Genomic DNA, 54,021 nt, shown 5'->3' with positions numbered 1-54,021 from the left:
ATCAGAGGCAATTTTTGGGGTGTGCGCCAACCTCCGTTCGACAGCGGAGGACGTCGGCGTGAAGCATCCTGCCTGGTCACCGGGCATCTCCTCCCAGATCTTCGAGTTGTTCGCACAGGTCTGTGTAGTGAGTGATGAGGGCCAGGTCAGGCTCGCTCTGGCGATTACCTGGCAGGCGAAGTTGCTGGAGAGAGGCGACAGATTGACGCAACGCTTCGATGACTGCCTCCGGCGCAGGAGGCCTTTTAGAGGGTTTCCGAGTTCCTGGTTCGCCCTCCTGAGCGGTTTGCGCCTCACGAAGCCGGTCGAGCAGGTGAGCGTAAGGGGTTTCGTTCCGGTAGGCGTTCAGTTTCCTCAGTGGCTTGAACCGTTTTCTGAGGGCGTCCCATGCGTTCCAGTCGAAGATGCCCGGGCGGAGGGCCTCTACGGCTGTGTAGCAAGCCGGCCACGGTTCGTCCGCCAGGACGTGCATGACCAGTTCGAGGCGTTGGCAGGCGAGTTCACAGCGTCTGTCCACGCTTGTGGCCGGCGCTGCACGGTCGTACAGGTCATGGTGGAGCCGGGCGGCGGCGTCGCGGGCGCCGGTGAGGGCGTGTGAGCCGTTGGCGAGGAGTTGCCAGGCGGTGCGGGTGTCGAGGCGGCGGACGGCCGATGACGCGAGCCGGGCGAGGCGGGCGTCCATGCCGAGGCGGCAGAGGGTAAGGCCGGCTTCGTTGATCACGGTGCGCAGCGCCCGGTCGCGTCCGAGTTCGGCGACGCGGAGCGGGCATGCGGCGTTGAGGGACCACTGGACGCCTGCGGCGACCATGCCGTTCACCGTGACGGGCTTCCCTGAGTTGATGACGAGCAGGACCTCGTCCACGTCCCGGAGGCTGGTCGAGCCGTACCGGCCGGTCGGCTCGGCCTTGCCGAGTTCGGCGAGTAGCGCGGTATTGATGGCGGCGGCGTCGCCCGGTTCGGTGGAGAAGGGGCCGAGGACGGCCGCGTCGAGGCTGCCGGCCGGGGCGGTGGAACGGGCCAGGGTCGCCCAGGAGAGCGCTCGCCCCATCGTCTCGTCGCTGGCGAGCAGGCGCAGTCTCATCCGTCCGGGGCGGGCGAGGGCAGCGCGGCGCCGGGAAGCCCAGTCGATCACCTCGCGGACCGCAGCGTGGCCGCCCTTGTCGGTCGGGTCGTTCTCAGGAGTCTTCCCAACGCACATCAGGATGAGGACGTCACCGCTGCCCAGGACGGGCCACGTCGTCAGACCGCACTGTTCCACGAGCCCGGGGACCGGGTCGCTCTTCTCCCACTGGTCGGCGTTCGCGAGCAGCGAGCCGGGCAGTCGGCGGGCTCCAGGCGGGGTGAGATGCGCCTCGTGTGAGGCGCTGTTCTCGAAGAGGTCGATGAACTCGGCGTCGCCCACCAGCGCCGCGTGGTGGGCTCGGGGGACGGGAGAGAGCCGTCGGCGCGCTTCCTTGATCAGGGCGGCGCCGCCTCGTCGCTCCGGATCGCTCAGTTGTGCCGCGAGGCGTTCCAGCAGCCATCGCGCCGATGCGGAGACCGCCGCGTCCTCCCTTCTCGACGGCTTGCTGATCCGATGGGTGAACCAGGTGCGCAGCAGGGAGTGGTCGATGGCCTCGCCGCGGGCGAGACGCTCGTAGAAGGCGGCCTGGACGGTCGACCACAGTTCGGCGAGCTTGTCGAGCTTCTTCTGGTCGACTCCCGGGAAGGGGGCGGCGGCCTCGGCGAGGCTGATGTCGGCGCGCTGGCGGGCGGCGAGAAGCCGCCACAGGCCGGCGTTCGGCGGATCTGCGGCGGCGAGTTCGTCCCAGAAGCGGTGCCGCAGCAGCCAGTTGCGGAGGGTGTCGTGCGGGTCGATCAGGTCGCGGAGGCGGTAGGCGGCGGACGGTTCGTTGACCGGCAGCAGGGTCATCGGCACGCCGGTCTCGATGCCGGCGAGCAGGACGCCGGCGCCGAGAGCGTACGAGCCGGCCCCGGACGTCAGCAGGCCTTCACCGGGGGCGAGCGCGGTGAGCACCGCCTTCACGGGTCCGATGCTGTGCCGGACCGTGGGCTGGGCGATCTGGACGATGTGGATCTGGTCCTCGCGGAACGTCCGGCCGCAGAGGCCCTCGGTGGAGCACAGCAGTTCCTTCATCCGCTGCGCGTGCTCCGCGAACGGCTGCCGGGAGGGGCCATGGATGTTCGTCGTCGCGATGATGAGCAGGCCACTGATCTTGGTTCCGGCCTCGGTGAGACCATCGAAGATCTTGCGCAGGGGCCTCTCATCGCCCGAGCCGCCGTGGAAGTCGATCGGCGCCGGGGACGTCGCCATCGGGGGCCAGCCGAGGTCGCCGCCGCCGATCGGGTGGATCAGCAGCGGCGGCGCGTCAGTTCTCACGGGGGTAGACGTCAAGGTCGCGTCCTTGGGGGTCTCCGGCTGCGGGCAGTGAGCGGCCTCTCCCATTTACTGGCTGGCCGTTTCGGGCTCTCTCATTGGCGGTGAACCAGCTGAACGACTCGCCTGCGGGATTTGGCGGTGTGCGAGGCGCCTGCAATCCCTGCGGCGTCGTGCGGGGGTAATGGACGGGGATGTCGTCCCTGCCGCGAGCGGCGGCGAGGAACGCCAGCCTGGTCGCCGCGAAGCCGGGTTGCTTCTGCGCCGCTGCCTCGAACGCCTTGACACAGGTGTCCTTCACGTCCGCCGGCGACGAGTCGGGGAGTTCCCCGGTCAGGTTGCGGTAGTACTGCGACCACTGCGCACCGGTGTGGAGCTTCGTCCGGTCACAGTCCAGGGAGAGTTGGACGCTGCCGAACCCTAGGGGCTTGCCGAGGCCCAGGCGGTGATGGCAGTCGTCCTCGAGGTCGAGCAGCCAGAGCAGAGCGCCGAGTTCGACGTCCGGGACGTCGCGGACGTCGATGGTGAAGGTGAACTCGGTGTCCTTGGCGATCCAGCCGAGGATCGAACGGTTCTGCTTGTCGCGCTGCTGCTGGTCGGTGGTTTCGAAGGTGGCGCCGCCGCGGGCGATGGCGTTCTCCTTCGGCGGCGTGTTCGGCCGCATGTACTCGCGGTACAGGACGTCGCCGATGAGTTGCTGTGTGGGATCGCCCTCCGTTGAGGAGGCGAAATCCCAGTAGTTCTCGTTCTCGGCTGCCTGCTTGTGATGCCAGTAGGCCTTGCGTCCTCGGAGCGTGCGGTCAGGGCTGCGGTGAACATCGTGCTTGGGTGTGCGCGGGTCGATCGGGCGGTGGGGTTCGGCGGCGCTGCGGGACAGGTAGAACCGGCCCTGGTTCGGCTTCGGCTGCGCGAGGATGGCCAGCGGCAATCCGCGTCCAGCGAAGCGGACGACGGCCTCGCCGGTCGGGGTGACGCAGGTGACGTCGGCGACGCGCAGCCGGCCCCGGTAGGCGGCCGGGCGCGTGCCCGTTCCTTCGTCCTGGGCGACCCAGCCGAACACGCGGTCGGCCGGAGACAGTTCCTGGTAGCTGGGCGCGGGCTCCACCTTCGGCGGAACCATTTCGGCGGGGCTCCTGAGAGCGAGCTCACGTGGAACCATGACCGGATACAGCGCCTCGATGTGTGCGCCCGGCTTGTAGGCCCAGCAGAACGTACCTGGGGTGAGCCTGCGCCGCTCCTCCTTTTCCCGGTGGGGGCTGATCGCGTAATCGCTTTGGAGCTCGGTCCGCTTCTGGAGCTCTCGGTGGTGCTCCATCAGAGCTTCCCAGCGCCTGCAAAGCCTTCCGGTCAGTTCTTCCGTGTCGGGTCGGCGCCGGACGAAGACCCGCTCATCCCTCTTCCTCTCCGCGTTCTCGCCGGTGACGAAGGCGTACCCCTCTTCCCAGTCCGCGCCAGGCGCACCGTTCTGATGCGGCACGATGTCATCGACCTCGTCGGCGTTCTGACCTTTCACGACCTTCACCCAGACGTGGTCACCGTGCTCCGCGGACCGGCCGTCCGGATACTTGGGACCGGGCTTGGGCCGGTAGCAGGAGAGTTTGACCGGGTGCCAGAACTCCAGGCTCCGGCCGTCCTCGCTGACACGGACGGGTTTCATGTGCCGTGCGTCGTCGACGACGCGCCGCCAGCCCAGCACCTCCTCATGGCCGGTGAAGACGCCGAACCGACTGTTCGTGATGGCCTCGTAGGCGGAGCGCAGCATTCCCTTGATCGCGGTGGCGGGCAAGTGGGGCCGGTCGTTTCGCAGCAAGACCGGATAGGTGAGGTGCCCTTCCTCTGCGCCGGGTGCGTTGAAGGCGCGAGCGGTGTCGAGCAGGAGCAGAGGCGTCTGGACGGTCAGCCGGACACCGATCGTCCCCGTCCAGTTGGGCTCGTGCAGCCGGTCGGCGCCGTCCGGCCGGCGATCTGCGAACGCGCCGGTCGCCTTCCTACGCGAGAAGGCCGGGACGAAGGTGTACGGGTTGAGGAACGACTCTTTGTGCTCGGTCTCGGTCCGCTCGTTGTTTCTCGCACGCGGCTGTTCCCGTGCCGGGGGCCTCTTGGCCGGCGCTGCGGTCGTCCTCGCCGGCCGTTGCGTTCTGCCGCGATCGAACCTGTTACCGACGTTGATCATTTTCGGAGTCGGCGGCTTGTTCTCGGTCATGCCTTCTCCTTCGTCAGCAGTTCGGAGAGTTCGAAGGACCGCAGGCGCTCTTCCGCGATGTAGGCGTTGCCGTGCTCGGGGTCGCGCGCGATGTACTCACAGGTCGTCAGCGCCACATGGGCGCCTCGCGCGAATTCGCCGGGGACGCGGAGGCTGCCGATGCGTTCGGTGGTGAGCGTGGTCCAGCCGTCAGAGGTTTCGACGGCCTTCCCCCACAGCAGGTATCCGCCCGTCTCCGTGCCGATGGCCTCCACCGGGTCGGGCTTGGCGAAGTCGTCCGGCAGGGCGGAAGGATCCTCGCTGAGCACGACGGCGCGTCCCCGGTCGGCGTCGTCGTGAAGCCAGCGCAGTTCGGTGTGCGCGGTGAACGCGCGGGCCTCGAAGACGCCTTCCGGTGCGGATCGGCGCGCCTCCGCGGTGGTGACGATCTCGTAGCGCCACGGCGTGGTGAGGAGCGCGAAGCCGTCCGGTGCGCGGTCCATGGCTTCAGCGAAGGTGAGGCCGTCGCGGGTAGCGACGTGCAGCGTCGGGCCGGTCATCGCGTTCCCCCTGTGTATCGGGACCATGTGGCCGCCAGATCCCCGTGGTCGAGGGCGTCGTGGAGTGTCGTCCCGGCCGTCCAGCCGTTGCCGGAGAACTCGATGGACTCGATCGTGACGTCGCCGAATCCCCGGTTGACCATGCCGCCGAGCGGGATGCGGCGCTGCTCCAGGTCGCGCAGGACGAGCAGTAGCAGCGCCAGCGCCAGGTCCCGCTGGTCGCCGAGGCGGGTGAGGTCGACGGTCAGCCGGATAGGTTCCCAGTCGACGCCGTGCGGTTCAAGGACGCTGAACAGCAACTGGTCGGCGGCACCTCCCGTCCAGCGGTCGATCGCGACGTGGTCGGCCTGGTCGAGCCCGCGGGCGGTGAGCGCGTCGCGTACCGACGGCGGCAGCGCCGGATGTTTGGCGTCGCCGTTGTCATCCGGTGCACCGTTCACCACGATGTCCCACACGTCGGAAGGGATGGCCGTCTCACTGACGCACTCGTGCACGGTCAGCGCCCCAGCGCCCCACCGGTAGGTGGACGGGTCGTCGTCGGGCTTGCGGCGGGCGGCGCCGAACAGCATGCGGACGGCGTCGAGCCCGTCGAGTTGGTCCAGGAAGGCTTCGGCGTACCGGCGGGCGGCTACTGGGTCCTCCGTGCCGGCTTCGGTGTTCTGGGTCGGGGGCTCCGGGGCGTCCACGCCGCGGGCGGTGCGTTCGATGAGTTCGGCGTGGCTGCGGAGGGCGCCCTTGATGGAACTCCCGCTCAGCGTGAGCTTGAGCGCGTCCGGCCCTATCTGCGTGGTCAGCGGCAGCGTCTTGACCGCCGCACCCTCGCCAGCGGCGCGGACCATCACGGGCACGTCGGGCTTCCAGCGCAGTTGCACGGTGAGCAGTTCGCGGCGGGCGGGCAGGTCGGCGACGCCCGCGTCCACCCGCGACTCGTCGAGCCTGCCGGGTTCGCCGCCGAGGAAGGCGAGGAGGCCCTCGCGGCTGGTGAAGTCGTGCTCGTGGACGTCGAGCGGCGATGGCATGAGCGTCACGACACCCAGGCCCTTGCCGTTGGCCGCGCCAATCCCGATCTCTTCGGACTTCAGAGCCGTCAGCAGGGTTTGCAGGCGGGCACGGTCACGGTCAAGGTGCTCCTCGGTCGTCTCAACGTCGAGGTCGAAGGACAGGTAGTGGCCGGGCGGGACGATGGTGCGCGCGTAGAGGAAGGCCGATGCGGCGGCGCCGGTGACACGGTCGATGCCGACGCCGTGGACGACCGGGAGCACGCGCGAGTCGAGCGAATCATTCGGGATCCCGTCGCCGTCGGTGCTGGTCGTGGTGGTGATGACGGCGTCGCGGATCACGACGCGGCTGGCCCGGCCGGAGTCGGGCTTCTTGTCCTCGACGAAACCCCACAGATCGTCCAGCCGGTCGGTTTCGGGTTCGGCTCCGCGCATCCACGCGCGGAGCACGCCGGCGAGGCTCGTGCCCGGCACGTAGACGCGGTCCTGCCCGTCCACGGCGACCGGAAGCGCCTCGGCCGGATCGAGCGCGACACCTCCCACGTGCAGCGGCGTCTGGGTGCGCAGCCAGCCGCGGACCCGGAGCCGCCGGTCCATCGGGCGTCCCCTCCTGCGAGTCATACGCGCGCCTCCTCCGGGTGGGCTTCCCTGCGGGTGTGGGCGGCGAGGCACGCGGTGAGCAGCGACCGCAGGGCGGCGGCGCGCAGTTCGCGGCGCAGGACGTCGGGGCCGTCGGCCGTCAGGCACAGCCGGTCCTGATCGTCGAAGCCGAGCGTCGCCCAGGCGTTCCCGCCGGTCAGCAGGACGCGGATCGCTGCCGCCGCCTCCGGTGCCTTCCAGCGTTTCGTGAGCCTGGTGATGCGGGCTTCGAGCCGCTCGGGTTCCTCGTCCAGGTGGTCGAAGAGGCGGCGAAGCGCGTTCAACCGGGTCGACGAGAGTTCGATGAGGGAGCCGAGCACCTCATCCGGGCGCGCCGCGCGCTGCTCGGCGAGCCGCCAGATCTCCGTACGCCACGCGGCCGTCTCGACCAGCCGCGCGCCGGCGTGGCCGGGGTCCACCGTGGACAGCGGACGCGGCGGGTCGTCCGGTGGTGCGCCGGGCCGATCGTCCGGTGGGTCGCTGCGGGCGGGCACCTCACCGGTGAGGACAGGGTCGTTGACGCGGATCTGGCCGAAGCCCTCGCCACGCCGTTCGCCGATCCCCGACCGCTCGACCTCTGCCAGCACGTCCGCGCCGACCTCGCCCGCCGTCACCTCGAAAGTCAGGCAGCCGCCGGCCGCGAACCCGAGGAGGACGGGCCGCGGCAGCCGCCAGCCGCGGTGCCAGGAGTCGGTCCGGGTGATCTCGTAACTGGTCGGGACCCGGCCGCGTTCCCGCAGGACCAGCGCCAGCTCCACACCGCCCGCCCCCGCGCCGGCGAACGCCTTCTGGAGGAGGCGGGCGAAGTCGCTCGGGTCGTCGCTCGGTGCGAGCCGGTCGTCTCGGACGAGGACGTCCGACAGCAGCCAGACGCGCAGCCGGTCGCCGCGCGCGATCGGCGCCGCATCGGGCGCCGGGTCGGGCGCCGGGTCGGGCGCCGGGTCGGGCGCCGGGTCGGCGGGCTCGGCTGTGACGGACACCAGGCCGTAGTCGTCCTTGCGGGACCGTCCCAGCCGCCACTTCCCGTCCAGGCCCGTCCACCAGCCGCTGTCGAGGATGCCGCGCCGGACCCTGACCTCGGCCGCCAGCACCGTTCCGGGCGCGAGGGCCTGGTACACGTAGACGCCGCCGAGCGCCTGTGTGGGTCGCTGGGACTCGTCCTCGATCGTGTTGTGCATTCTCAGTACGAAGCCGGGCGACTCGACCGTGAGGTTCGCCGGGCCCGCGACGTATCCTTCGCGGATCCGCTTGAACGCCTTGCCTTCCGGGGCCCCTTCGGCCATGCGGTTGAGGTAGACGGTCTTATCGTCCTTGTCCCTCTCGAAGACGCGCGGGACGGGACGTCCCCGCTCCCCGTCGACCTGGGGGGTCGCCGGCGTCACCACCAGGTCCCCGCAGCGGGCCGCCGCCGCGGCGGACGACCCCAGCCGCTGCAGCACCGGTCCCAGCAGCATCCAGCCCGGCACGTGGTCACGGCCCTCGACAAGGTTTCCGACCGTACGCTCATGGGCGAGCAGGGGCGTTACGAGCGTCATCCGCAGGACAACGCGCTCCCAACCATCGCCCGGCGCCCGCTTTCCGGTGGAATCGGGGCCCGGAGCCGGTACCGGCTTCGGCGGCGGCACCGGGTCCGCGGTCCAGCGCGCCAGATCGTCGCCGCTCGGTGGCAGCCCCTCACCGCCGAGATCGAGCCGGCACCGCCCCGACCCACGGCGCCGCTTCGCGCCGATGCCCTCCACCAGCCGCGCCCCTGCCCACAGCAGGGCACGCGCACAACCGAGTTCCTCCTCCAACAGCCCGCCGGGCAGCTCCGCCGTGCCTTCCAACGTCATGCCGCCGCGCGCCATCTCGTCGAAGCGCAGCATGTCCTCCCTGGCCGCGCCGGTCACGGGATCGTGCGCGACACCCGGTTTCACGAACGTCACCGCGTCCAAAAGCCGCCGGTCACCCGCGATCGTCCGGCCGAGATCACCCGAGAATCGGAGCGGGCCGAGGTAGCTCAACGCGGCCGGACGCGGATGCCGCGCCGGAGCCGTTGGCGTAGCATCCGCCTCCGCGCCCGGGAAAGCCGGCTGATAGCCGAACAGGTAATCCACCCAGGCATGCCAGATCCGGGAGCCGTCCTCACCGGTGTCGAGGGCGCGTGCGGCGATCTCGCAGCCGTCCCGCCAGACGCCATTCAGCGACTTCGCCGGCACGAATGGGAGCTTGTGCTCCTCGTCTCTCAGTACCTGCCTGCTGAGCCGGCCGTACTGCCCGGTGCCGGCGCCGATGTGCCAATCGCTAAGCATGCGCAGGGTCAGCGAAATGGTGTGGCTCATGACCGGTCCTTCGAGGGGAAGAAGGGGGCGGCGTTCAAGGCGTCCAGGAGACCCGTGCGGTGGAAGCGCCCGTCTTGCCAGAACAGCGAGCCGTCATCGGCGAGCCTTTCGACGGCGTCCTGCCCCTGCCAGGTGGAGACCATCGCGAACCGGGATTCCGCGGCCTCGCGTCCGCGGAACAGCGCGGACCGCAGCTCGTGCGCCTGGCCCGCCGAGATGAGGAGAGTTCCGTTCCTTCTGTCGGTCAGGGCGGTAACGCGCCTGTCCAGGTCGTCCCAGTGCCGGTGACGCGCCCACTGCGCGTCGCCGGTGTCCCCGACAACGTAGGGCTGCCCGGTGAGGCACGTGCCCTCATCGGTGAGGGTCTGCTGCTTTCGGAGGCGGTCCAGGTCGGCGAACGCGCTCTCGAAGAGAACGTGGAACGACAGAGCGCTCTTGTCCTGTCCCAACTCCTTCTTCACCACCTTCGCCTCGTCGGTCAGCTGTTCGGCAAGGTGGACGGCGCTATGGAACGGATAGTGGCGCTTCACGATGGCGACACCGGCGCAGGCGCCGAGCCCACGCAGATCCTCTACCTGTTTGAGCACCCCGCCGACCGCGGTGTGCTCGTTCGCCAGCCGCGTGAACTCCTCCAAGTAATCGCGCGCGAACGGCAAAGCCAGTTCCCCGTCGCACACCACGGTGAGATCGTCCCCACCGAGAATCAGCGGAAGGACCGGGGGCTCTTCCGTATTCGCCGACCATCCCCTGCGGTGCAGCTTCGCGAACGCCGACTGGAAAGCCAGCCGGGCGCAATCGTCCACGCCCCCTGACAGATTTCGCAGACCATCGGCGTACTCGTCCGCGCGGGTCACCTCGCAACTGGCCATGATGGACGCGAAGCCCTGGAAGATCTTCCCCATGCCGTTACCGTCGGCATGTACGACCGCGACCCAATCCGCCTTGTCGTTCAAGTGATCGACGATCCGCGCGAGCTTGCCGCGGGCCGCTGCCTTCTGCCTCTCGTCGCCCTCGTCGCATAGTCCCATTTCGATGGCCAGCCGAAGCAGCGCCGGATCGAATGCGTCCAGCTTCGCCAGACTCGGCGCCGAACGCGCCTCGGGCAGCCGCTCCTCGTCGAACTTCACGACACCGCGGGCGGGAAGGCCGCTGGACCCGCAGCGCGCCGCGATCGGCACCCCCGGAAACCGCAGCCTCGGCCCGCGCCTCCTGGCCCGCGCGACCACGAGGAGCTCCCTGGCCTCCGCGATGCCCCGAGCGAGCCCCTGCGCATCCCCCCACTCGACGGCGCTGCCGACCGCGCCGCACACGTCCAGCCCCGGCGCCTCACGCAAGGCGGCCTCGGTGATACTCCCGACGACGCGCCTGCCCACATCCGAGTCTCTGACCAGCATCGTCACACCGCCCGCGTTAGCGGTCACCACCTCGATGCCGTGCTTCTCCACCCGCTGCACGCGGCCGTCCACGCCCGACACCCCGACCTCGGCCAGGGCCCTATCGAGCCACTCGTCCTCGACACAGGTGATCAAATGGGATGCCCCGACGTTCTCCCGCCGTTTGTTCGACCCGAAAATGTAGTTCTGATTGCCCGCCGTGCTCAACACGACCGCATGTACCTTCACCCCGGCCCCCTTCTCGCCCACAGCATCACGCCACGTACTGATGGACGAACGGCCTCACGGCCATCTGAGCTGCATGCTAGGCGCGCGAACCGGCCTTACTCGAACCAAACGCCGCATTCACCGGTGTCCGATTCCGGCCCGACCAACCCGTGCTTTTACGGGTTACGCGTGTATCAAAGCACTGCTCGAATCGTCGTTGACGATCAAGCCCGGCTCCATTGACAGCCCCCCGCGCCGCGGGCACCTGCCAGGAAAGAGCGACAGCGAACTCCGTCCATCAGTACGTTCTGTCCACGACGACGGAAACGAGGCCGCGATGACCGACACCACGAACGCACCCACGATGACGGTCATCGGCGGCCCAGCCGCGAGCCCGTCGATAACCCAGCGCATGATCACCGACGGCGCGACCTGGAGCGGACTCGGCGGCTTCCTCGCAGGCGGGTTCGGCATCGAAGCCGCCAAGTCAGTGATGACGGACGCGCCGGCCGGACGCTGGTGGCTCGTCCTCGGCTGCGTCGCCGGCCTCACCTCCATGGCGATCGGCGCCCGCCTGCGCATCCGCGCCTCCGCCAAGACCAGAATCGGGCTCGTCGTCACCGCGTCCGACTCTGGCCGCGGCGCCGAGCGCGCCCGGCTACTGGAGAGCAAGGCCCTCGAGTACAGCCAGAAGACCTGCGCGGTCACGGTGCAGACGCACCTCGCGCTCCCCGAGACCCATCCATGGCCGAAAGAGGGCATCGACGCGCTCGCGGACGAGACGATCTCAGCGGCAGGACTCGCCGAACGGCTGGTCAGCGGCGCGACCCGCATCAACGTGATCCCGACGATGCCGCTGCCGGCGGGCTTCCGGTTCGGCGCAAGAATCGGGCACACCCACTCCCGCGAGATCGTCGTGCACGCCGTCCGCCAGAAGGACGGCAGCCCGTCCCACTTCCCGGCCACCACCCTCCGGGAAAGCCCCCTCACCGCCGAACTCCTCACCACCGAGCCCGTGGAGACCATCGAAGGCGGCGACCCAGCCCGCGCGGCACTTGCCATCGACCTGCAGAACCTCGGCGCCGACTTCACCCAGCCCGTCCGCGCCGCCTGCCGCGAGCACGGCATCGGCAGCCTCCTGCTGATCCGCCGGAAGACCACCGGCGCCCTGGACGAGAACGCCGAGACCTACACCGCGGTCGTCGAGCAGATCTGCCGCACCTGGCGCGACACTCCCCTACCGGCCGCCGCCCGCATCGGACGGCACGCCGCCTTCCTCACCGGCCCCGTCGTCATCTCCATCGCACTCGGCGCCCGCCTGGCCCACATCCAGCCCGACCGCTGGACCGCCTTCACCTTCGACAACACCTCCAGCACCTACGAGCCCTTCCCCTCCGAAACCGCCTGACCGCGCTTCCCCTGAGATCGTGAAGACCGAACCTGGGGAACACGGCAACTCGAAAGCCAGGCCGAGGCCTACAGCCATGGCCCGTGGCCGGTGGCGGTCAAGACCGGTGTGCGGCTGCCATCCGACGGCGGCAGGGGACCGGAACTGGTCGAGGCCCCCGCCGACAAGACGATCGAGGCGATAACGCTCGCCGAGCAGTTCTCGCCAAACGCCGTCCAGATCAACCTGTTCCCGACCATGCGGCTGCACGTCGCGTTCCGGTATGGGGCCAGGCTCGGAAACACACACGGGCGTCACGGTGTACGAACCACACCACGCCGATGGCGCCTCGTCCCACTTCCCCGCCTCCCTACTCAAATTTACGGAGTCAACGGGCGGGTCGCTCAACATCGATGGCCTGGAGAACATCGACGGGGGCGACCCACGTCCACCGCACTCGCCCTGGACTTGCAGGCGCGCGGAGAAGCGTCCTTCGCCCCAGTCCGCAAAGCCTGCCGGGAGGACGGCATCGGCAACCTGCTCTGCCTGAGCAGCCCGGTAAGTCAACTGCCGGAGAACACCGAAAGCTTCACGGCCACCGCCGAGCAGATCTGCCGCACCTGGTTCGAAACACAACTCCCGGACGGCGCCCGCACCGGCCGGCACGCCATCTTCCTCAGCGGCCCGGTCGCCATCACCGTAGCCCTCGGCGCACGCCTCGCCTCCGCCGACCACGGCCGCTGGACCGCCTACACCTACGACGCCGCCAACAACACCTACGAACGGTTCCCGCCCCTAATCTCCACCTGATCCGACAACGCTCGGGTAGCGAAGTCTGCCCCATAAGAATGCCCCGAAGATTCGGCAGCCCATAACAGTGTCGCCGAGTCTTCCGCATAGTCCACCTGTGCGACCTTCGCATGCCACTCGTTCACGCCACGCATCTCGCCCGCGCACGAGGAGGAATTCGGCCCGGTTCGGATTCACCGAACTATGCGATCACACAAAGTACCGTCGAAGAGTGGGCGCGCAGGCGGGTGCGATCCGATGCGATTTTATTAAGCGCTGCGACTTCCGCGCACCACCCGTTGTACGACGCCGTGGCGTTTCAATCCGATGCGGTTTTGTAGGTCGCTGCGACTCAAGTCGCAAGCGAGTTGATGGCTACAGGATTCGGTTTCAATCCGATGCGGTTTTGTAGGTCGCTGCGACTTGTCATCGAGTACACCATCACCGGTCCCGCCGAGTTTCAATCCGATGCGGTTTTGTAGGTCGCTGCGACTACCCTATGAAGAACCCTCTAAGGAGGGTGGGAGTTTCAATCCGATGCGGTTTTGTAGGTCGCTGCGACCCGAAGCCGCGCAAGTCGAAGGGCCAGGATTCCGTTTCAATCCGATGCGGTTTTGTAGGTCGCTGCGACACCATCAGATCGCGGCGTGCACGAGCATGCCGAAGGGTTTCAATCCGATGCGGTTTTGTAGGTCGCTGCGACGGAGAAGGCGGACATCTTGCGCGACGCGACCCACCGGTTTCAATCCGATGCGGTTTTGTAGGTCGCTGCGACTCAGGGTCAATGTCCAGTGCCGGCTCGGTTCCGTTTCAATCCGATGCGGTTTTGTAGGTCGCTGCGACCATACTTCATTCCGTCCGACCCAAGAGGAGTTAGTTTCAATCCGATGCGGTTTTGTAGGTCGCTGCGACTGTTCATTAGTGGTGCTACCTTTCGACTGGGAGTTTCAATCCGATGCGGTTTTGTAGGTCGCTGCGACTCGACCTGCGCGTTGGCGTCGTCCTGCCCACGCGACCAGTTTCAATCCGATGCGGTTTTGTAGGTCGCTGCGACTACACGATGATGGGCTGCCGCTCCGACTACCGGTTTCAATCCGATGCGGTTTTGTAGGTCGCTGCGACAAGGCTGGCCTTGGCGGCCTGCCACTTGACGGGGTTTCAATCCGATGCGGTTTTGTAGGTCGCTGCGACTTTTTAAGCCCTGTTCTGGGTGAGAATCTCCTACAGGTTTCAATCCGATGCGGTTTTGTAGGTCGCTGCGACTAAGTCGCCCGCGAAACCATCGAGATCGTAGATGGGTTTCAATCCGATGCGGTTTTGTAGGTCGCTGCGACCACACAAGAAAGGGGAGACGGACAGGAATGATGCCTGGTTTCAATCCGATGCGGTTTTGTAGGTCGCTGCGACCGACACACGTAAGCTTGGAGGAGGGTCTCAAGTTTGGTTTCAATCCGATGCGGTTTTGTAGGTCGCTGCGACTGAAGATCCCCCGCCCCCACCGCCAAGGCGTACGGTTTCAATCCGATGCGGTTTTGTAGGTCGCTGCGACAGCAACCCAAAGGGCGCGGCAGCGCTGGTCGAGGTTTCAATCCGATGCGGTTTTGTAGGTCGCTGCGACAGTACCTCAGATTATGGGGGTCTGACCTGCGGGTTTGCAAGATCATGCGCCAACCTCCTCGGGCGCGATCTTGAAGCGGCCTCGAAGATGATCTTCGGAGCATCGTCTCCGCAGGTCAGGGCGGGTTTTGGGGGTGTGCGCCAACCTCCTGACAATTCTTTAAATGGCCGGGAGGGCGTTCGTCCATCGGTTGTTGGCATGAGGACACGTGAGGAAACCGGCCGGACGACCCGGCTCGTGGAGCGGTTGGCCAGTGACCGGGTGCTGTGGGCGGCGTGGTCGCGGGTGGCGGCCGGCAGCGGTATGGCCGGGGCGGACGGGGTCACAGCGGAGGTGTTCGGCCGTGAGGTCGGCCCCAGGCTGACGGCGCTGGCGACGCTGCTGCGGGAGCAGAGGTACCGGGCCCAGCCGCTGCGGCCGGTGCGGTCGATGCGGGGCGGCAAGCTGCGGACGCGGGGGCTGCCGACCATCTGCGACCGCATCGTCCAGCGCGCCTTCCTGAACATTTACGGGACCCGGCTGAATCCCGCCAACCCCGTCAGTTTCTCATACCGTCCCGGACGGTCGTGGCTCAACGCGCTCGAGCAGGTGCAGCGGCATCGCGACTCCGGATTGGTGTGGGTACTGCGGACCGACATAGCGAACTTCTTCGCCGAGGTCGATCACCGGCTGCTGCTGGAACAGGCCGCAGGGCGAATACGCGATCCCAGCGCCGCCGAACTCGTCCGTTCATGGGTATGCGCGCCGTGGCTGATGCCCGAAGGCGTGGTGGAGCGCCGCAGAGGGCTGCCGGAAGGCGCGCCGATCAGTCCCGCGCTCGCCGAGTTCTTCCTCTCCGATTTCGACCGCGAGGTGGACCGGAAGTCGGGTCGCCTGGTCCGCTACGCCGACGACCTGACCATCCTGTGCCAAGGGCCGGATGAGGCCGTGAAGGCCCTGGCCGACGTGGACGCGGCATTGACCGCGCGAGGGCTGCGCATCAACCCCGACAAGACCTACATCGCCGACTTCGATTTCGGTTTCACCCTGCTGGGCTGGCGTTTCGTCGGAGCCACGGCCCAACCGGCCAACGCGGCACAGGAAGGGCGCTGAGATGGCGCTGATCAACGGTCGTCCATTCCATGTCGTGGGCACCGGCTGCGTCGTCCGCAGGAGGGGCGGACGCCTGGTGGCGCTCAAGGACGGAGAACTGCGCGCCTCGGCGCCACTGACGCAGATCTCCGAGGTGGTGCTGTCGGGGCAGGTGGGAATCTCCACCCAGGCGATGCATGCGTTGCTCTCCCGGGACATCCCCCTCGTCCTGCTATCAGGCACGGGACGGCCGCTGGGCAGGATGGAGCCGCCCGGTGCAGGCCATGTGCTCGCCCGCCACCGGCAACTGGAGCGCCACGCCATCGCCGCCGACCGAGCGGAACTGTCCCGTGCCCTGGTCGCCGGGAAGATCCGCAACCAGCATGTGCTGCTGCGGCGGCGCGCCCGGCGCGCTCGCGATCCCGAACTGGTGTGGGGTGCCGCCGCGCGGCTGTCGGCGCTGGAAGTCAGGGTCGCCGAGTGCGGTGACGTCGCCCAAGTCATGGGGGTGGAGGGCGGCGCGTCGGGCGTTTACTACCGTGCCTTCTCCAGCGTCCTCGACCCAGCCCTCGGCTTCGGCGGACGCGACCGGCGCAGCGCGGACGTGGTGAACGCCCTCACCAACTACTGCTCGGCGCTGCTGCGCGAGACCGTCACCTCCGGCCTGCTCGCCGCGGGCCTGGACCCGTATGTGTCGTTCCTGCACACCCCGGCGCGCGGACGCCCGACCTTGGCGTTCGACCTCATGGAGGAGTGGCGACCGGTACTGCTGGACTCCACGGTCCTGGCGCTCACGGGCTTGCGCGCGGTCACGCCGGATGACCTGGAGGACGGCGCGGACGGACCATGGCTGTCACCGCAGGCCCGCAGCCAGGCCGTCACCCGATTCCACGCCCGGCTCACCGCCCCGGCGCGCGGCTGGCCGGCACCGCCCGCACGCCGCAGCTACGCCGACCAGCTCCGTGCCCAGTGCCTCGCGCTGCGCGCCTGGATCCTCGGCGAATCCGAATCGTACGAGCCGTTCGCCTGGAGATGAACCCGATGGCAGACCCGACCGAGCGCAACTCCTGGACCGTGACGTTCGACGTCTCCTCCGACGCCGGACGGCGGGCGGTGAACCGGCTGCTGGCCGGATACGGTCCCCGCGTCCTGTTCACGGTCTACGAGATCGGCGCCGACGCCGCCGAATTGGATGACATCGTCAAGCGGGCGAGCGAGCATCTACGGCCGGGCGACCACCTGCTGGCACTGCCGAACTGCCCCCGGTGCCGGGCGGCGCATCGCGGCGGAACGGCCGAGCAGGTCAGCCCGCTCGGCTGGGTCGTTCCATGAACGGGCCGGTGCTGGTCTGCTACGACGTCTTCGACGACGGCCGCCGCGACCGGCTGCGGGCCGCGCTGGACGAGGTCGCCGACCGGTTCCAGCAGAGCGGCTGGCTGATCCCCGACGCGGCCGGCCTCGACGCCCACCGCGCGGCCGCCGCACTCGATGGTCTGCTGGCCCCCGCCGACCGGCTCCGCATCTACGCTCCCTGCCCGGCGTGCGCGCGCGAAGTCCGGACCGTCCCGGTGGGGCCGCCGCTCGTCCGACCGGCCTGGGTCGCGGACTGACCGGCGCATCGCGACCTCACTAGGGTTCAGTCAGACCCCGACGAGACGAAGGCCGAGGCCCGCATGCCCGCTCGCATCATCGTCCGCCTCGAACCCGCCGGCGCGCGCCCGCCCGTCCCTCCGCCGCACACCGGGCCCGCCGTCAACGCCGCGTTCCTGGCCGCCCTGCGGGATACAGGCGAAGGCGACCTGTCGTCCGCGCTGCACGATACGCGTCCGCCCAAACCGTTCGCGCTCACCCCGCTCCTGGACGAACGGGATCGCCGCGCGGGCGCCGCCGGCAAGCAGGTGCGGTTCGAGATCGGAATACTCGCTGACTCGCTGACCGCCCCTGTACTCCAAGCGCTGGCGGCGACTGGGGATGTGCGGGTGGCCCGCTGCCAGTACCGGATCGCGGCCGTCGAGCTGGCCGGGGCCGAACCGTACCCGGAACTCCTCGCCGCCGCGGCCCCCGCCGACCGGTGGACACTGCGGATCGCCACACCGGTCGCGTTCTTCACCGCCAGGGAAGAGGGCGCGCGCCGCGTCCGCCCCTTCCCTGAACCCGAATGGGTCTTCTCCGACCTTTACCGCAAATGGAACGCCTTTGCTCCCGACGCGGCACTGGACGAGGCGACACCCCAGATCATCACGCAGAACCTCGAAATCGCCGACTACCGGCTGGCGATGGCCGAGCACCTGCTCAAGGCCGGTGTCCCGCCGGTGCGCGGCAGCCTCGGGCAGGTCGCCTACCGCATCGCCGACACCCGCCGCACCACCGCCGAAGGGCGAGCGGGCGTGGACGCGCTCGTCCGCTTCAGCGCCTACGCCGGCCTCGGCGACCGCACCACCATCGGCATGGGCTACGCCGTCCCGCAAGCCCGATGACCGGGCCCGAACATTATGTGCGGCGCGTCCGGGCCCGCCCCTACGGGCCTCGCGAAGTCCTGGCCGGCGGCGTCACCGCCTGGTTCCACGGGCCTTTTCTCGTCCTGACCTTGACCGGCGAGAGGGCGCTGACCGTCCGCGCCGACCTCCACGACGCACCCATCGGCACCGGCCTCGCCGCCCTGTTCACCGAGGCCGAAGACGGACAGGCGGCTCGCCTGCCGCAGCCCGGCCTGCTCGTCGATGAGCGGGCCCTCACCGACGAGACACCGGCCGTGGTGCGCCAGGTTTCGGTGCGGCCCATGACCGGAGGTGCCGTACTCACCGTGAACGCCACCGGACGCCCCCAGCCTCGCCCTCGCCACCGCGATCGGTGTTCCTCAGCACGTTGACCGCCGGTGAAGGATCGGGAAGCCCCAAAATCACACGAACTTGGCCTTGGCTTCCTTGAACCAACGGTCGAGTTCGGCTCGGACGTCAGACTGCGCAGGTTTTCGAACCGGCTGTACTCGGTTATTGATCTTCACTTGGAGGCCGGTCTGCTCAGGCAGCCACTCAGCGTGGAACGCCAGCGAACGCAGCACCCATTGGCCGCCCTCAACGGTGATGCGCAGCCACAGGGGCGATGCCCGTCGAGCGGGTTTGCCGTCGACGACGGGCTCGACCGTGACGGAGTCGTCCTGCCCCTTCTCGCTGTAGACGACCGGCAGGCCGAGCGCCCCGTCGTAGAACGCCCCGCGCGGTGGCTGATACCACCGATGGGGCTGTGCGATGTTCCGGAAACCTTCGGTGTTGGGCAGGGAGAAGCGATCCTTCTTGACGAATGCGGGGTCCGGCTTGCGGGAGTGTCGGAACTCTCGTAGGAAGCCGCCCACCTCATTGAGGGCCCCAGGGGCGCCGGACGCCTTCAGTCTGTACTGGACGGCACGGTATTGCCCGGGTGCGAAGCACGGGTAAGGGACGGGGCCATCGAAGTCCGGGCCGGAGCCGATCTCCAGCTCCTTGAGTGCTGCGGCGGTGCATGCAAGGACGTCGGCCAGAGCATCGGCGGTGCCGTCGAACCAGGACGGGTCGAACCGCTCGGTGGGCAGGTCGGGTTGTGAGCCAAGGGTGAGGGTGCCGAAGCCGCGACGGCTGCGGGCACCCAGGCCGCCGTAAGTACAGAGCGCCCACAGCGCAGCGAGGAACAGATCGGCGTGTGCAGGCCTGCCGAGGTTGCGCACGCGTAGGGGAATGGGGCCTGGGGCAAGGCGGCGCGCCCATGGCTCAGTTCTCTTGGCGTTGATGAGGCCCGGCCCCATCAGGTATCCCTCACCCGTTGACGGCTTCTCGGGAGGTGTGCCCACTGTGATGCGCCCAGCGCGTAGCAGGATGCGGGATGGACGGGCCGGGCCGGTGTCCTTAGCGGTGCCGAAGATCTCGATCTCGGCCTGCAGGAGCCTCTCGGCAGAGTTCTTGACATGGGGTCCGGCGAGCGCGCGCAACCAGTACGCCAGCACTCCGCGCAGGCTCGGCACCGGGAACGGAATGTCTCGGGGTTGGGATTTCATGTCCGGAAACCGGCCGAGGTAGGCCGGTGTGATGGTGCTCAGGTCGAGGTCGTGCCAGTTGGTGTGGTCGAGTGTCATGGCGAGGTTCCCCGTCTCCAGCGGACATGGGCCAGTGGCGCGGTGATCGGCTGGTCGTCCCAGAGGATCTGCAGAAACACGCCGACAACGAAACTCCAGGTAGTGGCGGCGAGCACGATCTGCCAGGGCGCCAGGCCGTCCGGTGAGCATCCAGCAGCGGACCACCAGCACGACAGGCGCACCTTGGTGTCCTGCGGCACCCCGGCGAACGCGGGGACGATGGTGCGCAGCCCGATGAGGGCGATCAGGAAGGCGTGCAGGAACCCGGCGAAAGCGATCCCGCCGGTGCGCGCCAGCAGCGCCCGGCCATGGACACCGTGATTGGACACCTCGGTCAGTAGGTAGCCGACGCCGATGGTAGCCAGCAGCGCCATCGCCTGACCGAGGAGGACGGGATCGGACTTCCACCACCAGTCGGCGGGCAGCGCGCCCAGGGCGAGCAGGCCCACGGTGGATCCGGCCGGCTGGCGCAGCAGCCACAGCCAGCCCAGCGCCGGTCTCGCCGCCGCACCGGCGGCGATGACGGCGTAGCCGGTCAGGGCGAGGACGGCAGCGGCAGTGTATCCGCGGTAAGACCAGCCGTACCGGTCGTCGACGGCGATGGCGAACGCGATCACCGCCGCGGCGAGTATCGACGCCGAGCACCACCAGTGCACGGTGCTGCGGCGTCCCTGGGTGGCACGGACCAGAGTCCGGGACACGCGCCAGGCGAAGCGCGGCAGCAGTAACCGGGTCACCGCATACCCGGTGATCGCTGCGCGCGGGCCGGCGTCCCCGGTCTCGGCGACCCGGTTGCAGGGCGGCGCCGCGTTCGACCCCAGGTCCACCATCGTGAGGTCGGCCGCCTCGGCCTCGATGTCTAGTGCGGCGAGCGCCGGGTAGTCGTCGATCTCGTTCAGGACGGTCAGCCATTGTTCGCGGGCCTGCCGCGCCTGCTCGACTCGGGACACCACCCGCAGGCGCCCGTACTCGCCTGGTGCGTCGGTGACGGTGGGCCGGTCGGGTGCCGACAGCAGTTTCCAGCGGGTCCGGGCCAGGCAGGCTGTGCCGATCGCGGCGGATCTGTCATCGATGCCGGGAACCTGCCGGGCGACGGCCAGTTCCAGCCACGCGGTGTACATCTCGACCAGCATGCTCCACCGGTGCACCTCGTCCTCGTGGAGATTGAGGTCGGTGACGATGAGGCGGGGGTGGTAGGCGAACATCCACGAGGCGGCCTGAAGATCCACGCCGGGGATCTGTCCGAGTCCGGCGAGCAGGTCTCGCCAGTGCCGCACGCGGTCGACTGCGTCGGCTGTCAGGGCCTCGTTGACCTGGCGCCGGCGGTGTTGGTGCAGGGCCGCGGCCAGGCGCTGGACGCCATCGGACACTCCGTTCGCGCGCTGCCCTGGGAGGTCGACCAGTTCGGCGAGGTTCACGAGCTTCCGTCGGCAGCGCCGGGGATTACCGGCCCGCCCAAAACTGCGAGATGGCCGTGTCCGAACTCCGTCAGCACCGCTCTTCCGTCGGCAGTCTCCTTCCAGGCCACGCCTCGGTAGCTGCCGCCGACCGGCACTCGCCCGGTCAACGCAACTCCGGAGAGTTCTCTGCGCATCGCGCACAGGTGCTCCTCCGGGAAACGGCGCAGATCAAGCCGGTCGGGCCCCTTGGCGCCTTTCGCCTCGTCGAAGATGTACCAGGCGGACGTGCGTACTGGATTGCGTGAGTAGAGGATCTCGGTCATCGTCAGCGTGTGCAGCAGGGTGATCTTGAAGCCGCCGGTCAGGTGGACCTCCAGCGGCCCGCCCAGGTCGTAGGCAGCCCGCAGCACGTACCCGATCGCGGCGACCGCGTCCCGCAGACCGCTGCTGTCGGGCGCGAGCCTGGGTATCCGGACCACGGTGACCCGGCCGCCGGGCAGCCGCTCGGAAAAGCCGAGCGCGGCGTCCTCGTCGGTCGGCGCGGTGACGCACCCGATCCGGCCGGTGTCCCCGCCCGCGAAGATGTATGCACAGGTCAGCGCGGCCGCCATGCCCTCGCCGGTGTCGGACGCCAGCAGCAGGATCCGGTGGCCGGCAGCAAGCAGGGCGGGCAGCGGCTGCAGGACGCGGACCGCCACTGTGTTCACCTCGGCGCTGACCCTGGTGCTCCACTCGGGCAGCCGCGACGCGGCGGCCTGCTTCTCCAGCTCATCAGCCCAGGCGGCGACGGCCGCATCCCCGTCCTTGGCCAGGGCCTGCGGCCACCATGCCTCTTCGGCACGCGCGAAACGGCCGGGGGTGACGCCCTGCGGACAGTACTCCTTCTTGTGCAGCCCGTCGTGGACGGACCGGCCGCACGGAACGACGTAGGTGGTCAAAGCTCCTCCTGCGAAGTGATCGAGCGGACCGTGAAGTACCCGTAGCCGGACGCGGTCTTGGCACCGACACCGAGTTCGCCGACAGCGTCGGCCAGCAGCTCGGCCGCCTGACCGACCAGGTCCGTGGGACCCGCGAGGTGCGTGACGAACCAACCTCGCTCCACCCCGAGGAACGGGATCGGCACCGGGTTGACGTGTTCGCCGGGCGGCTGTGGACCGTCACCGGTTGCGCTGCGGTAGCCGCGGGTGTGCGGGGTGAGCACCTGCGAGGTGACCTGGACGCCGTACCGCCAGGGCAGGGCGTCGAAGAAGGCCACAGGCCCGGGCATCGTGTCGTCTTCCTCTGGGGCCGTGCCGAAGATCTCGTCGATCCGGACGGTGGGGAGGCCGGCTTGCCGTGCCCATTCCCGCGCGACACCCTTGAGAGTGCTGCCGGGCAGGATCGGCCAGCCGTAGGTTCCGTGCAACTCGATACCGACGTCCCGGACACCGCTGCCCCCTGTACCGGTCACGACGGCGCTCTCTGCGGCCAGCCCCAAGGTGCGAACCGACGTCGTACCATCCTCCAGCGCGGCAAGGGCCGCCGCGCGGCGCTCGGTCACCGCGGCCAACAGCTGGGCGGACTTGCTCAACGCCGTCTCGGCCGGGGGGCGGGTACCGGCACGCGTCCCCTGACCCAGGTTCGTCTCGACGGCCCACCGGTCGATGGGGCCGTCGTCCAGGTCGAACTCGCCGTCCACCAAAGTCAGGTAGGCGGTGCGCAGCAGAACCAGCCGAGCATTCGCGGTGGCCAGTCGTCCCTTCGCAGCCCGCCGCAGCTCGCTGATCCCGACCCTGCCCGGATGGCGTTGCCCGATCGGGCCGGTGAGCAACTCAGTCATCAGCCGCGGCCCCTTCCGCGCGATCCCTCTCTCGGTGTTCCCTCTCCCGTTTCTCCTCGGCCTGCTTCTTCTTGGCGCGCTCCTGCTCACCGTCCAAGGCTTCGGCGAGCCGGCGCAGCCACACGCTGAAGTCCTGCAACCGGAGGGCGACCCGGGTGAGCATCAGCGGATCCCCCTGAACCTCACGGGCGAGCCGGGTCAGAAAGTCCAGGTCTATGGCCTGCTCGGGCTCGTCCTCTGTCCAGCCGAGCACCGCGCACGTCTGGGCGCGCAGGGCGGCGCCCACGATGGCGTACGCCCGGTCCAGCGGCTTGTCGCCCTGTCCCTTGGCGGCGTGGAAGGCAAGCGTGGGAAACGGGCCACTGGTGCGCAGCTGGGCCGGCAGTCTGGCCAGCCGTGTCAGAACCTGCCCGGACACGACCCGGTTCTCAGACGTTCCGCGGATGTGCGCCAGCACCGTCATCGCGGTCTCGGCCAGGTCAACGTCAGCTCGTTGCAACGCCATCAGCCGACCTCCGCGCCGACGTGCAGGCGGCACCACATCAGCCCCTTGCCGATGCTCTCATCGCCGCCCACTCTCAGCACCCCAGAGTCCAGGACCTGGAGTTTCGCCAGATCGTCCGGGCGTCCTTCCAGCAGCGCCACAAGGATCGTCTCGCTGGGCAGGTACTCGCTGTAGAAGGGACCGTGCTTGACGGTCTTGGTGGGGTTCCCCTCGGCGTCCTCTGCACCGAGTTGGACGCGCGCGACGACCGGGGCGCAGTCCTTGCTGATCCCGGTCAGCAACTCGTCCACACCGCAGTACAGGTCCTTACCGAACTTCTTCTTCAGGTAGCCGTCAACGGCGTTGGGCAGGGCGAGCCCCGCCAGGTTCGCGGCGAACGACTCCAGTGCGGGGTCGTGCTGCGTCGCCTGCACGTACTGGCCCAGGACGGTCTGCTCTCGCCTCTGGCTCGACGTCAGGCAGGTGGAGTCGCTCGGCACCGAATCACCCGTGCCAGCGATCGGGACCCCGGCCAACCCGGCCTTGCGGGCAAGCCGGGACAGGGCCAGCGGTGAGGTGACCCACCGGAACGTCTCCTCCAACGTCGGAGCCGGGAACGCCACCAGCTGGGCCTCGTGGACGCGCAGCGAACCGGGCTTGGTGGCGCCGCCGCCCCGGGGCGGTTTGGAGCCGAACATCCCCACCCACCGGTCGTCGGCGAGCCTGGTGCGGAAATGCTCGCGCAACGCGCCCTTGAGGCTTTCGCCCTTGATGATGGGGAACCCAGTCGCAGGCTCGCGCTGGATCGGCAGGTCCACCGCCCCGGCGGCGGTGTCGCCTCCCGGATGGACGGGGGTCTCGGCATACAGGAACAGCAGCGCCCGTTGCAGGGTCACGGCGCATCCCACCTTCCCGTGAAGGCGAGCCCGAAGCCCGCGGTGCTCAGCCAGTTCCGGCCGTCGACCAGATGCTGGTCCAGTGGTTCGAAACGCAGGAACTCGGCGGCATCCGCCGCCGCCGCTTCGCTGGGGAATCGCAGGTAGTAGACACTTCCGGCGGGCACGGCCCACATCAGCAGCCCGTCACCTACCGATCCGTTGGTCCGCCGAGGAGTCGCGGTGGTGACCACCTGGGGGCGTCCCACGGCCGCGGCGGCCAGGGTCGCGCCGGGCCAGCGAGCGAGGTCCGGTCGCCAGCCGCCGCCAGGAAAGATCGCGGGTGTCGCCAGGTAAAGCAGCAGACGACCACCATCGAAGCTGCCCGGAGGTTCAGGGACGGTGATGTCCTGCACCTGGTGCACTTGCGCCCGCTTGCCGCGTCCGCCGAAGTTCACCATCGCGGCCAACGGATGATCCGGACCGCCCAGGCACCGTGCCGCCAGGCCGTGACCGTCGACGAACCGTAGGTGCTCAGCGGAGTACAGCATGCTGTCCTTGGCGGTGCGGTCGTCCTCGCGAGCCAACCCCACCCGGCGTTCGATCTCCCATGGCTCGCCCACGACCGGGTCGGACACGGCGCCCTCATGCAGGTACTCGGTGAGAGCCTGTTCATCCCACCAGCCGGTGGCAGGGGTGCTGTCCGAGCCGCCGTCGTCCAGCAGCAGTTCGACCTCGCTGGACAGGTCATGCTCGGCATCGCCTGGGTCGACCAGCGAAAGTCGCTCCCAGCCGCCGTACACCGCCACGATGTCGGCAGGAATCGGCCATTGGCCCTGCCATCCGGCACCTTCCCGATGGACCGCGAACGGGCCCTGCACGTGCGACGGCAAGTGCTTCCCCCGACTACTGCCGCCGGAGCGGCCAGCACCCGGTGCCGCACCGTAGGCGGCGCCGATCGCGCCCGCCATAGTGGTCGGGGTCGGCGCGACGGTCCTGGACTGGGACTGCGCGCCAGCGTCGAAGGCGCGGCCGTCACGCACGATCACCGTGTCCAGTGGCTCCAGCACCACCCACCGGACGCGGGACGGCGCCGTCACCAGGTGCTCTCGGCGCTCAGGAACTGCGCCACCAGCGCGGCGCCGACCGGCGGGGCGCCACCATGGCCCGCCCTCATCAACTCCAGCAGGGCTTCGGCACCCTGGTCGGAAACACCGTGCCGGACGGCCCGGCGGGTCAACTCCATCTTCAGCCACTCCTCGTTCAGGGTGGACAACTCGTCCCGGTCCCGTTCCAGACCCATGGCCAACCGGGCCGACAGAGCGCCGCCGCGCATCGACTCCACCAAGGTCTCCAGATGCTCCAGGACGACCCCGCCGGACGCGGTGTGCCAGCGCGAGATCCAACTGGCGCGCTCCCCGCCACGGCGCATGACCGCCACACCCAGCCCCGGCCGATGATGCGCCTTGGCCTTCTCCAGCAGTTCCTGTGCGGCGGCCACCGCCGACTGGAGCGGGGACGAGACATGGAAGAACACCACGGCCGTGCTCGCGGTGGCATCCGGGAGTTCACCGGCCAACGCCCGCCGGAACGCATCGTACGAGGCACGGGCCGCCCTCATAGCGTGCGCGAGGGGCGCCAGCGCCAGCAGATCGTCGCCTCCCGCGTACACCACCCGGCCCAAGTGATCCGGCACCTCCACGGCTTCGCGTTGAAACTCGCCGGCCGCACGAAGCGCCCGTGACGCCCCGCCGTGCCAACTGCGTAGTGCCTGCCCCAGGTCGGTGCGGCTCAGCGACTCGCCCATCCGGTCGGCGTCCTGGGCGATCACCGCCAGATAGGCGGACGGCGCCGCGACCTCCGCACGTTCGGCCGCCCTCCGCAGATCCGACGCGGCGGCTGCCCCGAGCCCACAGATATCGCGGTCCGGCTCGGCGGGCAGGCCGTGGTCCAGCCGCAGCGACTCGGGGTCCCAGGTCGCCGGTTCGCACCACGAACCCTCAACCGAGCGCAGCCACCGCAGGGCAGGGTCGTCCCCCCGTGGCATGCCGGGCAGGTTTCCGCCGCGCCAGCTCACCGAGACCGGCCGGCGCGGATCGTCTGAACGCACGTCGTCCTGCAGCATCTCGGCCGCCTCCTGCAGATCCTCGGCCGCCCGGCGGAGCCTCTCGGATCCGGCAGCGGCGACGATAATCCCCGCCCGGTAGGGCGCGGACGCAATCGACCAGGTCGATGGGAAGCGCTCCGCTCCCCGATAACCGCGCTTGACCCGGCCGATCTTCGACAGGTACTCGCTCCGGCGCCCAGGACCCTGTTCCCGTGTCCCTGGCCAGCGGCCCGTCAGCGTGCAGACTCGCTGCACAGGTACCGGGGCGAAGGCGAAGTCGCGGGACCGCTTGCGCTGCGCCAGCAACTCTTGAGCCCTGCTCCACTGCGCGGCATAACCACCGGCGCCCGGGGGGACCGAGACCCACTGAACGTCCGGGAACCCGGTGACCTCGTTCATCGGATCGTGCACCCGCCACGCCCCGCGTACCGCCTCGCACATCATCCTGGCGAGCGCGGCGCCCTCGCCAAGCGGAGCCACCGCGACCACCCGGTTGGGTACTCCGGCCGGATCGTCCTCGCCACCGGGCCCACCCGTCAAAGGCAGCACCAGCCCACCCCGCGGAACCGCTGTGATGAGAGCGTTCGCCAGTTCCGACATCAGCCGACTAGAGACGAACAGGTCCGCGGTACGACGTGACTCCGCAACAAAATGCTGAACTCCAGGCAGTGTCACGATCACGAGATCCTGCGGAACGTCGTTCTCGTCAGGAGCATCCAGCATGCAGTTCCCCCTGTTCAAAGGGCGACCGGCCGGGAGTGACCCTTAGCATTCGGTCTCGAAGGGTGCGGGGAGTAGATCGCCGCACTCGCAGATTGACACCGCAAGAACCGGGCGGGAGCCCGCTGGACGTGCAGCGCGCGCCGATCGGCAGCCCGGCGAACCGCATCTGCGGACCCGGTCTCGCCATCGCCGCGACGGGCAGCGCCTCCCGGGTTCGGAGGATCGCCTCCGCCAGGCCCGCCGCGCGGTCCCACTCGACCGGGTCGCCGACCACCCCGCAGACGTCCAGGCCGGGGGCTTCGCGCAACGCGCGGACGGTGACCGCTGTCACCAGACGGACCCCGTCCTCACGGTCCTTGACCAGCGCGGTGATCCCGCCGGCGTTGGCCGTGATGACCTCAACCGGGTGGTCATCGATCCGGCGGTCCCGGTCGGTGCTTCCGGTGACCTCCAGCAGCGCGTCGTCCAGCCACGACTCTTCGAAACGCGTGATCAGGTACGAGGCGCCGACATTCTCACGCCGTTTGTTCGAGGAGAAGATGTAGCGCTGGTTTCCGGATGTTCCGATCACCACGGCGTGCACCTTCATGCGTCCCCCGCCTTCCCACTATCGCCGTCCCGCCCCGTTCTGATGGACGAGCCCCTCTGCGCGTCCGGCACCTCTGCCGGGGAGGCGTCCCCCGTGTCGTCCATCAGACAGTTGCAGAACCCCCAGAGACGATTCAGGCCCCTCAGCCCAATACGCCTTTCGCAGCGGAACCTTAATCGACGCCACGGGCCACAATGTCCGGGCTTACCCGGGCGCCCTTGTCCTGAAGTGGTCGCGGACCGGCGTTTCAAGGGGCGGTGATGTACACCTTTCACGCGGACGGGCCGGTGTCCGTGGCCGTGCAAAAGTCTCCGGTGGTGGCCGGGTTGAGGTCACCGCTGGTGGCCGGTTAGAAGTCCCCACTTCTCGTTGATCATGCGTGTCGTGTTCGGGGGTGTGGGCCCTGGACGGCGATCTTGACGGTGTCAGCCAGTCGAGATCGCCGCCCAGGGGGCCTTCAGCGTCATGAAGTCATCGGGGGAAGTCATGGACATCATCGCCGCCTACCGTGAGGTGGGCACTTATCGCGGGGCCGCCGCGATGTGCGGAACGACGCACAAGACGGTCAGACGCATCATCGAGCGGCAGCAGGCCGGGGGCAAGTCGCCGGTCCGGGTGCCGCGCAAACACAACTACGACGTGGTCGCGGGGCTGGTGGCCCAGAAGGTGACCACGACACAGGGGAAGATCTCGGCCAAGCGGCTGCTGCCGGCGGCGCGGGCCGCCGGTTACACCGGGTCGGCGCGCAACTTCCGGCGGCTGGTCGCCTCGGCCAAGAAGACCTGGCGCCGTGAGCATCACCGGGGACGCCGTCCGGCGGTGTGGACGCCGGGCGAGATGCTGGTCATCGACTGGGGCTCGGTGGGCGGGCTGCACGTGTTCTGTGCGGTGCTGGCCTGGTCGCGGGTGCGGTTCGTGCGGTTCGCCGACAACGAGCGGGCCGCGACCACGCTGGGCATGCTGGCCGAGTGCTTCGAGGAGCTCGGCGGGGTTCCCCGGGTGGTGCTGGCCGACCGGATGGGCTGCCTGAAGGGCGGTGTGGTGGCCAACAAGGTCGTCCCGACGGCCGATTACGTCCGTTTCGCGGCGCACTACGGGTTCCGGCCGGACTGGTGCGAGGCCGCCGATCCCGAGTCCAAGGGGATCGTGGAGAACCTGGTCGGTTACGCCAAGGCCGACCTGGTCGCCGGCCAGGCCCCGTTCACCGGCCCGGGGGCCGCCAATGCCGCGGCCCGGCAGTGGTGCGCCGAGGTCAACGGCGTGGTGCACTCGGAGATCTGCGCGGTTCCCGCCGAGCGGGCCGAGACCGAACGGGAGCTGTTGTCGGCGTTGCCGTCGCTGCGGCCGGCGATCGGGGCGGCGCCGGTGACCCGGAAGGTGGACCGGCTGTCGTGCGTGCGGTTCGGGTCGGCGCGCTACTCGGTGCCCACCCGGCTGATCGGCGCCCGGGTCGCCGTCGCCGAGTCGGGCGGGCGGCTGCTGATCACCGATACCGCGACCGGCGCCCTGGTCGCCGACCATGCCCTGGTCGCGCCGGGTGAGGCCGCCGTGCTGGATGAGCACTACGGCGGCCCCCGGCCCGCGCCGCGCCGCGCGGCCCGGCCGCGCACCGAGGCCGAGAAGGCCTTCCTGGCCCTGGGCGGGGTCGCCGAGCGGTGGCTGACCGGGTCGGCCGCCTCGGGCAACACCCGGCTGGCCGGCGACCTGGCCGAGGTGGCGGCGCTGCGCGCCGCGCACGGCGACGACGCGGTGGCCGCCGCGCTGGAGCGGGCGACGCGGTTCCGCCGATGGCGGGCCGCCGACGTGCGCGCCATCCTGGCCGCCGGGCCCGGCGCCCCGCAGCCCCGTCCCGCCGGCGACGCCCTGGTGCTGGACCTGCCCGCGGTGCCGACCCGGCCGCTGTCGGCCTACACGATCGGAGACGCCTCATGACCGCCGCCACCGTCCCGGCACTGCCGGCCGACCTGGACGCCGGGCTGCGCCGCCTGAAACTGTCGGCCGTCCGGCGGCTGGCACCCGAACTGCTGGTCACCGCCCGCACCCAGCGGTGGCGGCCCGAGGAGCTGCTGCGCACCCTCATCGACGCCGAACTGGCCGCCCGCGACGCCTCCAACACCCGCAACCGGATGAAGACCGCCGCGTTCCCGGTCCTCAAGACGATCGAGGAGTTCGACGTCGCCGCGTCCTCGATCCCGGCGGCCACGTTCGACTACCTGGCCTCGCTGGAATGGGTCCGCGCCGCCGAGAACTACTGCGCCGTCGGACCGGCCGGGACAGGCAAGTCCCACACCCTCATCGCGTTCGGTGTCGCCGCCGTCCAGGCCGGCCACAAGGTCCGCTACTTCACCGCCGCCGACCTGGTCGAGACCCTCTACCGCGGGCTGGCCGACAACTCCGTCGGCCGCGTCATCGACACCGTGCTGCGCGCCGACCTGGTCATCATCGACGAGGTCGGATTCGCGCCGCTGGACGACACCGGCGCCCAACTGCTGTTCCGGTTCGTCGCCGCCGCCTACGAACGCCGCGCCCTGGGCATCGGCTCGCACTGGCCCTTCGACCAGTGGGGCCGGTTCCTGCCCGAACACACCACCGCCGTCAGCCTCCTGGACCGGCTCCTGCACCACAGCCACGTCGTGGTCACCGAAGGCGAGTCCTTCCGCATGCGACAAGCCCGAACACGCACCGACCGACGACTCACCACCACCCTGAAACCCGGCACTGAACCGGGGACTTTCACCTGGCCACCAGCGGCGACACGCACTTGTCCGTTGACAGCTGAAGGCAGCGGCTTCAGCGGGCGTGCGTTGGCGATGCCCTGATGAGGCCGATGCTCGTTGTAGAAGGTCTCGAACTCACGGAGGGCATGGAGCAGGTGACGCTGGTTCCAGATCAGAGTCCGGTCGAGCAGTTCACGGCGGCAGGTCTGCACCCACCGCTCCATCACCGCGTTCATACTCGGCATCCGCGCCCCGGTCAGCACCATTCGGATACCGGCATCGGCCACGACCACGTCGAACAGCTCAGGGAACTTGCCGTCCCGGTCACGGATCAAGAACCGTGCCCGGCAGCCGGCATCCTCCAGATCCATGACCAGATTCCGCGCCGCTTGGCTCACCCACGCTGCGGTCGGGTGGCCGGTGGCGCCCAGAACACGGATGCGGCGGGTGTGGTGCTCGATGACCGCCAGCACGTACATGCGGGCGCCCGTGAGAGTCACGGTCTCCAAGAAGTCACACGCCAGCAGCGCCTCGGCCTGCGAGCGCAGGAACCCGGCCCAGGATGTGGCGGAACGCTCAGGCGCCGGATCGACGCCGGCGTCCTTGAGGATCTCCCAGACAGTAGAAGGCGCCACCTTGACACCGAGCACCTGCAACTCGCCGTGCACCCGCCGATAGCCCCAGCCCGGGTTCTCCCGCACCAAGCGCAGAACCAGCAGCCGGATGGAGCGGACGGTCGGTGGACGGCCCGCCCGCTTGGGTCTGGAGCGAGCGGCGTGCCGACCGGCAATCAGGTCACGGTGCCAACGCAGCACCGTGTCCGGCCGCACCAGCAGCCGCGTCCGGCGCAGTGCACCGCGAGGCAGCCGGTTCAGCAGCGCCGCCAGCAGTGCCCGGTCCGGAGCGGTGAACCGCACCCGCGTCCCGGCCAGTTGGCGCTCCAACACGGCGACCTGATGCCGCAACACCAGAATCTCGGTGTCCTTCTCCCGATCGGTCATCGGGAGCAGGCGGAGGGCAGCGAAGGTGTTCGCCACGGCCAAGTAGGCCAATCGCAACAGCACAGCCACCCATCATCCCGCGGCAACCGCCTCGCCGCGGCCTGTCCTTGCGACTGATCAAGCCCCGTGTCGGAGCTCACCTCCTGCACGTCCCACCTGCACGGACGTAGTTTTCGGCAGGCACAGGGTTACCGACACAAGACCAGCAAGTCGATAACCCAAGATCTTGTTAGATCACCTATAAACCGCGTAGGACACCCTAAATAAGTGCGACGAACGCTCACCGGACCCACGCTTCACGATTCTTCCCAAAATGAATCCGATTTGTGGATTGCATGCCGAATTTATCCGCTAACGCGCCTCGCTTCATCTCGCACGACTGGCGACAAGACCTCAGAGACGGCCATTTCAAGGAGAAGTTCTAGAACTACTCCTCGATCGAAACCCTCTCGATGAGCCATTTCAATTGCCCACGGGGCGGCTAGCTGCATCCAGTACGAACGGCCGGACTTCCATGCCGACTCGACCGTCAACTCAATGAGCTTTTCGGGAGTCGAAATTCCGCCCCGGCCGAGAATCGGCCAAGAGTTGGAAAGTTCAGCTAAGACTCCAGAAAGATCACGCTCCAGATAGGGCCACATGGGAATGAATCCGGAGCTAGCAAGGGAAGCCCGCCCCTCTGACGCCACTCCGACCCCGATCAGGCCGTCTGGCAGGATTCCGATCCATGCTCCGTCCCCTCGATACACCACCGGATTCCATTTTGTCATCCTAACCCCATGGCCTGTAATCGAATTCAATCCCTCGGTCGCTCATGAACTTCTGGAACTGCTGACGCGTGGAGTCTGTCCATCTGTGGCCATAGTGGCCACTGTTTTCTGTGAACACAAGGCGACCATTGTCCCGGAAGAGCGTACCACCCAGGACCGTCCCTCTATCCATGCCCGCCTTTTCAGCCAGCTGTTCATGTGGGCTAAGGCCTCCGAGAATAGGCTCTCGGTCTCCCATCAGAAAACTTCCCGAGTCCGGATCAAAGACGAACTCAGTCTCCGGCTTCGTCGAAGTGAATGCCTTTAGGTCGTCGGCAGAACCCGCACCCGGACCCAACGCGACGTCTCCACATCCACTGTTGTGAACCAGTACCGGCGCGTTGCCTGCCAGCACATAGTACGTGTGGAGGTTGGCGATGGTGAGGTTGTGGGTGCGTTGGTGGCGCGTGGTCCAGTGCTTGGTGGCGGTGACTTGGATGTAGGTGCCGGCGCTGGTTCGGAGCCACATGCCGGGTTCGAGGTCGGCGGCGTCGGTCCAGGCGTTGATGTCGCCGGCGACCCAGAAGGGGTGGTGGTCGGTGGCGATGACCAGGCCGCCGTTGGCGCTTTTCGGGATGAGGAGGCTGGCTGTGCCGGGTTTGATCTTTGCGCCGGGCATCCAAGCTAGAGCGGGCGCGTCGGTGTTGACGCTGATCTGGACGAAGTTCTTGTCACCTTCGCTGGTGATGGTGTCCAGTACAGGTTCAGCGCTGGTTTCGCCGGTTTCGGGGTCGGTGGCTAGGACTTTGTCTCCGGCCTTGACGTCTTCGATGGGCTTGTCACTGCCGTCTGCCATGCGTACTGTCGTCCCGGGGACGAAACTGTTCTTGCAAGCGGTTCGCCCTGCGCCAGTTTTCTTGCCTGTTATTCCCCTACCGCCGTTGACGTCTGTGAGTCCTCCGTCTTTGCCGAACGATCCGTCCCAGGCGCCCATTCCTGCACTGAAGAATTCCAGGCCGGACATGCGGTCGCATTTGAAGTGGCCGATCTTGCAAATCAGTTCTCCGAAGTTGCCGAGTCGGCCGAGGTCTCCGGGTTTGCAGGGGGTGTTGTCGCTGCTGTTGATGCCGCATTCGGCCATGAGGACGGGGTCGACTGGGCCGTTGCCGCCGAATTTGTTTTCGTACACCTGTTGGAGCATTTTTTGGCGGGCGGCCCAGTAAGCGATCAGGCTGGGGGCGTGCACGGTTCGGTCGCCCCATTGGATGTCGACTGGGGCGCTGGCCGGGGTTCCCTTGCGGTAGCCGGGCCGCAGGGTTCCGAAGCTGCCGCCTGCATCTCCGCAGTCGTGTCCGCAGCCGTTGTAGCCGCCATGCTTGGCTGGTTCTGAATGGCCCGGGTTCACGATGCCTATGCCGCAGATGTCGGGTGGGCATTGGCCGTCGGGGTCGGCGTGGGTGATCGGGTTGTTGTTGGCGTAGGTGTAGCCGTTCATCTGTTGGGGGTCGGCCTGGTCCATGAGGGGGTCGACGGAGATGAAGCGGCCGGTCTGGGGGTCGTATTCGCGGGCGCCGAGGTGGGTGAGGCCGGTGGGGTCCTGAGTGCCGCCGACGAAGCCCTTGTCGCCCGGCCAGGTGGCGTCCTCGTCGAGGCCGCGGATGTTGCCGAAGGGGGTGAAGCGGCGGATGACGGTCTGCTGGTTGGCGGCGTTGATGGCGACCTGGGCGGTGCCTTGGGTGTCGGCGGTCAGGTAGGTGAGGGTGCCGTCAGAGGTGCGCATCGCGACGGTCTGGCCGGCGAAGGTGTAGTAGCGGGTGCCGGTGGCGGTGGTTGCGCCGGTCAGGGCGCGCAGTTCGGCGCCGTCGGGCATGTAGAGGGTGGTGCCGGTGGCGTCTTTTCGGATGAGGCGGTTGCCGTCGGCGTCGTAGGTGTAGCTGGTGGTTGCGCCGTTTTCGGTGACCTTGGCGAGTTCGCCTTCGGTGTCCCAGTCGAGGGTTTGGCCTTGGCCGGGCGGGCTGGTGCCGAGGGTGCGGGTGGTGGTGTTGCCGGTGGCGTCGTAGGTGTAGGTGTCGGTGCGGTCACCTTGGCCGCCGGTCTGGACGACGCTGTTGAGGCGGTTGCCGTGTCCGGGGTCGGCGTAGGTGTAGGTGCGGACGGTGTCGGTTTCGCTGCCGGTGCCGTGCAGTGTTTGGGTTTTGCGGTTGCCGGCGGTGTCGTAGGTGAAGGTGTGCCAGTACGGTGCCGGGCCGCCGATCACCGAACTGGTGGGTTCGGTAGCGCAGGCGTTGGTAGCGGATTGGGTCCAGGCTTGGGTGAGGCGCTGCAGGGGGTCGTAGGTGAAGCATTGGTTGTCGATGCCGTCGCGGGAGGTGTCGGTGATGGAGGTGATGGAGCCGGCGTCGGTGTAGTGGTAGGTGGCGTGACGGTCGGCGCCGCCGATGCCGGCCCGGTAGGTGCGGGCGCTGCCCAGCCGCTGGGTGCCGGGCTCGTAGGTGAAGGTCTGCCAGGCTTGTGTGGCGGGGTCGGTCCCGTATTCGACGAGGACGGGTTTGCCGGTGGGGGTGTACTGGGCGGTGTTGATGTAGGTGGTGTTGTTGCCGATCAGTCCGGTGGGGCGCTGCCAGGTGTCGTAGGTGTGGACGACGCTCTCGCTCAGGAGTCCTCCGGCCGCGGGATGGGTTTGGCCTGCGAGGGTGCCGTCGAAGTTGTAGCTGGCGGAGAAGCCGTAGGTTCCGGCGAGGGGGCCTTGGGAGGTGGGGATGGTGAGGGTGCTGGTTTCGGGGCGGCCCAGGGTGTCGTACCGGTAGACGCCGGTGGTGTAGTCGCCGTCGGCCGTGTGGCGGGTCGCTGATGCGAGTTTGCCCTTGCCTCGAATGCTGGTGTCGTAGGCCCAGGAGGCCAGAAGGGGACCGTCGGCCGTCCCGTCATGGGTTGCTGTTTTACGGCCTCGGCCGTCGTAGTCGACGAAGATCTTTTTGCCGCGGGCGTCGGTGGTGGAGGTGACCTGGTTCAGGTCGTTGTAGGTGTAGCTGGCGGCGCCCTTGTCGGGGTCGGTGGTGTGGATTGTGCGGCCGCGTAGGTCGTAGGTGGTGGTGAAGGTGTTGCCGGACGGGTCGGTGACCGAGGCGATCTGCCCGGCCGGGGTGTAGGTGTAGCGGGTGGCGTCGTAGTCGCCGGCGGGGGTGGCGGCCTTGTACTGGCGGCGTTCGGTGATCTGCCCGCGGGCGTCGGTGATCTGCGCGGTTGGGATTCCGCCTGCGGGCGGGGTGACCGAGATGCGGTTGCCGCCGCCGTAGTCGTAGGTGGTGCGCCACAGTTCGCTGTCGGGCTGTTCGCCGTTTCCGGTGCTCAGGCTTTCGACGGTTTTGCGGCCCAGTCCGTCGTATTGGATGTGGGCTTGGGTTTCGATGTCGCCGGGGGTGTAGACGCCGAACAGGGTGGCTTCGGGGGCCCCGGTGGCGGTGTAGGGGGCGTAGGTGGTGGTGACCTGGCCGCGGTCGTCGTGGAAGGTGTCGGAGATCAGCCGGCCGTCCGGGCCTGGAACCTGGATCTGCCGGGTGCGCAGCAGGCCGTCGAGCATTTCGATCTGGGCGAGTTTCTGCCGCCCCTCGGCGTCGAGGGTCTTGGTGGTGACCGCGACGACCTGCCCGTCGGTGACCTGGTAGGAGTACTCGTAGTTGGGGTTGTTGGTGCGTTTTGACCGGTTGGGCAGCCACACCTTCTGCAGGCGCCCGAGCGGGTCGTAGGTCAGCTCGGTGCGCAGGTTGTTGTTGGAGACGTCCAGTTCGGTGACCGGCAGACCCCAGGCGGGGTCGAGTTGCTGGGTGCCGGTCAGCGACGTTGAGGTGTCCCCGGGTGTGGCGGGTGGTCCGGTCGCGGTGACCTGGGTGGTGAGGCCCTGGGTGTCGGTGTAGGCGGTGGTGGTGGCGTGGCCGGCGGCGTCGGTGGCCTGGGTCGGCCGTCCGTAGGCGTCGTAGTGGGTCTCCGCCTGGGTCACATACGTCGCGGTGGTGCCGTTATGGGAGGCGATCTGGTCGGTCTTGGTGATGTTCCCGGCGGTCGGGCCGTCGCCGAAGCCCCCGTCGTCGTAGTAGGTGCGGGTGTCGGACACGACCTGCGTGGACCGGTCGGGTGTGGTCGAGCAGTTGACGGCGACGGTTTCGACGCGGGAGGGGTAGTTCACCATCCAGGCGCCGGTGTTGTCGGCGTAGCTGGTGCGGGTGCACTTGTCGTCAGCGGCCGTGGTGACGTCGCCGACGTCGTTGACCACCGTGCCGCGGCCAACTCCAGGCCCTGATGCCTGGTAGGTGTTGTCGGTTCTGGTCTGGGTCCAGCCGCCACCGTCCTTGGCCGTCCAAGTCTGGGTGCTGCCGGTGCCGGTGACGTTGGCGGTGGTGGTGCCCCACGAGCGTGTCCGTGACGCGGTCTGCACCTTCCACGGGGTGTTGACGGTCTTGGCGTGGACGGTGCCGCCGGGGTGGTCGTAGGTGACGGTCTTGAGGGTGAATCCGGCGTAGGCGTCGTGGTCGGTGTGGGTACCGCCCTCGCCGTCGGAGACGGTGACCGATTTTTCGCCGCCGTCGGTGTTCAGGCGGTCGCCGTCCATGCCGCGCAGGTAGAAGGTGTCGGTCTGGGTGGCGGGGTCGGCGTAGGGGCCGGTGAAGGTGCGGACCTGGCCGTAGCCGCGCCATTGCGACCAGGTCTTGTTCTTGTGCTTGGTCAGCCCGTCATCGTCGTCGAAGTGCCAGGCGGCGCCGCCCAGGTACTGGTATTTGGTGACCATCTCCGGTGAGCCGCCGGTACGGTCGGACACCATCACACTGTTGACCACGTATTTGTGGAACCAGTCGGTGATCGGATCCTCCCGGCCGGGGGGTGTCCAGATCACCGGCATGCAGCGGGTGGTGTTGGTTTCTGGAGTGGGCGGGTCCGACAGCGAGCAGTTGGTTTCGGGGTTGGAGTAGTCGATGTCGATCTGTCCGCCGGATTCGTCCTGGATGGTGCCGACCCGGTAGCGGACGTAGCGCAGGATGTCGTCGCCGGTCCTGTCCAGCCGGTTGGGCATCTGCACGTTCGATATGGTCACCTGCGGCAACGTGACGTACGTGCCGTCGGCGGCGTGGCCGGTGTGCTGGATGCTGGTCAGCAGCAGGTCGCGTTCGATGTCGGCCAGGCCCCAGTCGTGGGTGAGCGCCCAGGAGTCCACCGGCCGGTACCCCGAGGCGTCCGGTTTGAGGATCTGGGTGGTGATCTTGGTGAGCCGCTTGCGGGACCAGAACGTCGGGGACAGTGTGCCGTGGGTGTCCTCGCATTTCTGGCCGGAGTCGCAGTGCAGGTCCCAGGGGACGTCCCACCACTTGTCGGGGTTATCGCCGATCTTGGACGGGTCGCAGTCGAAGGTGTCGGTGGGGATGCAGCGTTCGGAGGTGGTGAAGCTGACCTGCGCGGGTGCCTTGGCGAACAGTTGGTCCTTGCGCATCCCGTAGGAGATGGTCTTGAGGTAGCCGCCGCGGACGTAGGGGGTTTCGTCCTCGGCCTTGAGGTTGCGGCCGTAGTGGTTGGTCTCTTTGGCGTAGCTGTAGACGATGGCGTTGCCGGCGGGGTCGACGACGTAGTCCAGGTTCCACCGGTAGGCCTGCTGGCACCACGAGTCGGCGAACGTGGACTTGTGGCAAGGTTCGTCGTCGCCGCCGCCTTCTCCCGCGTCGTCGCCGTAGACGGGGGCGGTCCAGGTGGAGTCGGTTTCGGGCTTGCCGGACACCCAGCCGGGGACGCGGTTGAGGCCGAAGAAGTACTGGACGCCGTCGGTCGTGGTGACCTTCCAGTACTCCCCGTCGTTGTCGCCGTTGCCGTTGCCGGAGTCGTTGTCGCCGGGGGGGCTGGTGAGCTTTTCGAACTTGGTACCGTCGTCGCTCTTCATCCGCCAGGAGCCGTCGCCGGTTTTGATCAGCTCGCCGCCCTTGCCGTTCCAGGTGACGGTCGCGTTGTCGTATCCCCAGCACTGATCGGCCGGCGAGTTCCCCCACTCGTCCTTGGGGGCGCCGTCGTCCTCACACGACTTGTAGCGCCGCTCGATGTAGCCCGGCCACAGGTCGAACCCCTCACCGGCCCAGGAGGGCTGCCCGTTGGTGTTGGCGGTCTTGCCGTCCACGCTCCCCGAGGAGTAGCTGACGGACACATTCGGGGTCAGGCCGCCGGGCACCGGCGGCACCCGCATCGGGTAGGACCAGGTGAAGTCGCCACCGTTCCCGCCGGCCTGCCAGGTCGCCGACGCCTCCAGCGACGTCGCCTTGAAGTCGCCCTGCGAACCAGACGCCCCTGCCGCCGCGACCAGCAATGTGCCCACCGACTGCGAAGCCGCGGCCGGGACACCGGCCGGGGCCGCCGTGGCGGTCTGGGCGGGCGCGGCGGTCTGGGCGGGCGCGGCGGTCTGGGCGGGCGCGGCGGTCTGGGCGGGCGCGGCGGTGACCTGAGCGGCGAGGGTCTGTTTGCCGGTGTTGTTGACGGTCTTCAGCGGTGCGGCCAGCCGGCACTCGGGCTTGTCGGGGGTGCTGAGTGCGCAGGCGGGCATCTGGTACAGGCGGAGCCGCGTCCCGTAGGCGCCGCCGAACGCCTGCGCGAACTGCGAGTAGTCCAGTTCCACGCCGACACGGCCGGCTTGGGGTTTGTCTGTGCGCGCCACCGTGAACGCCAGCCCGTCCACCCCTGCCCTGGCGGCGGACGTGCGTTCCAGCACCGACACCCGCACCTTTCCCGCAGCCCCCACCTCACTGCGCCCGGCAGGCTTGTCGGCGGGCAGCACTCGCACCGGCAGCGCACCGGCACGCAACCCCGCCTTGGACGCCGTGGGCAGCGACACCTCCCCGGTACCGGGCTGGGGCCAAGACGCCCTGGCGGCAGGCCCGGGCTTCAGCGTCGGCTTCTTGCGGGGCCGCACTGTCAGGTCATGGCCCTTGACCGGGTTCTCATGATCCGTGACGGTGGGACGCTGAGAGCCGGGTTCCGCGAGCGCGGGCGGCGTGGCCGACAGCAGCCCGGCGGCAAGGGCCACGGCCATGACCGCCGCGACGGCGCGTGCCGCCCGGGGACGGGACAGCATCAGGGTCTTGCGGCCTGTTCTCACGGCATCCTCCTGCGCCCACACGCGCCTATTTCAGCCCCGGAAGGTTGCCGGGACAAAAAATCCGTTCGAAGTGCTGGATCGGCGGCAGACACCTACCGACATGGGCTGAGGCGTCTGCCGCGCATGGGCGGTCTAGGGTCCGTCGTCGGTGTTGAGTTCAACCGGGTTCTTGAGCAGTGCGATCTGCGTGCGGCTCAGCACGCCGCGATACAGCCAGATGTCGTCCAGGGCGGCGGGCCAGTAGCCGGTTCCGGCGCCGTTGCCGCCCAGCGCGTTGCGTCCGACCTGCAGCCCGCCGGCGGCCTGGAAGGGGCGCACATCCCCTTCTTCGGAGTCACCGTCTGCGCCGTCGGCAACAGAGCCGTTGATGTACAGGCTCATCGTCCGGTTGGTGGCGTCGTAGACGATGGCGATGTGGTCCCAGTCGTCCTCGGTATAGGCGGAGTTGCTAGTCAGCCGCTGGGGTTTGGAGGGGTCGGTGGCCGGGAGGTCGGCGTTGTTCATCTCCAGCTGCCACACGCCCAGGTATTCCGGTTCGGTCGCGTCCGGGACGTACCGCAAGGCGAACGCGTTGGCCTGGGTTCCCGGGAGTGAGAAGACGGTGACGGCCGTTTGGGGGCGCTGCAGGTTCTGCACCCAGCCGGTGAGGGTGAAGCTCTGGTCGGTGGACAGCAGCGGCGATTCGGCCCCCGGGGGGATCGGGTCGGCTTCGGCGTAGGCGCTCGTCCCGTCCAGTTGCAGTCCCGCCGGCGACACAACAGGGCTCTTGAACCCGGCACCGGCCACGATGGCCGCACCGTTGCGCAGGTTCAGCGGCGGGGCCGTCCCGTTGTCGTGCAATTCGCCGGGGGACACGCCGCCCGTGGCGGTGTTGAGTTTCCAGCGAGCAGTCAGGACCGGTGCCTGCTGGTACAGGTCGGTGATCTCGGTGGTGGACAGGATCCGGTCGTAGACGCGCACGTCATCGACCATCCCGAGCCACTGGTCTGCGGGGTTCCCGAGCCACTGGCCGCGCCCGATCTGGAACCCGCCCGTGGCGTTCCATGCTGCGGGCACCACCGGGCTTGCGGTGCCGGCGGTGCCGTTGACGTAGATCTGCAGCCTGTTGGTCTGGTCGTACACCCCGACCAGGTGGGCCCAGGTGTTCAGCTCCGCCGGGTTCGTCGATACCGCCTGGTAGGTGCCGGTCTGGGTGGAGTCGGACTGCACCATCGACAGCGCCCACTTGTTCAGCGCTCCGTCGTATTTGAGGTAGAAGCCGCTGTTGGACGTCCCGTCCTGGCTGAGCACGGTCCGGGTCGTGCCGGCCTGGGTGAGCCGCACCCACGCCGACACCGCGAACTGCTTGCTGGTGTCCACGATCGGTGCGGCGGTCCCGGCAGAACCGGAGCCGTCCAAGGTCAGAGCAGTTTCGAGCTGGCCGGCCTGCCCGAAACCGGCGCCGCTGCTAAGGGCCGCGGTGATCGCCGGTTCCCCGTCCCGGGTCTGCGCGGTCGCGGTGGTGGAACCGCCTGTCTCGTTCAAGGGGAAATGTGCCTTGGCCGGGGCGCCCTCGCCTGCCAGGAAGTTGATGCTCGCGGTCGCGGTCTGGTTCTGCCCGGAGGGGGCGAACGCCGACACGGTCACCGCGTTGGACCCGTACTGGTCAGGCGCGAGGGTGATCGTGCGCGCGGCGCCGCCGGCGGTGGCCACCGACATGATCGGCCCCTGGTTGAGCCTGACCTCGTACCGGTCGGCGACCCCTTCAGGGTCGGTGATGGTGAACGTTCCCGGCTGGCCGACACCGCCGTGCCACTGATCGTCGTCGGGGTAGTCGGTGGAGGTGATGGTCGGGGCCGGCTTGGCCGGGTCGTAGATGAAGTAGCAGGCCGGCGCCGCACCCGTCGAGGACCACGGCCCGTACTGCTCCCCGTCCCACGCCCGCGCATGCCAGCCGATGAGCTTCTGCTGCGGAATCGTGTCCGGCATCAGGGTGCTGCGTTGTGTCCCCGACTTCGCGGCCGGGGCGATCAGCCCGGACATCCAGCGCTGGACGAAGCCGTTCCCGTCACCGGTGTCCCAGTAGGCGGCGAACTCCGGCTGCACCTTGTTCTCGTCCTCGTCATCGGGGTCCCAGAACCATGCCGCCAGCTTCGGCACCCGGTTGATGATCACCGGGTCGCTCTGCGGTGCGCACAACCCGCCGGGCGTGGTGGTCATCGACTTGTAGTTCACGGTGTAGGGCGGGTTGTTGTACTGGATCGTCAGGTAGGCGTCGTCGGCGAACCGCTTCCACCAGTCCATCGTCGACTCGCTGTAGGCCTTCAACCCGAAGGTGATGTCGCCGTAGCCCTTGTTCAACGCCGACTGCACATGAGAGCGCAGCAGCGACCCGCCGAACTCCACCGCCGCCTTCGAGCAGAACGACACATCACGCGAGGCCAGATGCTCACCCCACGCGCCGCCGTTGCTCCACGACCCGACCGTGTTGTCCCAGGTCGCATACGACTTCAGCTGCAAAGTCCGCCACAGCTGGATCGAGGTGTCGTTGTCGCAGTCGTAGGCGCCGGTCTCGAACGCGGTGAACTCCACCGCCTGGACGTACCGGCCCTTCAACGACGGCAGCGCCACCTTGTAGAACAGCCGCTTGGTCTGGTTCTTGACGCAATTGCCGTCCTTGGCCACCTCGCAGCGGCCGACACCCTCGGTCGACTTGCCGTTGAACCCGTAATACGACTGGCTCGGATACCCCGACGACACCATCCCCCACGCCGATGCCCTATGCGCGCCCCACACCGGGTCGATGTACACCGGGAACGTGGTGTCGGCCGCAGTCAGCAGACCCTGGTCGGGAGTCAGCGTGAGGTTGCCGCCCGAGGCCGCCACCTTGACCGGCGCGGTCTTGGCGCCCTCCGCCGGGCCCTGACCGGTATCCATCACCGACGCCTGCGGGACGGTCGCCGTCGCCGGACCCTGCGTGCCGACCGGCGCCTTGGTGGAGTCCCACATCATCGGCGACGGCGCCTCGAACACCGCCATCCCCGCCGACGTCTTGGCCGTCACCACCCCGCTGGCCGGCTCCTGCGCCACCGACAACCCCGGCGCCGACAGCGCCAGCGCCAGCCGGGCCAGCCGCCGATCCTGCGCGGCCGCTGCGGTCTTGACCACCAGCGTGTGCGCGAACCCGTCCGCCTCGGCCCGCAACTGCAAATCCACGTCCGCGCCCAGCACACCGGTATAGGTGGCGGTGTCCCCGGACAGGGTCGGTTCGGGGAGCGGCTGCGGCCACGTCAACGCCAACTTGCGGCCGCCCCGGGTCATCTGCACCATCGGGCCATCGCCACCGCCGGAGAACCTCAACCCGACCGTGGTCGCGCCCGGCACCACATCCGCGCCCGAGCGGCGCAGGCCGGTGTCGATATCGGCCCATCCCCCATCCTGGCGGGCGCGGATCGGCCGGATGTGCTGCTCGACCTCCAACCGCCCGTTCGGCAGCGCCCGCACCGTGCGGCTCTCACCCCGCCCGGCCAGCACCTCCACCGGCGCCCCCGAATCCCGCGCCGCCCTCACCGCCTGCGCCTCAGTCGCCGCCGTCCTGGGCGCCTGATCGTCACCAAGCGCCGGCGGCGCCGCCACCACGCCCGGGGCCTGCAGCAACGCCGCCACCATCACCACTGCGAAAACGCCGGCCAGCCAGGCTGAATACCGCAAGAACAGCGGCCATAACCCAGTTGCACGGCGGCGCACACCAATGACGGCACGACGGCCCATAAAGACCCCAAGGGCGTAAAGGGTGAATAAAGCCCCCTCAACGTAAGCGGGTACTTAGAGCCCGTAAAGATCTCAGATGATCTTCATTTTGTGATCTAGATCACTGGAATCTCGGTAGCCTGGCGCGCCCCCTTTGAACGTCTTCTAGAGATCACCAACGTCTGCGACGTTCAGCCAGGATTCACTCACTCTGCGTGTCCACAGTGGTGACGCAGGCCTCGAATCGCTACCCACAGCGACCATCGCCCCGGTTTTCTAGACCGACCGCCCGTCGACCACCACCGCCCTGAAATACTGAACGTTTTCCACCGGCGCCTGGGGTGGGTGATCACAGCATGACCGCGGGCGGTGTGGCGGCCCCTGAAACATGAAGAAGCCCTGGTAGGACGGGTGATCTCTCACAACCCTCCGACCCACCAGGGGCTTCACATGCTTTTCTATCGTTCTTCGCTGCCGTTGTCGCGCCAGACCCTGCAGTACGTGACCGGTGTCGTCGGCCGCCACCGCAAGCAGACCGGCAGCAGGGGCCGGGCCCTGACGGCGGGCATGCAGGCGCTGATGACGCTGGCCTACCTGAAGAACGGGGAGACGTTCGCGCATCTCGGCGCCGGGTTCGGGGTCGGAACCACCACCGCATGGCGGTACGTCAACGAGACGGTGACGCTGCTGTCGGCCCGATCCCCCAAACTCAGCCGGGCACTGGCCAAAGCCAAGAAGGACGGCCTGCTCTACCTGGTCATGGACGGCACGCTGATCCCGATCGACCGGGTGAAGGCCGACCGGCCCTTCTACTCGGGCAAACACAAGAAGCACGGAATGAACCTGCAGGTCATCGCCTCACCGGACGGGACCATCGTGTGGGTGTCGGGGCCACTGCCCGGCTCGGTCCACGACCTCAGGGCCGCCCGGATCTGGGGCCTGGTCCGCGAACTGGCCGCCTCCGGGATCCTGGTGCTGGCCGACAAGGGCTACGCCGGCGCCGGCCCGCACGTTAACCTCGCCGATTCAGCGGTTATTGGGTGATCGTGGGGAAGATCAAGAAAAGGTGCACCTGACCTGCCAGGATCTGAGTGTCTAAGTCATGATCACGGCGGGAACGGGTGCACCTTTCTGGTGTCGAAGACTATCGGATGGGACCGGCGGCTGGCCGTGTCCGGCAGCGGTAAGAACCTGGTGGGGCACGCGGGCGCGGTGTTGTTGCGGGCGTGTGCGGATCGGACCGGCCTGACCGGGGCGTTGTCGGCGGTGATGCCCTCGAGCTCGGCGGCGGACTGGTGGGACCGGGGTGTCGCCCTGGCCGGCACCGCGGTGGCGATCGTGCTCGGAGCGGCGTGCATGTCCGATGCCGAGCGGTTGTGGGCGCAGCAGGCCGCGGTGTTCGGTGCCCCGGCCTCGGACTCCACGATCAACCGGACTCTGGCTGCCGTTGATGAGGATCTGCTGGCCGGGGTCGCCAGGGCGCGAGCACGGGTGCGCCGGCACGTCTGGACGCTGCTGCGGCTGCGGCCGGGCGGGTTCCCGTGGCTGGTCGTGGCCGGGAAACGGCTCACAGGGTGGATCGTGGTCGACATCGACGCGACCTTGATCACCGCACATTCGGCCAAGGCAGGGGCGGCGGTCACGTTCAAGAAGACGTTCGGCCATCATCCGCTGGCGGCCTGGTGTGCCAATACGGCCGAGTCGCTGGCGATGCTGCTGCGACCCGGGAACGCCGGGTCGAACACGGTCGCTGACCACATCAGTGTGCTGACAGAGGCGTTGAAACAGATTCCCGGCTCGTCGGCCGCGAAGATCCTGGTACGGATCGACGGCGCCGGAGCCACCCATGACCTGCTGGAGCACCTGGAAGAGCTGAACACGACTCGCCGCACGGTCCGGTACTCGGTCGGCTGGAAGATGACCGACGCCGACGAGACGGCGATCGCGCAACTGCCCGCCTCGGCCTGGACCGACGCGATCGGTCAGGACGGCACCGTCCAAGACGACTGCCACGTCGCGGAGCTGACCGGCCTGTCCACCCGGGACGGCTGGCCGAAGCGGCAACGCCTGCTCGTGCGCAGGAGCAAGCCCTCCCGGCGGCATCTGAAGAAGCTCACCGACTTCGAACGTGCGACCGGCTGGCGCTACCAGATCATCGCCACCAACATCAGTCGCATGTGGGGCATCGCGGGCTCTCACCAGCCGCAATGGCTGGACGTCCTGCACCGCGCGCACGCGGGCGTCGAGGACAGAGTCCGCACCAACAAGGCCATGGGCCTGAGCAAACTGCCCAGCTCGGCCTGGATGACCAACTGCGGCTGGGTGCTGGCCGCCAACCTCGCCGCCGACCTGGACGCCTGGACGCGACTGCTCGGCCTGCACGACATCGACGACCTCGCCGACGCCGAACCCGGCACCCTGCGTTACCGGCTGCTGCACCTGCCTGCCAAGCTCACCCGCCACTCTCGCCGCCGATGGCTGACCATCAGCCGCGACTGGCCCTGGCGCGAGGCGTTCCTTACCTGCTGGAACCGCCTCACCACACTCCCGCCCGCCCCTGCCTGACCGGGCCGGGTCACACCACCGATACAGAAAGGACACCGACCTCCGGCTCGTGGAACCGGACGCAGCCACAGCGACACGCGAAGGCCCTGCCCCTCACTCAAGGGACAAACGGGCATCAATCGGACCAGCAATCAACCGCCCGGGACCGCTGAAGAATCGAGGTTAAGACTCCCTACAAGGGCAAGGACAAGCCCGAACCGCTCAAGGACGCCAACCGCTCCCACGCCAAGCTCCGCGGCCCCGGTGAACATGCCAACGCCCAGCTCAAAAGCTGGAAGATCCAGACCAAGCTACGTTGCTGCCCCCACCGCGCCGGTCACCTGGCCAAGGCCATCCACGTCCTACAGAACCGCGAGCTCAACGCACGTTGAAAAAGCTTCGCTGTCAAAGACAGTTCACCCTCGGCAGTGACACCAATTTTCTTCTGGCGACCCTGGTCGGGTCGCCCGGGGGAATCGCGCCCCCGGGCTCCCACAGAACGGAGCGTGACAGTCTCCCGTCACTCCGCTCTTCTCATCGAGGTCCGGCCGTCCCGCGCGTCCAGGCCCAGTGCGCGAATAGCGTGGGTTCCCTGTCGAGGATCCCTTGCCACCACGTCGTGAACCGTTTGTAGGAGCGCAACCGCTTGTACTTTCTGCCTGCCCACCGCATCAGGTAGGTGTTGATGCGTTGCAGGAGCGGATACAGCTGCGACCGGTAGAACCGGCCGTAGTAGTTCATCCAGCCCGCCACGATCGGATTGATCGCCTTGGCGAGCTCGTTCAAGTCGTGCCCGGTGCGCATGTGGATCCGCCACCGGCGGATCTGCCGGCTCATCTGTTTGAGCGCGTCGGGGCTGACCGCGGGTTGAAAGCCCACGAACATCGACCCGTCGGCGTTCCTGGCGCCTCTCGGCCGGAACGTGTACCCCAGGAACGTGAACGAGGTGTACTCGTGCGAGCCACGCCGCCTGCCGTCCTTGCAGTACACGATCTTGGTCTTGTCGGGATGCAACCGCAGCCCGACCTGATCCATCCTGCCGGTCAGCGCGGCCAGCACCTGCTGAGCCTGCCTCTGGGACACACAGTGCACCACCGCGTCGTCGGCGTAACGCTCAAATTCCACGCCCGGGAACTCCCGGGCAAGGAACATGTCGAACGCGTAGTGCATGAACAGATTCGCCAGCACGGGCGACACCGCTGAACCCTGCGGGGTCCCCCGGTCCCGCTCGCACAACGTGCCGTCGGGCAACGCAAGCGGGGCGGCAAGCCACCGCTTCACATACAGCACCACCCAACGCTGGTCGGTGGTGACGTTCGCCTCGACCGCCTTGACCATCAGGTCCCATGGCACGCTGTCGAAGAACTTGGCCACATCAAGATCGATGACCCAGTCCTTCTTCCAGCACCGCCTGCGGCACGCGGCCACCGCGTCCAACGCCGACCGGCGCGGCCGGTACCCATAGGAGTCGGGATGAAAGATCGACTCCGTCCGGGCCTCCAACGCCAGCGCCGCCACCGTCTGCGCGACCCTGTCGGCGACGGTGGGCACACCCAGCATTCTGGTGCCCCCTCCCCCACCGCTCTTGGGTATCTCCACCGCCATCACCGGAGGCGGAAAGTAGGTCCCCGACGACATCCGATTCCAGATCTTGTACAGGTTCCCCCGAAGATCCTCTTCGAAGTCGGCGATGGACTTCCCATCCACCCCGGCCGCACCCTTGTTGGCCTTGACTCGCTTAAACGCCTCCCACACCAGCTGCTTCGGTATCTGAAACGGTTTGCCGTCCGGACCTGACCTGCTCACGCGTCTCCTCCCAGGCCGATGGCCCGGTTGCTCGTGCGAACAAACCAACGATGAGCCGGCCCCTTCGCTCCACCCCGATTACCAGGGCTTCACCGCTACTACGAGCCGGTCCGCCGACAAGCGCCGCGACGGTACTCAACACCTCACGGTTCCCGCCGCCCGGTGCTCTCCCTCTCGCGCCCCGCGCCCGACCGGGCACGGGCGCGGTATCGGCGCCCGCCTTCCCACGTTCCACGCGAAAGCCGCAGACCGGGCTCGCGCCGCCTCCATGCCGGGCACCATCTGGCCAATACACGGGCACCCGCCAGACTCATCCCGAGGCACAGGGAAATGCCCCGGTTTCGATGCCAACTGATTTCGTTTCGGCACGTCATCAGCGGTTCGCTTTCGCTCGCCTTCCCGATCCCCACCTGACGCATCCCGTGCGCCTTTTCCTCATCGCTCACCACGACGGTCTTCAGCCAACGCAGCATGAGGTGGTTTGGCGCCTCTCCCCGCAGAGCGACGCCGAAGGGCCACAAAACCTTCATCTCCCACGCAGCACCGCATCGAACAAGATCTCCTACCTATCGACCTCGCTCTCCGCGCTCGTGGCGCACTCCCTGCCGAAAACTACATCCGTGCAGGTCACGCCACATGCTCGCACTCGTCGAGGACTCCGCCGAGGCGTTGGCGTCTTGCACGTCCAGAGGGGCAATCTGGTCGGGGTCGGTGATCGGCGGAGGCAGCGGGGTGGATGGTCGGGCGTTCGCGGTGCCGCCACCGGCCGTCACAGCTCTCAACCTGCACGGATGTAGTTTTCGGCAGGGACAAGGGTGCGCATGTTGTTGAGGGATTGACGGCTCTATGGAGTCGATCGAGCAGCGGCCAGACTGACAGATCCACATGCAGGTGCTTATGATGTCCGGGATGAAGAACAACTCCTCGTACAGATCGGGGGAATCGTTCGCGCAAGGTGAGTGCTGATGGCACACCACTTCGCGAACATCCCGGCCCATCTGCTGATGTGGCAGCGCGTGCGTGAGTACGCCGTACCACCGTCCATGATCGAGACTGCGACCGCACGGCGTGTGGTCGGTGACTGGGCGGGGGCCTGCGCCTCCGCTCGGATCGACATCGATTTCGATCTGCGCGCCGTGCGCGACCGCTACGGCACCGAGTTCGTCACCCGTCTTAGAGCGGATCTGCGTCGGCTGGCACCGGATCTGCTTCGCTGGCACATGCCTCGAATTGCTCCCCACGGGCGGCTCCGGCCCGGGCTGACCATCTCCCTCAGCCGTTATGGCAGTTCTGGCACCACGCCGTTGCAGTTGGTGGTGCGGACACCGCCGGCTTGGGCGGACGCCGGCCAACGGATGTCCCTGGCACTCTGGGACGAGCACGGTGCCGGCGCACCGAGGCACCATCCGCACCCACATCCCGCCGGGCGTTTCCGGCTCGACCTGCACCGGCATCTGTGGGACTCCAGTCGGTGCGGCCAACTGACATCGCGCTGCGGTGCGGACGCCGCGCCGGTCCCGGCACCCCCCGACCGGCCCCACCCGCTCGCCCGGCTGAAAGGGCCGGTCCGGCCCAATCCCTCCGACGTCAGCACTTACCCGTGGGCGTCGGCACGGTGGGCCGCCGAGGCAGAGCTGTTGCTGAGGGCGGAGGGCGACTCCAGCGGGGTTTTCACCGTGCGGCTCGGCGCACGTGACCGCAGGGCGTTCGAACTCGTCGCCCCCGATGACCACCATGTCCCGACGTTCCGGTCGCTTCGAGAGGCGCTGCCGCCTCAGGTGTACGCAGCGCTGCCGGTGCTACCGGAAGCGGCGGCCCGGATCCTTCCGGATCTGGCGTTGCTGCGGGCCGGGCTCGTCGTTGCCGATCGGCTGCATCCGCTTGTAGCCAAAGCGTTGTCGGCGTCCGGAGCAGAACCCGCACCCTGGCCTGAGCATCAGTCCGGCGACCCCCACAGCGTGGAGTGCCGGGGCGACGTCCACCGGATCGCGCTGCGGGACGGGGTACTGACGGCGGTCGACCATGACCCAGCACAACTGCGCCGGGAAGAGTTGCTGGTGGCACTTGGTGGCCCCGCGCTGCCGTGCCTTCGCGCGATCGATGCGGTGCACCGCGCCCCGCAGGCACTGCCCGCCGTCCGGGAGCGGCTCGGCCACGGCGATGTCTTCGGGGCGCTGGCCGTGGTCGAAGGCCTGCTCGGTCCTGGTGCAGTCCTGCGCGACGGGCCGCTGCGAGAGACGCTGGAGTCGTCTGCGGCCCGCCATCTCGACCACGGACTCTTCCGCTCCAGGCTGCGCCCCGTACCCCCTCCCGCAACGCGCCCCGCACGGCGCCGTCGGGCGCGACTCCGTACCAGTCCAGCACGGGCAAGCTGACCGTCCCGCGCTCGCACCGCGAATTCCGCACGGCCTGGCCCCACCGTGCTCCGGCCATGCCGTCCATTTCGACTACCCCAGGTGATGCCCATGATCTCCAGCGCCCTTCCGTCCACCTCGGTCCTGACGACCGGGATGTCCGCCGACGCATCCGGAACCGACCGGCAACTCGTTCTGGCTGACGACCTCCTGGCCCTGCTGCGAACCACCACAACCGAGACGCGCCCCGACGAGCAGCTCGAAGCGCTCACCCTGGCTGTGGCAGCCGACTTGCCCGTGCTGCTGTGGGGCGAACCGGGCATCGGCAAGACCGCGGCTCTGACGCAGCTCGCCGCCTCGCTCGACCTGCCGCTGACGACTGTGATCGCCAGCGTCCACGAGCCGACGGACTTCTCCGGGTTGCCCATCGTCGGCGATGATGCGGCGACGCAAGGTGTGCCCATGGCGCCGCCGCAGTGGGCAGTGGACCTCGTACGTGCCGGACGGGGATTGCTCTTCCTGGACGAAATCTCCACCGCCACTCCGGCCGTCCAGGCCGCGCTGCTCAGGGTCGTACTGGAGCGGAGGGTCGGTGCATTGCAACTGCCGCCGGCAGTACGGATCGTGGCCGCCGCCAATCCGCGCGCATCGGCAGCGGACGGATGGGAGCTGAGCCCGCCGCTGGCCAATCGATTCGTGCACCTGTACTGGGTGCACGACCGGGACACAGTGGTGCGCGGGCTGGGCGGGGTCTGGCCCCGGGGGCAGCTGCCCCAGCTGGTGTCGGAGAAGCTGCCGGAGGCGGTGGCGTACGCCCGGCGGGCGGTCTGCGGATTCCTGCAGGCACGGCCGACACTGATCCACCGGCTGCCGAGCACTGAGACACGGCGCGGCGGCGCCTGGCCTTCACCCCGGAGCTGGGAAGCCGCGCTGACACTGCTGGCCTTCGGTACGGCGGCATCGGTCTCTCAGGAGGTGCTGGCGTTGCTGGTGCAGGGCGCGGTGGGGGACGGGCCAGGACTCGAACTTCTTGCCCATCTGGACCGGATGGACCTGCCGGACCCCGAGTCGCTGCTGGCCGATCCAGCATCCGCCGAGCTACCGATACGGGGAGATCTACGTCAGGCGGCCTTGGAGGCGGTAGTGGCCGCCGTGGGTGCACGGCCACAGCGGGAGCGCTGGGAGGCGGGCTGGATGGTGCTGGTCCGGGCGCTGGAGACCGGTGCCGCGGACCTGCTGGTCGCCCCGGCGATGGTCTTGGCTTCGCTGCGGCGTGACGACTGGGAGGTGCCGGAGTCGGTGGAACGGCTGGCTGGAGTGATCGGTCTCGCCCGGCGGGCGGATCAGTCGGTACTGCGGGCCACGGGGTCGGCCGACGCCGAGCGTACGGCCGGGGTGGGCCGATGACGAGGACCTCGAAGTTTTCGGTGGCCCGGCCCGCACCGCCGCGCCGAGTACAGGCCGCCGTTCCGACACGCCCGACCGGCTCCGGCGAGCCGTATGGACCGCCCGGCTTCCCACTGGACCTGGAAAAGTTGCTGGCCGCTCGACTGCACGCGGTAAAGGTCCGTCCCTATCTGGCGAGCGCGCTCTTCGCGCTGCACGTCGTGGAGGACCGTTCAGTGCCGACGATGGCGGTGGATGCGCAGTGGCGCTGCTATGTCTCCCCCGGCTTCGTCGCGCGCACCCCGGTGGAGGAGCTGGCAGGCGTCTGGGTGCACGAGGTCTCCCATTTGCTGCGAGACCACCACGGACGGGGGGAGCGGTACGCGAAGGAGCAAGGGGAGAACGGGCCGGGCGAGCGGCTGCGGCGCAACATCGCCGCCGACTTCGAGATCAACGACGACATCTACGGTGACGCTCTTCCCCTGCCCGCCGGGGCGGTCCTGCCGTCGATGTTGGGGCTGGCCGACGGGATGCTCATGGAGGAGTACCTACGGACGACCTCTCTATCCGGGCTCACGCCGGACCTGGCCTGGCTGGACTGCGGCAGCGGTGCCGACGGACAGGACCGTCCGTGGGAGTTGGGGCCCGATGGGGCACACGGCCTGAGCAGACAGCAGCGGGACGCGGTGCGCTTTCGGGTCGCCGAGGGAATCAAGGGCCGGCCGGGCGACGCGCCGGAAGGCTGGCGCCGCTGGGCGGACGAGGCGTTCCATCCGCCTCAGCCGTGGCGGCAGTTGCTGGGGGCGGCGGTCCGCTCGGCAGCGGGAGCCTCTGGGGCAGGAGAAGATCACAGCTATCGGCGTCCGTCCCGGCGTGCAGCCGCTGTCCCCGGTGTGCTCCTGCCGAGTCTGCGCCGTAAGCCGCCCCAGGTCTGCGTGGTGATTGACACATCCGGATCAGTCAGCGATGCCGAACTGGGCAGCGCGCTGCTGGAGGTGGCGGCGATCTCGCGGGCGGTGGGAGGGCGGCGCGACCTGGTGTCGGTGATCTCCTGCGACGCGGCGGCCAGAGTCGCCGTTCCACTCTGCCGAGCCGAGAACCTCGAGCTGATCGGTGGCGGAGGAACGGATCTGCGCTCGGGTTTCACCCGGGCGCTCCGCTCTCAGCCCCGCCCGGACGTGATCGTCGCCCTGACGGACGGCCAGACCCCCTGGCCCTCCGAGCAGCCCCCTTGCCGCACCGTGGTAGGTCTCTTTCCTCGTCCAGCGAGCGCAGTGGACGAGGAAGACCCCGACTATGCCCCGGAGCGCCCGCCGCACTGGGCCCGCGTTGTCACGATCGGCTGAGGCGCGATCATGCCGATGTTCAGCCCCAAATGCGAGCCAGGTGCTCGGAGGCGGGTTCATCGCGGACGTGTCCGCCTCAGACCTGTACGAGAGTTGCGGTCGGTGATCGAGGACGGGTGGGTTCTGGAGGGCGGGGCGCGGCGCTGCTGGCCGCCTTCCGAACTCCTAAGAACATGATCAACATGGCCCATGTCGGCTCGTTGTCGGCTCGGCGGTTCCGAACCGGATCGGCACGCCATGTCACCGTGTGACACGAGAAGCGGGCTGGACGCGGACAGAGCGGCACAGAATGACACCGAGAGCACCGCTCCGATACGAGAGCTCCGGACTTTTATACGCAGGGTGTCAAACTGCCGGGAGCCCCCCGCTGGCGTCCCCCCTGGCATCCGTGTTCATCCAGGTGAGAGGCGGCATTGTCCGGCAGCTCACTCCATCGACACGAACCAGGGGCGACTGAATCCGCAGTGGCTTCCGCTACCGAATATAATCTTGTTCGTAGTTGAGCATCTTCCAGGTTGCGGGGAGCCGCAGGGGAGCCAATTGGGGAGCCACTGTAGGTGGACTCCCCCGGACCCACCCCGACTCCCCTACGGCGTTTTCACAGGTGAGAGGCTCCCCCATCGACTCCCATCGACCTCGATCGACTGCTTTTCTGTGCCTGGGGGTCAAGGGGTCGTGGGTTCAAATCCCGCCGTCCCGACACAGAAACACCAGCTCAGAGGCCGTTTCCTCCACTCGGAGGACCGGCCTCTTGATCGTTTGTTAGCCGTTCGTTAGTGAACTCGGCCGCCCCTCGCGGCACTCGCCCGGTTCACATGGGACCAGGAAGACCGGCATCCGCCCGCTCGGGCCCACCGGATGTTCACACGTCCCGCCGCCCGTCCGTCTGCCCCTCGGCGACCTGCGATCGATCCCGAGCCCCTCTCGATCAGCCGGACGGGCCGCCCCCGCCGATCGGCACCGCGAGGTCATCTCACGGCGGCCGGGCTCCTTCATGAGACCCGCCCAACTCCCCTGGGCTACTTCCGGCCCTGCCCTCGCGCCGAGCCGCCCGTTTACGCGTTGATCAACAATGAAGCCTCGCGGCGCCCTGTCTCCGCGGCCTGCTTACGGCGTGTACCGACAGAGGCAACAACAGAAGCCCCGGTCCCTCGCGGGCCGGGGCTTCCTCGGTGTCATGTCCGGGCGTTAGCGCTTCAGAATCGCCAGGAGGCTCGCGAACTCGTCGCGGCGCAGGGTGAACTTGGCGCCGGCCGGGTCTTTGCTGTCGCGGATGCCCACGGCCTCGCCGAGGTCGGCCAGTTCGACGCAGTTGTCTCCGGCCTCACCGCTGCACGACGACTTGCGCCAGGTCACGTCCATCGCTCTTTCACAACCTTCCGCATCAGCTCGACCGACGCCTTCGGCGAAAGCGCCTCCGCCTGAAGCCTACTGAAGATCTCACTGACGATCGTGAGGTCTTTCGGCTCCACAGTTGTCTCGCCGCCGATACTGCTCTCGATGTACGCCACCTCGCTGCGGTCGGGTTGCGTGGCGATGGTGAAGGCGGCCCGGGCATCCCGCTGGTAGCCAATCGGAGCAATCTGAATCGTGACGTTCTCACGCTCCGACATCTCGATCA

At 68.3% G+C, this 54,021-nt stretch carries 34 protein-coding genes, 3 pseudogenes and 1 CRISPR repeat array; of the genes and pseudogenes, 16 read left to right on the top strand and 21 right to left on the bottom strand.

The features are described 5' to 3' along the window. Positions 1 to 76: 76 nt before the first annotated feature. The 6 genes from AL2_RS34635 to AL2_RS34610 are packed head-to-tail and all read right to left on the bottom strand — an operon-like array spanning position 77 to position 10,720. Positions 77 to 2,380 carry a hypothetical protein gene (locus AL2_RS34635; protein WP_067641306.1) on the bottom strand — a complete coding sequence of 768 codons (2,304 nt, stop codon included), beginning with the start codon at positions 2,378 to 2,380 and terminating at the stop codon, positions 77 to 79. Continuing rightward, on the bottom strand, positions 2,370 to 4,580 hold the full coding sequence (locus AL2_RS34630; RefSeq protein WP_067641304.1) for a TIGR03986 family type III CRISPR-associated RAMP protein: 2,211 nt from the start codon (positions 4,578 to 4,580) through the stop codon (positions 2,370 to 2,372). Before AL2_RS34630 ends, AL2_RS34635 begins: the two co-directional genes overlap by 11 nt. After that, positions 4,577 to 5,119, bottom strand: a complete 543-nt coding sequence (csx19, locus tag AL2_RS34625) for a type III-D CRISPR-associated protein Csx19 (protein WP_067641302.1) — start codon at positions 5,117 to 5,119, stop codon at positions 4,577 to 4,579. Before csx19 ends, AL2_RS34630 begins: the two co-directional genes overlap by 4 nt. Beyond that, the gene (locus tag AL2_RS34620) at positions 5,116 to 6,738 is read right to left on the bottom strand and encodes an RAMP superfamily CRISPR-associated protein (RefSeq protein ID WP_067641300.1); all 1,623 of its coding nucleotides are present in this window, start codon (positions 6,736 to 6,738) and stop codon (positions 5,116 to 5,118) included. The genes csx19 and AL2_RS34620 overlap by 4 nt, the downstream gene beginning before the upstream one ends. Beyond that, a complete protein-coding gene (locus AL2_RS34615) occupies positions 6,735 to 9,077 on the bottom strand; it encodes an RAMP superfamily CRISPR-associated protein (protein WP_067641298.1) in 2,343 nt (780 codons plus the stop codon). Before AL2_RS34615 ends, AL2_RS34620 begins: the two co-directional genes overlap by 4 nt. After that, positions 9,074 to 10,720, bottom strand: a complete 1,647-nt coding sequence (locus AL2_RS34610; protein WP_157438558.1) for a Cas10/Cmr2 second palm domain-containing protein — start codon at positions 10,718 to 10,720, stop codon at positions 9,074 to 9,076. Before AL2_RS34610 ends, AL2_RS34615 begins: the two co-directional genes overlap by 4 nt. Before the next feature lie 295 nt (positions 10,721 to 11,015). Between AL2_RS34610 and AL2_RS34605 the strand changes: the two genes are divergently transcribed. From AL2_RS34605 to AL2_RS34570, 8 genes are all read left to right on the top strand, one after another. Beyond that, positions 11,016 to 12,086 carry an SAVED domain-containing protein gene (locus AL2_RS34605; RefSeq protein ID WP_067641294.1) on the top strand — a complete coding sequence of 357 codons (1,071 nt, stop codon included), beginning with the start codon at positions 11,016 to 11,018 and terminating at the stop codon, positions 12,084 to 12,086. A 90-nt stretch (positions 12,087 to 12,176) separates the two neighbouring features. Then, positions 12,177 to 12,875, top strand: a complete 699-nt coding sequence (locus AL2_RS39940; RefSeq protein WP_157438557.1) for an SAVED domain-containing protein — start codon at positions 12,177 to 12,179, stop codon at positions 12,873 to 12,875. 295 nt (positions 12,876 to 13,170) lie between these two features. Continuing rightward, a CRISPR array of direct repeats spans positions 13,171 to 14,472; the repeat unit is 36 nt; unit sequence GTTTCAATCCGATGCGGTTTTGTAGGTCGCTGCGAC. A gap of 237 nt (positions 14,473 to 14,709) precedes the next feature. Beyond that, entirely contained in the window at positions 14,710 to 15,564 is an 855-nt protein-coding gene (locus tag AL2_RS34595) for a reverse transcriptase domain-containing protein (protein ID WP_168444742.1), read from the top strand. Between the two features lies 1 nt (position 15,565). After that, positions 15,566 to 16,579: a CRISPR-associated endonuclease Cas1 gene (gene cas1 / locus AL2_RS34590; RefSeq protein WP_067641288.1), complete on the top strand. Its 1,014-nt coding sequence runs from the start codon at positions 15,566 to 15,568 to the stop codon at positions 16,577 to 16,579. A 5-nt stretch (positions 16,580 to 16,584) separates the two neighbouring features. Next, complete coding sequence (locus AL2_RS34585) at positions 16,585 to 16,875, top strand: CRISPR-associated endonuclease Cas2 (RefSeq protein WP_067641285.1); 291 nt, start codon at positions 16,585 to 16,587, stop codon at positions 16,873 to 16,875. Next, positions 16,872 to 17,153 carry a hypothetical protein gene (locus AL2_RS34580; protein ID WP_067641284.1) on the top strand — a complete coding sequence of 94 codons (282 nt, stop codon included), beginning with the start codon at positions 16,872 to 16,874 and terminating at the stop codon, positions 17,151 to 17,153. The genes AL2_RS34585 and AL2_RS34580 overlap by 4 nt, the downstream gene beginning before the upstream one ends. Before the next feature lie 63 nt (positions 17,154 to 17,216). Beyond that, positions 17,217 to 18,020, top strand: coding sequence for a CRISPR system precrRNA processing endoribonuclease RAMP protein Cas6 (gene cas6 / locus AL2_RS34575; RefSeq protein WP_067641282.1), 804 nt, complete (start codon positions 17,217 to 17,219; stop codon positions 18,018 to 18,020). Beyond that, positions 18,017 to 18,412, top strand: a complete 396-nt coding sequence (locus AL2_RS34570) for a hypothetical protein (protein WP_157438556.1) — start codon at positions 18,017 to 18,019, stop codon at positions 18,410 to 18,412. The genes cas6 and AL2_RS34570 overlap by 4 nt, the downstream gene beginning before the upstream one ends. Before the next feature lie 30 nt (positions 18,413 to 18,442). Here the strand turns inward: AL2_RS34570 and AL2_RS34565 are convergent, their stop codons facing one another. From AL2_RS34565 to AL2_RS34525, 9 genes are read right to left on the bottom strand one after another with little or no spacing between them, the layout of a single operon-like run. Beyond that, positions 18,443 to 19,648: an RAMP superfamily CRISPR-associated protein gene (locus tag AL2_RS34565; protein WP_067641278.1), complete on the bottom strand. Its 1,206-nt coding sequence runs from the start codon at positions 19,646 to 19,648 to the stop codon at positions 18,443 to 18,445. Continuing rightward, positions 19,645 to 21,066: a hypothetical protein gene (locus tag AL2_RS34560; RefSeq protein WP_067641276.1), complete on the bottom strand. Its 1,422-nt coding sequence runs from the start codon at positions 21,064 to 21,066 to the stop codon at positions 19,645 to 19,647. The genes AL2_RS34565 and AL2_RS34560 overlap by 4 nt, the downstream gene beginning before the upstream one ends. Further along, positions 21,063 to 21,986, bottom strand: coding sequence for a hypothetical protein (locus tag AL2_RS34555; protein ID WP_067641274.1), 924 nt, complete (start codon positions 21,984 to 21,986; stop codon positions 21,063 to 21,065). Before AL2_RS34555 ends, AL2_RS34560 begins: the two co-directional genes overlap by 4 nt. Then, positions 21,983 to 22,867 (bottom strand): type III-B CRISPR module RAMP protein Cmr6, encoded by an 885-nt coding sequence (gene cmr6, locus AL2_RS34550; protein ID WP_067641272.1) that lies wholly within the window; start codon positions 22,865 to 22,867, stop codon positions 21,983 to 21,985. Before cmr6 ends, AL2_RS34555 begins: the two co-directional genes overlap by 4 nt. Next, positions 22,860 to 23,372 (bottom strand): type III-B CRISPR module-associated protein Cmr5, encoded by a 513-nt coding sequence (locus AL2_RS34545; protein ID WP_067641270.1) that lies wholly within the window; start codon positions 23,370 to 23,372, stop codon positions 22,860 to 22,862. The genes cmr6 and AL2_RS34545 overlap by 8 nt, the downstream gene beginning before the upstream one ends. Beyond that, on the bottom strand, positions 23,372 to 24,247 hold the full coding sequence (gene cmr4 / locus AL2_RS34540) for a type III-B CRISPR module RAMP protein Cmr4 (protein WP_168444743.1): 876 nt from the start codon (positions 24,245 to 24,247) through the stop codon (positions 23,372 to 23,374). Before cmr4 ends, AL2_RS34545 begins: the two co-directional genes overlap by 1 nt. Then, positions 24,244 to 25,296 (bottom strand): type III-B CRISPR module-associated Cmr3 family protein, encoded by a 1,053-nt coding sequence (locus AL2_RS34535; RefSeq protein WP_169806478.1) that lies wholly within the window; start codon positions 25,294 to 25,296, stop codon positions 24,244 to 24,246. Before AL2_RS34535 ends, cmr4 begins: the two co-directional genes overlap by 4 nt. 26 nt (positions 25,297 to 25,322) lie before the next feature. Further along, the gene (gene cas10 / locus AL2_RS34530; protein WP_083947212.1) at positions 25,323 to 27,056 is read right to left on the bottom strand and encodes a type III-B CRISPR-associated protein Cas10/Cmr2; all 1,734 of its coding nucleotides are present in this window, start codon (positions 27,054 to 27,056) and stop codon (positions 25,323 to 25,325) included. Further along, a complete protein-coding gene (locus tag AL2_RS34525) occupies positions 27,040 to 27,630 on the bottom strand; it encodes a hypothetical protein (RefSeq protein WP_169806477.1) in 591 nt (196 codons plus the stop codon). The genes cas10 and AL2_RS34525 overlap by 17 nt, the downstream gene beginning before the upstream one ends. A gap of 480 nt (positions 27,631 to 28,110) precedes the next feature. On the opposite strand from AL2_RS34525, the gene istA reads away from it, so the two are divergent. Together istA and istB are read left to right on the top strand one after the other, a co-directional pair. Next, complete coding sequence (istA, locus tag AL2_RS34520) at positions 28,111 to 29,577, top strand: IS21 family transposase (RefSeq protein ID WP_157438555.1); 1,467 nt, start codon at positions 28,111 to 28,113, stop codon at positions 29,575 to 29,577. Next, the gene (gene istB, locus AL2_RS34515; protein WP_083947211.1) at positions 29,574 to 30,464 is read left to right on the top strand and encodes an IS21-like element helper ATPase IstB; all 891 of its coding nucleotides are present in this window, start codon (positions 29,574 to 29,576) and stop codon (positions 30,462 to 30,464) included. The genes istA and istB overlap by 4 nt, the downstream gene beginning before the upstream one ends. Positions 30,465 to 30,499: 35 nt before the next feature. Here the strand turns inward: istB and AL2_RS40205 are convergent. The 3 genes and pseudogenes from AL2_RS40205 to AL2_RS39935 all read right to left on the bottom strand — a co-directional run. Beyond that, positions 30,500 to 30,586 (bottom strand): annotated as a pseudogene (locus tag AL2_RS40205) (hypothetical protein); the annotation flags it as partial. A 1,548-nt stretch (positions 30,587 to 32,134) separates the two neighbouring features. Next, positions 32,135 to 39,256 carry an RHS repeat-associated core domain-containing protein gene (locus tag AL2_RS37880; protein WP_157438554.1) on the bottom strand — a complete coding sequence of 2,374 codons (7,122 nt, stop codon included), beginning with the start codon at positions 39,254 to 39,256 and terminating at the stop codon, positions 32,135 to 32,137. Between the two features lie 111 nt (positions 39,257 to 39,367). Further along, complete coding sequence (locus AL2_RS39935; protein WP_168444745.1) at positions 39,368 to 42,871, bottom strand: LamG domain-containing protein; 3,504 nt, start codon at positions 42,869 to 42,871, stop codon at positions 39,368 to 39,370. Between the two features lie 543 nt (positions 42,872 to 43,414). Here AL2_RS39935 and AL2_RS34500 point away from each other — a divergent pair. From AL2_RS34500 to AL2_RS37875, 3 genes and pseudogenes are all read left to right on the top strand, one after another. Beyond that, positions 43,415 to 43,972, top strand: a pseudogene (locus AL2_RS34500) (transposase family protein); the annotation flags it as partial. 162 nt (positions 43,973 to 44,134) lie between these two features. Continuing rightward, the gene (locus AL2_RS34495) at positions 44,135 to 45,529 is read left to right on the top strand and encodes an IS1380 family transposase (protein ID WP_083947218.1); all 1,395 of its coding nucleotides are present in this window, start codon (positions 44,135 to 44,137) and stop codon (positions 45,527 to 45,529) included. A 161-nt stretch (positions 45,530 to 45,690) separates the two neighbouring features. Further along, a pseudogene (locus tag AL2_RS37875) lies at positions 45,691 to 45,900 on the top strand (IS5/IS1182 family transposase); the annotation flags it as partial. Positions 45,901 to 46,042: 142 nt separating this feature from the next. Here the strand turns inward: AL2_RS37875 and ltrA are convergent. Further along, the gene (ltrA, locus tag AL2_RS34490) at positions 46,043 to 47,314 is read right to left on the bottom strand and encodes a group II intron reverse transcriptase/maturase (protein ID WP_083947207.1); all 1,272 of its coding nucleotides are present in this window, start codon (positions 47,312 to 47,314) and stop codon (positions 46,043 to 46,045) included. 965 nt (positions 47,315 to 48,279) lie between these two features. Here ltrA and AL2_RS36990 point away from each other — a divergent pair. From AL2_RS36990 to AL2_RS34475, 3 genes are all read left to right on the top strand, one after another. Next, positions 48,280 to 49,689, top strand: coding sequence for a hypothetical protein (locus AL2_RS36990; RefSeq protein WP_083947217.1), 1,410 nt, complete (start codon positions 48,280 to 48,282; stop codon positions 49,687 to 49,689). Between the two features lie 90 nt (positions 49,690 to 49,779). Continuing rightward, positions 49,780 to 51,075, top strand: a complete 1,296-nt coding sequence (locus AL2_RS34480; RefSeq protein WP_067641251.1) for an AAA family ATPase — start codon at positions 49,780 to 49,782, stop codon at positions 51,073 to 51,075. After that, positions 51,072 to 52,400, top strand: coding sequence for a vWA domain-containing protein (locus AL2_RS34475; protein ID WP_083947206.1), 1,329 nt, complete (start codon positions 51,072 to 51,074; stop codon positions 52,398 to 52,400). Before AL2_RS34480 ends, AL2_RS34475 begins: the two co-directional genes overlap by 4 nt. Before the next feature lie 1,188 nt (positions 52,401 to 53,588). Here the strand turns inward: AL2_RS34475 and AL2_RS36985 are convergent. Together AL2_RS36985 and AL2_RS38230 are read right to left on the bottom strand one after the other, a co-directional pair. Further along, a complete protein-coding gene (locus tag AL2_RS36985) occupies positions 53,589 to 53,762 on the bottom strand; it encodes a DUF397 domain-containing protein (RefSeq protein WP_083947205.1) in 174 nt (57 codons plus the stop codon). Next, positions 53,753 to 54,021, bottom strand: a 269-nt coding sequence (locus tag AL2_RS38230) for a Scr1 family TA system antitoxin-like transcriptional regulator (protein ID WP_218003743.1), incomplete at its 5' end; no start/stop codon positions are given. The genes AL2_RS36985 and AL2_RS38230, both read right to left, overlap by 10 nt.

Source organism: Actinomadura latina NBRC 106108 (assembly GCF_001552195.1).
GTDB lineage: Bacteria > Actinomycetota > Actinomycetes > Streptosporangiales > Streptosporangiaceae > Spirillospora > Spirillospora latina.
This window is presented reverse-complemented; position numbering and strand designations above follow the sequence as displayed.

What these genes read in the sequence shown, in the direction of transcription:
- cas1 (WP_067641288.1), top strand. Translation starts at nt 15,566, where the DNA reads ATGGCGCTGATCAACGGTCGTCCATTCCATGTCGTGGGCACCGGCTGC.
- AL2_RS34545 (WP_067641270.1), bottom strand. Translation starts at nt 23,372, where the DNA reads ATGGCGTTGCAACGAGCTGACGTTGACCTGGCCGAGACCGCGATGACG.
- AL2_RS34580 (WP_067641284.1), top strand. Translation starts at nt 16,872, where the DNA reads ATGAACGGGCCGGTGCTGGTCTGCTACGACGTCTTCGACGACGGCCGC.
- AL2_RS34565 (WP_067641278.1), bottom strand. Translation starts at nt 19,648, where the DNA reads ATGACACTCGACCACACCAACTGGCACGACCTCGACCTGAGCACCATC.
- AL2_RS34605 (WP_067641294.1), top strand. Translation starts at nt 11,016, where the DNA reads ATGACCGACACCACGAACGCACCCACGATGACGGTCATCGGCGGCCCA.
- AL2_RS34585 (WP_067641285.1), top strand. Translation starts at nt 16,585, where the DNA reads ATGGCAGACCCGACCGAGCGCAACTCCTGGACCGTGACGTTCGACGTC.
- AL2_RS34475 (WP_083947206.1), top strand. Translation starts at nt 51,072, where the DNA reads ATGACGAGGACCTCGAAGTTTTCGGTGGCCCGGCCCGCACCGCCGCGC.
- csx19 (WP_067641302.1), bottom strand. Translation starts at nt 5,119, where the DNA reads ATGACCGGCCCGACGCTGCACGTCGCTACCCGCGACGGCCTCACCTTC.
- istB (WP_083947211.1), top strand. Translation starts at nt 29,574, where the DNA reads ATGACCGCCGCCACCGTCCCGGCACTGCCGGCCGACCTGGACGCCGGG.
- AL2_RS34480 (WP_067641251.1), top strand. Translation starts at nt 49,780, where the DNA reads ATGATCTCCAGCGCCCTTCCGTCCACCTCGGTCCTGACGACCGGGATG.
- AL2_RS36985 (WP_083947205.1), bottom strand. Translation starts at nt 53,762, where the DNA reads ATGGACGTGACCTGGCGCAAGTCGTCGTGCAGCGGTGAGGCCGGAGAC.
- istA (WP_157438555.1), top strand. Translation starts at nt 28,111, where the DNA reads ATGAAGTCATCGGGGGAAGTCATGGACATCATCGCCGCCTACCGTGAG.
- AL2_RS34620 (WP_067641300.1), bottom strand. Translation starts at nt 6,738, where the DNA reads ATGACTCGCAGGAGGGGACGCCCGATGGACCGGCGGCTCCGGGTCCGC.
- cas6 (WP_067641282.1), top strand. Translation starts at nt 17,217, where the DNA reads ATGCCCGCTCGCATCATCGTCCGCCTCGAACCCGCCGGCGCGCGCCCG.
- AL2_RS34570 (WP_157438556.1), top strand. Translation starts at nt 18,017, where the DNA reads ATGACCGGGCCCGAACATTATGTGCGGCGCGTCCGGGCCCGCCCCTAC.
- cas10 (WP_083947212.1), bottom strand. Translation starts at nt 27,056, where the DNA reads ATGCTGGATGCTCCTGACGAGAACGACGTTCCGCAGGATCTCGTGATC.
- AL2_RS34615 (WP_067641298.1), bottom strand. Translation starts at nt 9,077, where the DNA reads ATGAGCCACACCATTTCGCTGACCCTGCGCATGCTTAGCGATTGGCAC.
- cmr6 (WP_067641272.1), bottom strand. Translation starts at nt 22,867, where the DNA reads ATGACTGAGTTGCTCACCGGCCCGATCGGGCAACGCCATCCGGGCAGG.
- AL2_RS36990 (WP_083947217.1), top strand. Translation starts at nt 48,280, where the DNA reads ATGGCACACCACTTCGCGAACATCCCGGCCCATCTGCTGATGTGGCAG.
- AL2_RS34630 (WP_067641304.1), bottom strand. Translation starts at nt 4,580, where the DNA reads ATGACCGAGAACAAGCCGCCGACTCCGAAAATGATCAACGTCGGTAAC.